The sequence below is a fragment of the Mangrovibacterium sp. genome (assembly GCF_041596335.1).
Lineage (GTDB): Bacteria > Bacteroidota > Bacteroidia > Bacteroidales > Prolixibacteraceae > Mangrovibacterium.
This window is the reverse complement of record NZ_JBFHIT010000017.1, coordinates 1-57,671: the sequence shown is the minus strand read 5'-3', so window position 1 is coordinate 57,671 and position 57,671 is coordinate 1. Positions and strand designations below refer to the sequence as shown.

The window sequence follows — 57,671 nt, the reverse complement described above, 5'->3', positions numbered from 1 at the left end:
ACTCTTGGTTGCAAATGCCTCGTCGTATCCGTGTTGCCAAGGTGGTGAATAAAAGCCTCTTGTCTCGACTTCATCCGGTTCCACCCATCCCAGGTGCCATTTGCCAAAGAAGCCTGTGGCATAATCGTTCTTTTGGCAGATCTCCGGAATCGTAACTTCCCCGACCCGCATGCCTCCGGTGTGAGCGGCCAAAACTCCAAAACGGAAGGGGTGACGTCCGGTTAAAATGCTGCCGCGGGTTGGCGAGCATAAAGGAGAGGCGGTATAGTACCGGGTGAACTGGACACCATCCGTCGACATTTTATCGAGGTTTGGAGTTTTTACTTCGGTGTTGCCGTTAAAGGCCACATCTCCCCAGCCTAAATCGTCGGCCAACAAAATAATGATATTTGGTTTTTTATCTCCTGATTTTGCTTGCTGTGCCATACTGGTGGAACAAGTTCCGCCAGCGGCCAGAAGAGAAAGGATCAGGCTTAAATTTAGTTGCTTCATCTTGTTCTTTTTAGAAAGTGTTGTATTTGTTGGATAGCTATTATTTTTACTATTCATCTGTTATGCGTGAGAATTTTCAGGTTTTCGTTTGGCGGAAGATCTGAATTTATTGCAGAACCTATCTGCTTTCTTTGGGTATACGGTCGTCGATTTATAAGCCTGGAATCCAACGTTTTACTCGTTGGTGGTGGTGATTCAAGACCGGTTTAATATTGGTTTCAGACGTTAAATTTACGGTTTCTTCAGAATCATTTTTCATATTGAAAAAATATTCGTCTCCATAGTTGAAGGCAACGCATGTATAATTTTTAGATCGGATCATTTGCGTTTTGTTGTCATTGGCTTCCATCGCGACAAATGAAATTATTTTATACTTTTAGTTAGGTTGAATGTTAGAGATACAGTGATCTGTATCTCCAACATTTATAAACATATTCGATCCGAACCTGGGAACTAGGATTTAATTATATCCTGGATTCTGTTCCATTTCAGCCCCGGTATTCGCATCGATAATACCTTGTGGAATTGGGAATAGATCATTGAATGTATTTAATGTAGATTCATCTAACCTTGGATTGTATTTGATGGTCCATTCATAGAACGTTCCGGTACGAACCAAGGTGTGTTTCCTGTATTCTTCGGTCACCAATTCGCGGGAGCGTTCTTTCAGTATTAAATCTAGATCAACATCATCAGCAGTGACAGGGCTTGCGTTTGATCTGGTTCGAACGGCATTCAAGTAATTTGCTGCCAAATCCGCTTTATTGTTTTTCATTAACGCTTCAGCCGCCAAAAGGTAGGTTTCAGCCAACCGCATAAACATTTGATCGTCGTATTGCCCGGCATTCGAGGCATTGTCCAGAATATAGGGGTCGTTGTATTCCCACTTTCTGACCCAAGGCCATAGGTAGTTGTCTTCCAGATCATCCGGATCATCGTAATCCATGTTGGTATACTGAATGGTGTCGAAGATAGTAGCAGCATCGTCAGCCGGATAGATGTAGTATTTCTTTACGCAATATTCAGAATATCGGTCGTCAAAAGATTCGTACCAAGCATATGCTGAGTCGGAAACGGAAACACGGCCTGCACCTTTTCCACCATTGTAAGTGTATAAAATATCAAGATCCTTCTTTTTCATTTTTGAATCTTTTGAATAATAGCTAATCCAGGCGTTTTTCATATAGATGTAGGCACTTCCAACCACATCGGCATAAGCGTTATTCAAAACCCACAAAACTTCTTTATTTCCCATTTCCGGTGTTGGGTTATCAAAAATATCGGCATAAGCATTTCCCGGTTCAGTGGAATTAATTCCAAATCTGGAGGTCATCAGTTCGTAGTCGCCACTGTTAATTACACGCAAGGCTTCTGTTTCTGCCAAGTCGTTTTCTCCCATGGCAAGGTAAAGCTCTGCAAGCATGGTACTTGCGATGGCGCTGTTAACCATTCCGGTTTCTTCTTTCATGTCGAGGTTGTCGCGAGCAAATGTTAAATCAATTTCCATTTGCCCGTTCAATTCATCAATGGAAGCGCGTTCCCAGTCGTTACGGTAGGTTGTTCCGGTAATTTCTTCCAAGCTAAGCGGAACAGGTCCCCATCCATAACGTAAATGTCGGTAAGCCCAAGCACGCATTAATCTCGCCTGTGCGATGACTTTGTTTTTATTGATCAAATCATCGGCATCATTTCCACCAAGCCAGTCGACTGCTGAATTTTCGGCCCGATTGATAATCATGTTGGATGAATTAACTATTTTGTAGAGCCAGTTGAAATTTGCCTCAATCAATGAGTTTTCAGAATGTAGATCATTGTAATCATTAAATGGGTCAAATGCCGAGGCACCTCCATTCACGAACGCATTATCGCATCCCATTTGCCACAATGAAGCCCGGGTAGTATTGTTCGACGATAGTCTATCTTCGCGAACCAAACTGTAAACAGCATTCAACCCGTTTACAAATCCATCGTAATCGACGAATAGGTTGTCTGCAAAAATGGCATCGAGGGGTTCTTCTTTCAAAAATTCGTCCTCGTTACACGAGTTCAGCATGAAGGCTGAAAATAAGGCGAATAAAAGGAGTATATTTTTCATTTTACTAAATTTTAAATTGTTACAAACCGATCTTAACTCCAAACAAGACAGTTGCTGTTTGTGGAACTGCTGTTTGATCGGAGAATTCCGGATCTAAGCCAACCCAGTCGGTCCAGGTTGCCAGGTTTTTTATATTGGCAAAAACTTCAACATTATTAATCTTGTACTTCTCAATCAGTATTTTAGGAACTTTATAGCTAAGTGAAATATCTTGTATCCTCAGGAAATCGGCTTTGCGATAAAAAGGCATACTGTACTTATTCACACTAGCATGAGCGTCGTTTCGTGGATAGATATTACTCATGTTTTCGGGCGTCCAGAATGTAACGTTGTAGCGGTTTAGTCGCATGTCGTTGTCATTGGTGTACAACAATTCATTTTCTTTGGTAATTCCAACAACCGCATTCATAAACACGCTTAATGTCCAGTTTTTATACTTAAATGTATTGGTCAGTCCGGCAACAAAATCAGGGATTGTCCGACCGATCACTCTTTTGTCGTCAGCAGAGATTACACCGTCGCCGCTTGCATCGAGGTAGCGAATATCACCGGCAACAACATCACCCTGAGGTGTGTCGGTCAAATCTTCCTGATAGATGCCATCGAATACATAGTGATAATTAACATCGACCGGTTCACCAATAAACCATTTGCTGTCAACATCATCGATGTAGTCCCCGGTATCGGGGTCAGTTAAGCCAACATTGACAATTTTAGTATTGTAGTGGGCGATGTTGAAATCAGAAGTCCACTTAAATTTTCCTTTATCTATGTTAACTGAGGATAGTTGAAATTCAATCCCGCTATTGGAAGTTTCACCAATGTTTTGGGTGATTGAGCCTGTTCCGTTTACGTTTGAGATTGATTTTTTTAACAGCAGATCGGTTGTTTTTGACCAATAGAGATCGATCAGACCTTTCAGTCGATTGTTGAATAATCCAAAATCCAGTCCGGTATTAAAGGAGGCTGTGGTTTCCCAACTTAACGACGGATCACCCAAGCTACTGGGATAAAAACCGTAAAGTGTACCGTCACTTCCATCTACATAGTTTTCAGTTGATAAGGTTGCAAGTGTTGAGTAAGCTGAAACGGCTTCATTTCCACTAACACCATACGAAATGCGCAATTTTAAGACATCAATCAGATCAATATTGTCCATAAATTTTTCGTTGGCAACATTCCAGCCAAAGGCAGCTGACGGGAATAGTCCGAATTTGCTGTCTTCACCAAATGCTGAATAGCCATCGCGGCGAACAGTTAACGTTAAAAGGTACCGATTGTCGTAAACATAGTTTGCACGAAGCATTTGTGAGAGGTGCGTTTTCTTTGTGTAAGAATCATCTGGTTCTATCAGGCTGGCTTTGTTAGCCTGATAATAAGTCATTACGTCATTCGGAAATCCTTCAGCATGCACATCATGATCTTCAGACCATTCACTCTGAGCGCTATACAAACCAGTCAGGAAAATGGAGTGTTTCCCAAATTCATTTTTATAGGTGACGATGTTTTCAATAATCCAGTCTTCATCGTATCCATTATTCGAGTCGAGACTTCCGTTAACTTTTGTTCCGACTAAGGTATTTGTACCCCGATAGGTTTGACTTAGGCTTGAGCGATAGTCGTAACCGGTATTTAGGTTGTAGGACAAGCCCTTTACGAAAGGTAATTCGAACAGAACGCTGTTGTTGGAGGTGAAGCGGCGGGTAATGTTGCTGTTTTCGTACAAAAGCGAGTTGAGTGGATTCCCTGCATACACACCATCATCCCATGTTTCCATCTTAATTGTTCCGTCGTCGTTGTATGGAACACCAAGCGGGTTCATGGTAAAAGCGTCTTCAAAGCTCGCACTGATTCCGCTACGGTCGTAATATCCGTATTGAGTTGAGGTAGAAAACGTAATCCATGGCAAGATCTTGTGATCCAGATTAATCCGGAAACTATAGCGTTTAAATTTATCGCCAACCGCTACACCGTCAGCATTTAAATAAGCCATCGACAGATAGTATTTGGTTCTCTCCGTTCCGCCTCGAAACGATAAATTGTGGTTTTGTGTGTGCCCCGTTTGTGTAGCGAGATCGACCCAGTCCGTACTTCGTCCACTTTCGTATCCTTCGTCTTCAACAGCTGTAGTTGTTAATCCTCTTCCTGCTTTTGTTTCGTAGAATGTTTTTCCATCCATCAAATCGGGAACATTAATGACGTTGTCAATGGCATAGGTTCCTGTATAATTCACAACCATTTCGCCAGCTTTTCCTTTCTTCGATGTGATCAGAATAACACCATTCGAACCCCTTGAGCCATAGATAGCCGACGAAGAAGCATCTTTTAATATTTCAATCGATTCAATATCCTTGGGATTCAATTCAGACAGATTTCCGGCGTACGGAATTCCGTCCAAAATGATTAGGGGACTGTTTGATGCTGAAATAGAATTTTGTCCCCGAATCAACATCGTGTTCGACGATCCTTCGGCGCTTGAAGAATTTACTGTAATACTCAGCCCTGCTGCTGCACCCTGTAGCATTTGTTCAACACTTACCCGAGGCCGAGTTTCCATGATATCTTTGTTGACTGAAATTACCGAACCGGTAATATCGCTCTTCTTTTGTGTACCATAACCAACAACGACCACCTCATCGACACCAACCACATCTGGTTCGAGGGTGACATTTATTGTTGCTGAGTTCCCAATGGCAACTTCCTGCGAAATCATTCCGATATAGGTGAACACAAGTGTTTTTGCTTCGGGATCGGCTTTTAGCGTGTAATTGCCGTCTGCATTGGTAATCGTGCCATTTGTTGTTCCTTTATAAACTACAGTGACACCCGGCAATGGTGACTTTCCGTTATCGGTCACTTTCCCGGTAATGACTCTGGACTGTGCAAAACTACCTATTCCCCAAAGGAATAAGAGCATGAGCAATCCAACTCGTTTCAATGCTGATTTTTGTTTCATACGTTTTTGGTTTGTTAGATTAGATGAAAGATTATACTGAGAATAAAAATTCCAATGACTAAAATGATAATGGCCGTGGAAATGAGTTGCAGTTTTATTTTTCGTTTGGTTCGATTCATAATAATTCTTCTGTGGGTGAATTCCATTGACGAAAATAGGTGCACCGACTATTTTTGCGATCGAATGATGTTACAGGAATACCTGATAGATGTAACATGGCTTCGCCTGCCTGTATCATTTTTACAGGATAAATGATACAGGAGTGTGTGTAATTGGTAGGTAGTGAGTGCTTTGCGTGTTTATTGGATAAGGGTGTCCACGTTGGTGTGGTTGGCCTTGGTGTATTCCGATGGAGCGACTCCAAATTGCTGTTTGAAGCAACGGCGGAAATAATCTACATCGTCAAATCCGACCAAATAACTCACTTCATTAACGTTCAGTTTGTTTTCCTGAAGCAACATCGCTGCTCGTTTTAGGCGGATGCTACGAATGAATTCTACAGCGGTGAGGTTGGTTAATGCTTTAATTTTACGGTACAGATGCACCCGACTCAAGCCTAATTCGCTGCTCAGTTTTTCGACACTAAGTGAGGCGTCGGTCATATGTTCGCCGATATAGTCAACCGCTTTTTTCAATAGTCTTTCGTCGACCGATGTCACGGTAATTTTTGCAGGATCGAAAATAGTTTCCCGGGTAAAGTGGTTCCGAATCATTTCGCGTTGCCTGATTAGATTCCGAACGCGGAGCTTCAAATAGTCGGCACTAAAGGGTTTGGTGATATAGTCATCGGCACCGGTTTCGAGCCCTTCGTACTTAAAGGTAATCGCCGTTCTGGCGGTTAATAGAATCACCGGAATATGGCTGGTGCGAACATCTGTTTTGATTCGTTTACACAATTCCATGCCATCCATTTCGGGCATCATAACGTCGCAAACAATCAAGTCAGGTACATTTTCGGTCGCCATTTGCAATCCTATTTTGCCATTTTCGGCCACTTCTACCAAGTATTGATTTGTAAATAAGCTTTTTATAAATGATCTGACCTCCGCATTGTCCTCCACAATCAGCAGCCTGGTTTCCGAGCTATTTTGTTCAAATTCAGTGGGGAGTTCTTCAATTTCTTCGTTCTCAGCGCCATCAAGAGCCTCTGCTTCCTGAATCGTTTTAACATATTGAGAGGAGTCCTCGCTGCTTTTGTAGTCTGATGCAATTTCGTCGTTCGACAGATGATTTTTACCCATGGGAAATAAAATCGAAAAGCAGGTAAATCCGTCTTCCTCCGATGTTCTTTCGCGACTTTCCACCGAAATAATTCCTTTGTGAAGTTCGACCAGTCGTTTGGTGAGTTCCAATCCAACACCGGAATCCAGTGACCTTCTGCTTTCCCTAGTTTGCGAAACAAAGAAACGTTCAAATATGCGATCCAATAGCTCGGATGGAATACCCCGGCCATTGTCGGAAACCCGAATCTCGGCATAACTACTTTCGGTTTGGAGCTTATTTCTGCTTATCTGTTCGGTATTTGCTACACTAAGTTCGAGTGTAATCCGGCCATTTTGTTTGGTGTTTTTTATGGCATTCGATAACAGGTTGTACAGAATCATTTCCATTTTATCCCGGTCGAAATAAATCTCCAATGTAGGTTCCAGCGGAATGAATTTAAACTCGATATTCTTTGCTGTAGCCGATTCTTTAAACGCCAAGCTGGTTTCAGTCAGAAATTTAACCAGATCACCCGGAGCCGCTTTTAACTGTTCGTGTCCGGTTTCCAGGCGGCGCAAATCAAGTACTTTGTTGATCAGCCGCATCATCCGGTTTCCGTTTCGCTGAATTAACGAAAGTTGGTTCCGAAGCCGGCTGTTTAAATCGGGTTGCTGTATAATTTGTTCGAGCGGCGAAACAATTAAAGTTAAAGGAGTTCTTAGTTCGTGGCTAACATCGGTGAAGAATTTAAGTTTCAACTGGTGCAACTCATCCTCTTTGGTTCGCTGGAATTGTTCCATCTCCAATCGGTTATTCAGGTTCGCCCATCGTTTCGACAGACTGAAAAAGATAGCCAGAAACAAACCAAGAAACAGTAAATAGCCCGCAAAAGCCCAACCCGTTAGCCACCATGGACGCAATATTTCAAAGGAAAGGGATTGATAGGTGTCTCCCCAATTTGATTCGTTGGTTGATGCCTGCAAGCGTAATTCGTACTTCCCGGCAGGCAAATAATTGAAGTTGATTGTCCGCTGTTTAGCAATGTATACCCAGTCTTTTTCGATACCCAACAGTTGGTAACGGTAATAGGTATTCTCTGGGTCGGTGTAATTAATTCCCAGAAAATCGACGGAAATATCGCGAAATTGATAGTTGAGTTTTAAATCACGGTGGCTGGTAGTTAAGTTTTGAACCGGCCAGTGTTTTACGCCTTCTTTTGTGTTAGAGCGAATTCGGAGATCCGTAAAAATTATTGGCGGGAAAAAGTCACGATCATCAACCTTTTCCGGATCGAAAACGTTAAATCCGTTCACGCCGCCAGCATAAATTAACCCCGATTTTGAATGAAGGATACTGTTTGGCAGGAATTGAAGCCCTTGGATTCCCTGACTTTTCGAGTAGGTTTTGCTTTTTAGTTTTGTTGATGATTCAATCGAGTCGTCGAGATTAATCTTTGAAACACCTTGATTGGTGCTGAGCCAAAAGTTACCTTTTGCGTCTTCTGTAATGGCATTAACCGTATTGTCGGGCAATCCCTTTTCGGTATTATACCAAAATATTTCTTCTTCGTGAATCAGGAAAAGGCCGAATCCTTGTGTGCCAACCCAAATCCGGCCAAGACGGTCTTCGAAGAGGCATTGAACGTATTGAACGCTCAGAGGTAATTGTTTTAGAAGCGAGCTGATGTCGATTTTTTTGCCGGTCAGCCGGTCCAGACAAGCCAATCCGCTTTGGTGACCAACCCAAATTCTGTCTTTCTGATCGGCCATGATCACATTCACATTTTTTACTTCGTCCGACAATATCAACTTAAATTGTTTCGATGCCGGGTTAAATGTTTGCAGGCCACCTCCGTTGGTTCCAATCCAAATTAAATTTTGGTTGTCGATGAAAAGGCTGTGTACTTGGTTTTTTATCAGGCTATTCTGGTCTTCCGGATCGTTAAGGTAGTTGGTGAAAATTCCGGTTTCTCTGTCGAAATAGCTAAGGCCGTTGAATGTTCCGATCCACAGGTTCCCTTTTTCGTCCTGAGCCAACGATTTTACGTAGTTTTGAACCAGACTGTTCCTATTCTTTTGGTTCAAATAGTGATTCGTTTTATTTTTCGAAAACTCTCTGAATATCAAACCGCCACCTTCAGTAGCGATCCACAGATCGCCATTTTTTTCCTCCAGGAAAAAGGATATTACGTTGCTGGTCAAAAAGTTCGTGTCTTCTGTTGTCGATTTGTAATGAGGGAACAAATTATTTTGCGGATGATAGTAATTCACGCCACCGGCATAAGTGGCGAGCCAAATACCTCCCTGATTATCGCCTAAAATGTCGCGGATTGAATTGTTGCTGATTCCGTCAGGATCGTCTGCGCTGTATTGAAAATTTTTAAAGGACCCTTTGGTTGGTGAAAATATACTCAGGCCATCCATGGTGCCAATCCAGATTTCATCATCGGCAATATAAATTTTGCGAATATGGTTTGAAACGATGTTACTGTTGCTGACTGTATAATTTCGGAAATCTTCGCATTGGTTCGATTGGTATTTAAAGGCATAGAGTCCGTACTCCTCGGTTGCTACCCAAATAGTGCCGTTTGAATCTTCACGGATGTCCCGAATTTCAAACTTATCGAACAACGACTCCAGTTTTTTATCCAGACAAACCCGTTCGAAAGAATTGTTGGTGAATAGGTACACTCCGGATCGCTGTCCAACCCAGATTCTGTTGTTGCTGTCTTTGAAAAAGCAAGTGATGATGTTGTCTTTTAAGGTGTTTGATTTCTCAATAGGAATGGCTTCAAACGCATTTGTAGTCGGATCGTAGATGTCAATCCCGAACGGGTTGCCAATCAGTATTTTACCTTCGTTTGTTTCGATGATTGCCCGAATATAATTTTGTGAAATTCCTTTCCCATCGGCTTGTAACGTGAATTTTTCGAAACGGTCAGTTTTAGGTGAATAGCAGTTCAGCCCCATCGTCGTTCCAATCCAAAGTTTTCCGTCGGAAGCTTCGAAGAGGCAGTTAATTGAGTTATTTGAAATGCTGTTTGTATCGTCGAAGTTTTGTTTGTAGACCGTATTCGAAACTCCGTTGAATCGGCAAAGCCCGTCTCGTGTTCCAATCCAGATAAATCCATCTTGCGATTGAGTCACACACATAACCGAATTGTGACTAAGCCCCGAGCCCATGTCGTATTTTCTGAAGTTTATACCGAAACTACTGAAAACGAATAGTGTACAGATTAGAGTCAGAATGAAAATCTCACTTCGTGTCGTTTTCTTTTCCATAAATTTAGTTTAGGCAACAGGTTAAGCAGGTAAAAATCGCATTGAAGATATTCAAATTTATTTTTTACGACAACGGTGCCGGAAATGGCTGAACTAAGAAGGTGACTTTGAATCAAATATTTCCTTCTTTGGGTTGATTCGACCGGCATTGAACCATTGGTGAGTTGAAACTGTTTTCTACCCTGTTCAATGCGCTATCAATAAGTATTATACTCGAGGCAATTATTGGGTTTGTGATGCAGAATCATTTACTTTGCCCAAATTGTAACCATCCCGACACCTGCTAAATGACTGTAAAAAACTATAGCATCCTTTTCTTCCTCTTATTGCTGACATTTAAAGTCAGTTCTGCGCAAAACAAGTCTTTTGATAAAATATTATCGCAGGAAGGTGAGGCTAATCTAAGTGTCAGACAAATAATTCAGGATGACGACGGGGTTTTATGGATTGCTACGTTTAGCGGATTGTACAAGTACGAAGGTGATGAGTTTGTTGTGCAACAGCGTTTTAGAAACAACGAGCAGATTAATAATGACGTTGTTGCGCTGTTGAAGGATTTGAACAACAACATTTGGATTGGAACCAATCACGGATTATCGAAATACAATCTGATTACCGAAGAGTTAATTACCTACTATCACAGCGAAAAGGAACCTGGATCCATTAGCAGCGACAAAATCAGAAGTCTGCAAATGGACAAACGTGGCCGAATATTTATAGGCACATATGATTCGGGTGTTAATGTATATGACTCCCTCCGGGATGGATTTATAAAAATTGAATTCAAAAATACGATCGGAAACTCTCGTCCGTATGTTAAGTCGATATTGTTTGGGAATGATGGCAAAATATGGGTTGGAACTTTTGGCGATGGTGTTTTTAGTTTTACCTATTCCGATTCGAAGATCGACTCGTTGCAAAACTACCGAATCGAAAATGACTCACTGAAACTGACAAGTAACGATGTTTATTGTCTGTTTCAGGATACCGATAGTAAAATTGCCATTGGTACGCGAAACGGCATAAACTTATTTGATCCTCAAACTAATCGTTTTAATTACTACTCGTTCACGGGCTCTCCGATGGGCGAAATGGGCAATTTTTTCCGAACGATAACCCGAGATCAAAATGGAAAATTATGGATTGGCACCTGGGGTGGATTAATATTGTGTAAGCAATTCGAGGATCTAACTACCGGTAATTTTGATTTGTTTGTCCACGACCGAAAAGATAACCAGTCGATATCGCATGCGCAAATCATGGATTTTTTTGAGGACAAGTCGGGGTGCATGTGGATCGGAACCGAAAACGGATTGAATAAGTATGATCTTTATCAGAATCAGTTTGAGCAAGTTAGCGGTGAATCAATCAGCCAACTCCCGGAACAAACAGCAACCGCGTTTCACCCCTACAAAAATGGTCACCTAATCCTGACTCTTTCGCATGGCATTTTATTTAGTGACGAAACCAGTATCTCGAATTTTCCGGGAACAATTGGGTTCGAACAGTTTGAGGAAAAGTTGTATGCCATTTTAATTGATTCGAAAAAGAATATTTGGGCTGGAAGTTACAATGGAGTATTAATAAAGATGGATGGGAAAACGCAGGATTTTTCAACCTACAAACATTCGCCGAAGAACACACCAATTTATTCGCTTGCTGAAGATGCTAACGGTAATATTCTTGTTGGTACAGGAGGCGAAGGGCTAAAATATTTCAATCCCCGAACAAAGCGCTTTACGGCCGAAAATGGTTTGTCAGGCGATGTTCAGATCAATGATATCCTGATCGACAAAAACCGAAGTTTATGGATTGCTACTCAGTTGGGAGTTTTTAAACGAAAAGCCGGTTTAAGTGCTTTTGAATACTATCTGCCCGATCAAAGTGATTCGATTCTAAATCCCAATATATTTAATGATATTGAAGAATCGGCCAGTGGTGAAATATTTGTCGGCGGCCGAAATGGTTTTTATCTGTACAACGAACAAACCAATACATTTAAATCCAAAAAGTTTCCGGATGTTGGTAATTTGTGGGTTACCAATATTCAACTCGACTCGCAACAAAGCATTTGGCTAAATCTAAATTTTAACCGCATTGCAAGGTGGGAACCCACAACCGATCAGATCCGTTTTTTTAGTGTAAACAACGGAACCAGAAGTAGTCAGTATAATCGCAGGGGATTTTTTATTGATAAAAATGACCAGTTGTATCTGAGTGGGTTTGATCAGATCTATCGGTTCAATACATCAGAGCCATTGAATAACGCATTCTCTCCTAAACCGATTTTCAACAAGCTCATTGTCAATAATACTGAAATTCAGGTTGGGACACAGCTCAACGGGCAGTTGGTTTTAAGCAAGAATCTCAATCGTCAGGACGAACTTGTGTTAAATCATCAGAATAAGGATTTTACCTTAGGGTTTACATCAACCTCGTATGTGAATACCAGAGAGAATAAATACAAATATATTTTGCACGGATATGATAAGGAATGGCATACCGGAACCGAGCGTTTAGCGCACTACACCAACTTAAGTCGGGGGAAATATATTTTCGAGGTTTTTGCCGCAAATAATGATGGAGTCTGGAGCGAAGAATCAGCAAAACTGATCATTCGGGTTAAACCTTCGCCATTTTTGAGCTCGTTGGCACTCTTCATCTATTTTATCATTGCCATAGCCGTTTTTATTCAGTCGCGACGGGTTATTTTAGCCCGTATTCAACTGAAACGTGAACTTTTGATTGAACGCGTAAAGCGCGAAAAAGAAGAAAAGTTCAACAATGAGCGACTTCGCTTTTATACCAATATTTCGCATGAGCTGCGCACCCCGTTGACCCTCATCATGGGGCCGATAAAGCAACTGATTAGCGAGGAGAAAGCTGACGGTAAAACGTCGAAACTACATGACCTGATCCTGAATAACTCGCAACGACTTTTATCTCTGGTGAATCAGTTTCTCGACTTCCGAAAATCACTCTTCGAAGGAATGAAATTGAAAACGATTCAGCTGAATATTGTTGAGGCCATTGAGTCGAACATTGCCGCATTCGAATATATGGCAAAGGAAAAATCGATTGATCTGACATTTACCAATGATTCGGCATTTGTGACTGGTTGGTTTGATCAGGAAAAGCTGGATATCATGATCTTTAATATTCTTTCGAATGCTTTTAAATACACACCCGAGTATGGACGTATCAAAATTGAATTGCGGACCGGAGAGCAAAACATCAAATTCCCATCGGGATATGTCGAACTTAAAATAACCGACAACGGGAAAGGAATACCGAAGCAGTTTCACGAAAAAATATTTGAGCGTTTCTATCAGATCAAGGAAGAGTCGGGGGCTTTAAACACAGGTTCAGGCATTGGCCTTTCGTTTGTAAAAACATTGGTTGAGTTGCATCATGGTGAAATTAAGCTGGACAGTGTGCCCGGTGAAACCTGTTTCACTATTCACCTTCCTTTGGGGAAAGATCTGTATTCGGAAGAAGAGATCTTCGATTTTAAGCGCGATGCTGACCGCCGGACAAAAGAGCTGCTAACTCATTCGTATGCAAAGAATGACCCGACTGAAATTCCCGAAAAATCTGAAAACAAGCCGCGTATTCTTTTAATCGAAGACAATCTGGAATTACGTGATTTTCTCCGTGATTTATTGTCAGAAGAATACCAAATCTATACGGCATCCAACGGTGTTGATGGCTTGAAAATTTGTGTCACTGAAAATCCAAATTTGGTTATTTCTGATGTAATGATGGATCAGATGGATGGTTTGCAGTTCTGTGAAAACCTAAAATCAAATTCAGAAATCAGTCACATCCCGGTTATTTTAATGACTGCCCTAACTTCTATTGAAAGCAAAATCTCCGGATACAAAATGGGAGCCGACGATTATATTACCAAACCGTTTGAACCGGAATTGTTGAAAATTCGGATTCGGAACATCCTCGACAACTTTAAGAAACTAAAAGCCGGCTTTGGCAGCCACCAGGAGGTAACGTCCAAGGAACTAACTTTTTCGAAGATCGATGAAGATTTCTTAAATCGGGTGATTGAATTAATTGACAAGAATCTTGATAATTCGGAATTTGACATTGAAAATCTTTGTAAAGGGCTTGGCGTTAGCTCGTCGCAACTTTATCGCAAAATAAAAAGCATTACCGACCTTTCGCCGGTTGAATTCGTTCGGACTTACCGCCTGAAAAAGGCGGCACTTTTGATCAAAGAGTCTGAGTTGAGGATCTCTGAAATCGCCTATCGAGTCGGATTTAATGATGCGTTGTATTTCAGTAAATGTTTCAAAAAGCAGTTTGGTATCTCGCCAAGTAAGTATCCGGCGGGCGAATAAATATTCTTACTTCCGGATCCAACCATCCCGGGTGAATTTGTTCCACCGAATCACGTTCATTTTGGGCTTTCGAAATTGATGACACAAAAGTGTGTTGATTTTCCGGATTCCTGATTGCCGTGAATTGTACTTCGGTCTTTCAGCTGACGAATTAGATGTTTTTTTGATATGCTTCCCCACCATAATTCAAGTTGCCTACTCCTGTTTTCTGTAAAATTTGTCGCTTTATGGGATGGATTATTCCTGCAAAATTCATTTTATTTTGGCCTGATATTCAGAAACGCTCTGTTGGTGTGTGTTGTATCTGTCATGTAGCCAGTGTGTTGTGTTTGCTGATTGATCTGTCCATGTTTCGGGATGGAAAATCCATATCCCTTTTTTAACATCCTTTTACATTTGTTGTGATGTATTTCAAAATCAAATCAAATCTATTTATGAGAAAACTACTTAAACTAACAATGATTGTGTGCTTCCTGATTGGTTTTACGACCATGAGTTGGGCGCAACAACGCACACTAACAGGTGTGGTAACCGACTCGGAAGGAGTTAGTCTTCCTGGCGTAACCATCGTTGAAAAAGGGACAACGAATGGAACGATTACAGATATGGATGGGAAATTCACGCTATCCGTTCCGGCTAGTGCCAAATTGCTTCAATTTTCTTTTGTAGGAATGAAAACCGTTGAGAAAGCGGTTGGAACAGCAATGGTTTACAATGTCATGCTTGTAGAAGAATCGATCGGACTTAACGAAGTGGTTGCGATTGGTTATGGAAGCGTAAAAAAGCGCGATTTAACTGGCTCCGTTGCCTCGATGGATGCCGATATGCTTACTGAAATGAATAAGACGGATGTAGCCCAGGCAATGCAGGGGCGTATGGCCGGTGTTGATGTTCGCAAGCTGAGTTCGAAGCCTGGAGCTCCAATGGCGATCAAAATCAGGGGAAATACGGTAATCAAAAACAGCAACGTCGGAAACGATGGTGTTAGCGACGATCCTACAGCGGATTTGGGGCAGCCTCTTTACGTTGTCGACGGAATTTTTATGGAGGATATCAGCATTGTGAATCCTGCCGACATTGAAAAAATGGATGTGTTGAAAGATGCGTCGGCAACTGCCATTTATGGTTCAAGGGGTGCAAATGGCGTGGTCATTATCACTACCAAATCAGGATTTGAAGGCAAGACAGTTTTCACTTACGATGGTTCTTTTGGGGTTAATCAAACTGTAAACGAACCAGATATGTTTTCGGGCGACGAGTATGTTGCCTGGGCCGAAGATTATTTGCGTGCCACACAGTGGAAAAGCGTCGTTGCTGGCGGTAACGCATCCATTGAAAGCTGGAACGCTCTTCCGCTGGACTACAACCTGGTCTTTATTGGTCAGAACGAATTAGATAATGTTGCCAACAGAAATTACACCGATTGGCGGGATTTATTAACCCATACCGGAATTCAGACTAACCATACTCTGGGGATGTCAGGTGGACAAAACGGATTGGTTTACAACGCCTCTATTGGTTACACAAGCGATGAAGGTGTGATGGGAATTGAGGGCTACGAAAGATATAATGTTGGGGCTTCCGTGTCGAAAAAAGTGAAAGACTATTTAACCGTAGGAATTCAAACTTACTTTTCGTATTCGGAACGTGAAGAAGGAAGTAAAGAGCTTTTCAGAAGTGCTCATCGATTGGCTCCAACCGTAAATCCTTATGACGAAGATGGACTGATTCGATTGATCCCCGATGAACAGGATCAGCGTTTTATCAATCCGATCTACGAAGATCAAGGGTCGTGGACTGTGAATACCCGTTCAAATAGCTTTATCGCAAATATTTATGCTGAAATTAAGCCGCTGTCGTGGGTGAGCTTTAAAACCAGTTTCGCGCCAAATGTCAACTCAAAACGTTATGGCGAATACCGGGGCTTGCTTACCAAATCGTCACAGAACAATGCCAGCAGAGTCAGAGCGTATTACGAAACTGATTTTACCAACTCGTATACCTGGGATAACGTGGCCAATTTTGATGTGAAAATTAAAGATGGACATGAGCTAAAAGGAACTTTAATCTCTTCAATTTGGCATCAACAGGATGAAGGTAGTGACATCGAAACCCGCAACATCGATTCAGATAGTTACAGTTTCTACAATACAGCCGTTGGTACCGATGTTCGTGCCTACGATACCTACTATTCGAAAGAAACACTGGCTGCTTTTGCGGCACGTTTAAACTACAATATCAACGATAAGTATATGCTTACTGCAACTGGTCGTTATGATGGTTCTTCGAAACTTGCCAAAGATCACAAGTGGGCGTTCTTCCCATCGGCAGCTTTCGCATGGCGTGTAAGCGAAGAAAGCTTTATGCAGGACATCGACTGGTTAAGCAACCTGAAACTTCGCCTTAGTTATGGTGAATCGGGTAACGATGCTGTTGTTAGCCGGTATGCTTCGCAAGCCTATCTGGCAGATGTAACCTATCTGTACGGAGATAATTTGGCTACCGGAAAAGGTGTTACTTCGCTTTCAAATGCCGAATTAGGATGGGAAATCTCTAAAGAATATAACATTGGTTTCGACGCTAGTTTCTTTGATAGCAGAATTCGTGTTGAAGCGGAGTTCTACAACAAGAAAACCGAAGACGCCATTTTCGACAAAGAGTTGTTCCTGCTGACAGGTTTCTCGAGTGCTACCGGTAACTTCGGTTCTGTTCGTAATAAAGGTATTGAATTGGTTGTCAATACGGTGAACATCGATCGGGGCGACTTTAAATGGACTAGTAGCATCAACTTTGCGAAAAACAAAAATGAGATCCTGACAATTGAAGGTGACCTGGATAAAATCCCTTACGGAAGACATGGTGTTCTTCAGATTGGTGAAGCGATCGATGCGATGTATTCCTACGAAGTAGCCGGTATCTGGCAAATGGACGAGGTTGACGAAGCAGCTGTTTACGGCTCGGTTCCTGGTCAGTATAAATATGTTGACCAAAACAACGACGATATCATTAATACGAATGATAAAGTTGTGATTGGCTCGCATTCACCCGATTGGACAGGTGGTATCACCAATAATCTGTCGTATAAAAACTTCGATTTCTCGGTTATGGTTTATACTCGTCAAGGAGTATTGGGACACTCCGAGTTTTACCAGAACTTTTCACCTTACCAAAACGACAACGCTAAATTTAATGCCATCGATATGGAGTATTGGACTCCGAACAACCAGAGTGCAAGCCGGCCAATGGTTTCGGTGGGAGACCCCGGAGAGTGGTATTTTGAGGATATGTCGTTTGTGAAAGTTGGAAATATTGGAATTGGCTACGATATGCCAAAGTCGGTTTTAAATACCCTGAAAGTCTCAAATATGCACTTGTCTTTAGACGTTCAAAATCCATTTACGTTTACTGATTACAAAGGACCAGATCCTGAAACCGGACTTCAGAATTCATACGGAATGGCTTATTCAATTCGTACCGTACTGTTTGGTTTAAAACTGAGATTCTAGGAGTATAATCGTTAAAATAGAAATCATGATGTTAAAAAAATATATAGTAGGAAGCTGGTTGTTAATTCTGTTGTTCGGATTTAACGCTTGCGAAAGTTTTCTGGAAGAGGATAATTATTCTTCCATAACGGCAGAGAGTTACATTACTGAGGATACTGCCGATGACCTGATTGTGAACATCTACACTGGTTTACGCGGCGCGTACAAAGTTTACGATGTGAATTTCTACGGGACTGATATTTTCACCACAAAAGGCGCGTTTTACGATACCAATGCGCTAAATGAATATTTCAATATAACCTCTTCGTCAGGTGGTTCATGCTGGTCGGGCAACTACACAATTGTAAGTTACGCCAATACCGCGATCAACCGGTACGAGAACCAAATTGCCTGGTCGGAAGGAAACCTGACCAAAAAAGCCTACGGTATTGCCCAGGCGAAAGCGTTGAGGGCGTTGGCCTATTATAACATGGTGCAGCAGTACGGTGGCGTTGTTCTTGAGTTGGAAGAGACTTCGAGTATCCGCAGCGACTATGCCCGTTCTACCGAAGAGGAAACCTTTGCGCAGATCATTAAAGATTTGGAAGATGCGATTCCTGACTTGTTGGTTTCACCCGATTTTGGAAGGATTTCGAAAAGAGCTGCACAGCACTTGCTGGCTGATGTTTATGTAAGCAGAGGTTACAAATCGTTCGGAAGTTCATCCGATTTTACGACAGCGGCTGCATTGGCCGAAAGTGCAATTAACGGGTACGATATTCGCACTCAAACTTTTGGCGAGGTTTTCGATTTCGACAACCAGGAAAATGATGAAGTACTCTTCTCTGTTCAATATGGCGATGGTGGCGATTATGTTGATCGTAACAATAACAAACACGCCATTTTCCTGTCGAGTTTGATTGATTACGTGGGGATCGCAAGAACAAATCCTTACGGAAGAACCGATTTTGGTGCCATGCCAACATCATTCTTCTATGGCCTGTTCGCTGAAAACGATTCGCGTGAAGAGGCTACTATTCACCGCGTTTTATATGCGAACGAGAATAATACCTATGTGTCTACAGTAGGGCAGGATGTTATTGTTCCGGGAGATACCGTTATTTACTTTCCGAAAACGGCGATCACGGGCGATGAGTTAACTGAAGCGTTGAACCGCTACTGGGTGTACAATCCGGATCAGTATTACTATGGGAAACCCGATAATGTTGCCGGAGCAATCTACCAATACAGTTCAAATGTCGTTACCACCAACTTTCCGATCTTTAAAAAGTTTGGCGATGAAGGTTTTGATGAAACAGAAGGTGGATACCGTGATACCTATGTATTCCGCGTGGCTGAAACACATTTAATTGCTGCTGAAGCTTATTTGAAAGCCGGCAATCAGGAAAAGGCTTTGGTAAACATCAACCGCGTTCGCGAACGTGCAACAGGCGAAACAAATTACTACACCGCTGTTACCATCGACGATATCCTAAACGAACGTGCCATGGAGCTTGCCGGTGAAGAAAGCCGCTGGGCAATCCTGAAACGTACCGGAAAGCTGGAAGAACGGATCAATCTGTACAATCCACATGTGATCGATCACGGGAAATTCGATGCCAGCATTCATTTGCTTCGTCCAATCCCTGCATCAGAGATGGAGTTAACCGATGGCTCACTGGAGCAGAACTTCGGCTATTAATACCAATCCGTTTATTCAATTAAAAATTTCCCGGGCATATTAGTATCCCTGATATGCCCGGGTTTCACTAACGACTTGGCCCGGAGATCCGTTCATTGCCCGGCCTTTCATCAGGAAGGCAGAAAAACAAACGAACCTTGAAATATTGGACTTCACGCAACGACCAATATTCGAAATCACCTGGCCATCTATTCACGAAAGAAAATGAAGAAACTCAAAACCATATTCCTCATCGTATTCCTGTTAACAGCCTTGTTTGGGATGCAGTCATGCAGCAACACAGAACAATTTTATATTGTAGTTGGCAGTCAGGCATCGCGGGCAGAGCTACTAACAGTTGAACACTTTAAAAAAGATCTGGAAACTGTTTGCGGAGAGTCATTTTCTGTAGTAAACGCCGGAGATCAGCTGCCGGACGACGGTTTCTTTTTTGTTGTTGGGACTTCTGATTCGAATGAGCTCATTCAAAAATTAATCCGAAAGAAAGATGTTGTGCTCTCGGAGAATTTCCCGGGCAAGCGGGGAGGTGTTTGGGCTAAGGTGGCATTGGAAAATGGTCAGCCGGCCATCGTTCTCGCCGGAGCCGATATTCAGGGAACCCAATATGCGGTGTACGATTATTGCAGCGAAATTCTGGGCGTTGATCCATTTCAATATTGGACAGGAAAAAAAACAACAACCAAGCATGTAAACGATTTGCTGGTTTTCGACAATAAGGTGATTGCACCACCACAAATACCAATTTTGTGTTATTTTGAAAATGATGTGGATGAGTTGGCCAATCGGAAAGATCCTCTGTTGGAATACGACTGGGAGTCGTATACGGAAATGATCAACTCGCTGGTGCGGAATAAATATAATGCCATTCAGTTTTTTGATATGTTGGGGCGGCCTGAGTTTTTCCTCCGCGAGGAGTATAAGGCCATTCGACCTGATTATGACATTCGTATTTCATACATCGACAGCATGATCGACTATGCTCACGATATGGGAATGATGGTCCAGATCGATCTTTCGTTGGGGTATAAAATTCGTCCCATGGAACAGGAAAAAGCCGATTGCTGGTCGGAATATAAAGACGAGTGGATAGCGAATTGGAAATACTATTTTGAAGAAACCCCACTAGGCAAAGCCGATATCTTTTCTCTTCGGCCTCGCAACCAGGTGTGGGATTGGGAGTACCAAAGTTCGTGTGGTGAAAATAAAGTTGACGTTTTTAACGAAGTTTATGTTGAGCTGGGCGAATTGATTGACCAGTATAAACCTGGTGCGCCAAAGATTGCTATTTGTTATTCCGATGGAATGGAAATGTTCAACAATGGTTTCAATCCGCCGAAAGACTGGATTGTTGTTTGGTCCGACGACGGATGGGGTGGCTTTAAAATGCTTCCGGATAGTACAAAAGGTTATCAGTTTGGTACTTATATGCATGCCGGATATTGGTTAAATCACACCGTTCATGATCCCTATCCCGAAAAGTTGGATTCAATCATGAAAATGATGTGTCGCCAATTTCAAGCAACCAGCTATTGCCAGGTAAATGGGCAGCAATTCCGACCTTTCCTGATAAATATCGAGGCCTTTTCGAAAATTGCGGATAACCCGGAAGCTTTTGACGGAAACCTTTTTTATACCGAATGGACTCAACGATATTTTGGCGACAATGCTGCTGCATTCGCGGTTCAGTCGATGAAAAAATTGCACGAAGCGCAGTTCAGCAATATTGGCTATGTGGAACACCTTTGGGAAATACGCGAAGCTGTTGCTTACTTAAGTAACTTGCCAATCGTTCGTCCCGGAAAACCATCGATTCCGAACGATTACAAACATGTTGAAGATGATTACGATGCCCTCGAAATTCGCACTGAATTACTGGTTCAGGCTCGTGAACAAGGGGCTAGAGGAGCAGAGTATGTTCCTGAAGATGATCTGTTTTATCACGACTACATCCAGTTGCCGGTTGAGCTATATCTAGATTTGTTAGCTTTTGAAAGTAGCCTTCATCAAATGGCGAAGTACAAACGCGAGTTTGAAAAAACGAATGATACAGGGCAGTTGAAAAAGGCTTTAGACTTGTTGGGGATGGCAAAAGCAGATTTGGACGCTATTTATAAACGATGCGCCCAGGGCGATAAGAACGACAAATGGAAAGGTTGGTACGATCCGGCAAAACGTCGTCCAAATAATGGCTTCCCATCAATCGAAATGTTAGATGCCATTGAAGCGAATTTAAGAAGTTTGAAATGAATAGAAACGCGACAATGAGTCGCTGAATTGAGCGGGTTGTGAATTTCTTTTTCTTTCAAGATGTTGATATAGAGAAGATAATGTAGTCGGCATGAAGCGATCATGTTGTTCCGAACGCAAACACCGGCGAAAATAATTTTCAGCAACATGTGAGTTCCATCAGTCAATTGAAAAACAAATTATTTAGGGATGAAAAAATTAATTCTCACTCAATTATTCTTACTGATTTTCATTTTCGGATTCTCAAAAAGCAACGATTATCACGTGGCTGAATATGAGATAATTGGAGATGGAACGACTCTGAATACCGAAAAATTGCAGACACTGATTGATCTGGTCAGTAAATCGCAGGGAGGCCAAATCATCTTCTCAAAAGGAAATTACCTCACCGGAAGCTTGCAATTAAAATCGAACGTACATCTCTATTTCGAAGAAGGAGCTGTTTTATTGGGAAGCACAAATCCATACCATTACGCCAATATTGAAATGCCGGGCAGACCCAAACTTGGTAGTCGCGACGATAATTCGCAAATGGCTCTGTTCGTGGCATTCAAAGCGACAAATATTTCTATTTCAGGAAAGGGCCGAATCGACGGGCAAGGGCGGGCTTTAGCTTTAAATATTGACAGCCTGCATCACCTTGGTGAACGCGTTGATCCGAAATACAGTACTAACCGGATGCGTCCACACGAAACTTTTCGGCCAAAATTGTTCCGCTTTTCCATGTGTAAGAACATCAACATTTCAGGAATGGAGTTGCACAACAGCGCCTGCTGGGGACTTTCGTTCGAGCTATGCCAACATTTAAAAATCGATGCCGTAAAGGTGTTGAATCGTGCTTACTGGAACAACGATGGCATGGATATTACCGACTGTAAAAATGTGAGTATCACCAATTGCGATGTAAACTCAGCCGATGATGGAATATGTCTGAAATCGTATTACCCTGATTATGCTAACGACAGCATTTATATTGCCAACTGTACCATTCGGAGCAGTGCCAGCGCCATAAAATTTGGAACTGCTTCTTTCGGTGGATTTAAAAATGTGAAAATTGAGAATATTCGCGTGTTCGATACGTTCCGTTCTGCTATTGCCATAGAGTCGGTTGATGGTGCTGATATTGAAAATATTGAAGTGTCGAACATCGTCGCCGAAAATACCGGCAATGCCATTTTTATTCGCCTGGGGCACCGTGCCGGAAAAAAGCCCGGAAGCATTAAAAATGTGTCGATCCACGACTTGAAAGTGCAGGTCGCTTTTGACCGACCGGACATTAACTACGACATGCGAGGCCCGGCTGTTACATTCTTTCATAATCCGTTTCCTTCATCTATCGCCGGAATTCCCGGGCATCATATTGAAGGTGTCCGATTGGAAAACATCGAAATTACCTATCCCGGCAGGGCATCAAAAGGAATGGCTTATGTGCCGCTAACCCGGCTGGGGCAGGTTCCCGAGCAAATCGGGGGCTATCCCGAATTTCACATGTTTGGCGAGTTGCCTTCCTGGGGCTTTTATGTTCGCCATACCACAGGCATTAGCTTGAAAAATGTAACTTTAAAGCTAGAACAGCCTGACTTTCGCCCGGCCTTCGTTTTTGATGATGTTACCGAGTTGGAGATTAGCGAGTTGGGTTTGCCTGTTGGCAATCGGCAAATTGTTGTTAAGGAAGTTCGTAAATTGAGTCTTGATCAGGAGCTTCAGTCGGTTGTTCGGCAGGTTGATTGAACGATCAACGCATTCAACCCGGTTTTCGATACCGAAAGAAGCATATTTCCATATCTGTGATTGAATATTTCAACATTAATAATTCAATCCTTTGCATTTTTTGAACAACTAAACTTGAATAAAATGAATTGGCTAAAAATCGCATTGATACGCACGACAGTTTTTGCAGTATTGGTTACGGTACTTAATTCCTGCGGATCTAAAAACGAACAGAACGGTACCCCCGAACTAAAACCTGTTGATTTAGTTTACAATCAGCTCGACACCGAAAACTCGCGGTGGTTCTTTTTCTCGTCGGCTTGTCGACCGTTTGGTATGGTAAACCTTAGTCCCGACACCCAAATAGGCGGCGCCTGGGGAAGCGGTTACCGCTACCTGACCGACACCATCAAAGGCTTTAGCCACATTCATGCGTGGCAGCTTTCCGGACTTTCGGTGATGCCGGTTGCTTTAACGGAGCAAAATTCTGAAACGATATTTACCGATTTCTATTCCCATTTCAGTCACGAAACCGAAAAGGTGGCTCCGGGCTATCAGTACCTGGAGCTCGACCGCTATAAAATAGCTGCCGAAATAACCAGCACCAAACGTGTGGGTTTTCACAAATACCAGTTTTCAGGCGAAGGGAAACCTGCCCTGCTGTTAAATTTGAACACCGTTTTGGGACCCTGCGAAAATACCGATGGTAAGCTGCAAAAGATCGGCGGGCATTCCGTTGTAGGCGAGCTCACAAATGCTCCAACTATTCGTCGTCCGAAACCAACAAAGGTATTTTTCAGGATTGATTCTGATATTGAAATTCAGGATGTTGTGACCGATGAAGAAACGGGCAACTACCTGTTGGTTTTTAATGAACAGGCCGACCAAGTGCTCCTGAAAGCAGGGATCTCTTACACTTCGGTTGAAAATGCCAACTTAAATATTCAGACTGAATTACCCGATTGGGATTTTGAACAGGTTGTTGCGGAGTCAAAAGATGAATGGAACAATCTGTTGAGCCGAATTATAGTTGAGGGTGGCACCGAAACCGATCAAAAACGCTTTTATACCGATTTGTGGCATGCCTTGCAGGGGCGTCGCACCATTAGCGATGTGAATGGCGCTTATCCGGACAACACTGGTGAGCAGTTCCGCGTTGGTCAGCTTCCGTTGGACGACAATGGAAAACCCAAATTCAATCACTACAACTCCGATGCTTTTTGGGGAGCACAATGGACCATCAATACGCTTTGGGGCTTGGTCTATCCAGAGGTTTACAAAGAATTTGTGCAGTCGCTGATGCAATATTACAAAGATGGTGGCTTGATTCCACGTGGTCCTTCAGGCGGTAATTACACCTATGTTATGACTGGTTCGTCGGCGACTCCGTTTATTGTTAGCGCCATTCAGAAAGGAATTATTACCGATGATTTGGCCGGAATATATGAGGCGCTGAAAAAGAACCATCTGCCCGGCGGAATTATGGAAAAGGCAGGCTATGAACACGATACCAATTTGGGCGGCGGATTAGCTCACTACATCAAAAATGGCTATGTCCCTTATCCCATTCCCGAAGGCGATTTTGGCTTCCATCAGGATGGGGCCAGCTTAACAATGGAATATGCCTATCAGGATTGGACCCTTGCGCAACTGGCCAAAAAACTTGGCTACGACGAGGACTACAAGTACTTTTCAGAACGTGCGCTGAACTATCAAAATGTTTACGATGCCGGGTCGGGCTGGATGCGCCCCAAGGATATTGCCGGTAAATGGCTGGCCGATTTCGATCCGTATAATTACGAGCATGGGTTTAACGAGTCGAATGGAGCACAATCAACCTGGTTTGTTCCACACGATATTGCCGGACTGGCCGAACTTATGGGAGGTAAGGACAAGGCTGCGGAGAAACTGAATACGCAATTCGAGACGGCTCAAAAAATAGGATTTACATCCGGAGGAGCCCACGACAAGGAGTTACATCCGGAATATCGTCGGATTCCAATCAATTATGGTAATCAACCGTCCATGCAAACCGCGTTTATTTTTAATCAACTCGATCGTCCGGATTTAACTCAATACTGGTCGCGCCAGGTTGTAAAAACAGCCTTTAGTGGCTTGTCGCCGGCAACCGGCTTTAATGGCGACGAAGATCAGGGATTGATGGGAAGCCTGTCTATTTTGATGAAAATCGGACTTTTTCAAATGAATGGAGGAACCGAAGAAAACCCGGAATACCAAATTGGCAGCCCTATTTTCGATCGGGTGACCATTCAGTTAGATCCGACCAACACCTCCGGAAAATCCTTCGTGATCAAGACAGTTGATATGAGTTCTGAAAATTGCTATGTCGAGAATGCTGTTTATAACAATCAATCGCTTGATGGATACCGAATTGGTCATGATCAGATTATAAATGGCGGCAGTTTAGTTTTGAAAATGTCAAACAATAATCAAAAATAAAAGACGTCGATTTTGTGAAATGGCCCAATTTGAAAGCGTTGAAAATAGGGTGCAAAATAATACGAATAAAGAGAAGTTTTCAAGATTTACCGGCTCTTAAGGCCGGTAAATTTTTGTTATTGGGGGTTTGCTTGTCGCTGTTTTATTCAGCCGGGGTAAAAAACAGCAAACAACAGATTTATCATAATGGCTGGGTCGATTTCAATAAAAATGGCATGAAGGATATTTTCGAAGATCCCAGGCAACAGATTGACGCGCGTGTTGCCGATCTGCTGTCGCAGATGACAGTGGAGGAATAAACCTGCCAGATGGTTACCTTGTTTGGGAATTCCGGTCGATTTTACAAATGAAGGGACACACGGACTTTGCCACGATCGGGCAACTCCCTTGCCGGCTCCGATCGGAATCGGAAGCACTTAGAATAAGGAATTGGTTCGTCGGGCCGGAGAAAATATTGGCCGCTAAGCCAAAGCGCCATGCAATTTGCATGCGCAGAATTTTGAAGTTGCCAGAGTCGCAACTTCGGGGATTTGAACGTATTCATTTGTTGCCAGGCGAAAGCCAAAAGGTAAGCCATATACTTCGTCCCAACGATTTGGCATTGCTGGATAAACAACTGAATTGGATGTTTGAACCAGGTACGTTTAAGGTAATGGCTGGAAGTTCATCAACAGCGATTGATTTAACCGGTGAGTTTCAGATTTTGGGCAATTAAGTTGCTGAATTCGAATAAACAAGCCCGAAAAAATGGGCTGTTTCAATTCTGAAATGAATTGAACTATTCTTCCATGTTTTTGAACTATTCTTCCATCCGCAGAGCCCGGCGATATTGTAATTTCAACCTTTGAATGAAAATCAGGTAGTGAGAGCTAAACCTAAAGCTTCTGTGCTTCGCAATTTGTGCAGAATTGAAACCTATAAAATTGAATGTAATGAGAATCTATAAGTTGATTTTTTCTGTTTGGTGTCTAATCTTTTTAACCTCCCCTGTAATTGGGAAAGACAAACAAACTATTTATAGACAAGGTTGGATCGATTTCAACAAAAATGGGGTAAAAGATATTTTTGAAGACCCGGCAAATACCGTTGAAGCGCGCGTGGCAGATCTTTTGTCGCAAATGACGATGGAAGAAAAAACCTGTCAGATGGCTACGCTTTACGGATTTTCGCGCGTGTTGGAAGATGAATTACCAACAGAAGCCTGGAAAGACCGGGTATGGAAAGATGGAATCGCCAATATTGACGAGCATCTGAATACCATTGCCAATCGGCCTTATACCTATACCGAACATGCTTATCCGTATAGTAACCACGCCGAGGCTATTAATGTAATTCAGAAATGGTTTATCGAAGAAACACGAATGGGAATTCCCGTTGATTTTTCCAACGAAGGGGTTCATGGGCTGTGTCACAAGAAAGCGACTCCGCTTCCGGCACCAATCGGAATCGGATCAACCTGGAACAAAGAACTGGTCTATCAGGCCGGTCAAATTGTTGGTCGCGAAGCAAAGGCATTGGGTTACACCAATATTTATGCGCCTATACTCGACCTGGCACGCGATCCGCGTTGGGGGCGGGTGGTGGAGTGCTATAGCGAAGATCCTTTTCTGATCGGCGCTTTGGGAACCCAAATGGCGAAAGGTATTCAGTCGCAGGGTGTTGCTTCTACCATCAAACACTTTGCGGTGTACAGTATTCCAAAGGGCGCCCGCGATGGCGAAGCCCGAACTGATCCGCATGTGGCACCGCGCGAAATGCACCAACTGCATCTTTATCCGTTTAAAAAGGTAATTGCAGAGGCAAACCCAATGGGTGTGATGAGTAGTTACAACGATTACGATGGAGTGCCAATTACCGGAAGCTATTATTTCTTAACTCAGTTGTTACGGCAACAATATGGCTTTCGGGGCTATGTGGTTTCTGATAGTGATGCCGTGGAATATCTGAATGAAAAACACCAAGTGGCTCCGGATTATAAAGATGCGGTTCGACAGGTTGTGGAAGCCGGCTTAAATGTGCGTACCCGTTTCAGAACACCTGAGTCGTATATCGAGCCACTCCGCGAATTGATCCGTGAAGGTCGACTGTCTATGCAGACCATTGATGCTCGCGTGGGCGAAGTTTTGGCGGTTAAATTCAGACTGGGCTTGTTCGATCAGCCTTATGTTGAAGATTGTGAATTGGCCAATAAAATTGTTCATACCGATGCGGATGAACAGTTCTCCAGACAAATTATCAGAGAGTCGATGGTGTTGCTAAAAAATGAAAATAATGTTTTGCCATTAGATATTAAGAAGTTTAAAAATGTGTTGGTTGCCGGGCCAATGGCCGACGAAGTAAATTATACGTTTAGTCGCTATGGCCCGTCGTTTAACGAGGCGGTTTCGGTATACAAAGGGATTAAAAATTATGGCGCCGGCCAATTAAACGTAAGCTATGCAAAAGGTTGTGAGGTGATTGATGAAAGCTGGCCTGAAAGTGAGTTGATGGACGTAGCGTTAACAACCGACGAGCAAGCCGGAATTGATGCAGCCGTAGAACAGGCCCGCCAATCGGATATTGTGATTGCTGTGCTGGGGGAAAATGAAAGTATGGTTGGTGAAAGTAAAACCCGAACTAATTTGGGCTTGCCCGGACGGCAGCTGCAACTGTTAAAAGCGCTCCATGCAACCGGCAAACCTGTTGTTTTGGTGTTAGTTAATGGCCGCGCATTGACGATAAACTGGGAGGATAAATACATTCCGGCCATTCTGGAGGCCTGGTTTCCGGGTGCTTCGTCCGGCGATATTGTAGCCGAAACGCTCTTTGGCGATTACAATCCCGGCGGAAAGCTGCCGGTTACGTTTCCAAAATCGGTTGGCCAAATTCCTTTAAACTTTCCGTTTAAGGTAGCGTCGCATGCCGGGCAGGTTGAAATTCCGGGCAATGGATATGGTAAAACAAGGGTGCTTGGCTCTCTTTATCCGTTCGGCTATGGTTTAAGCTACACTTCGTTCGAGTACAGCGACTTGGTTGTTACTCCCGATCAGGCGTATTCTCAGGCCGATATCCAGGTTTCATTTAAGGTTAAAAACACCGGACAGCGCGAAGGTGACGAAATTGTGCAGCTCTACCTCAAAGACGAAGTCAGTAGTGTCACGACCTACGAATCGCAACTTCGAGGTTTCGAACGCGTTCATTTGTTGCCGGGAGAAACCAAGACCGTTCATTTTGTTTTACATCCCGATGATTTGGCTTTGCTCGACAAGGATATGAACTGGACTGTTGAGCCTGGTTCGTTTAAAGTGCTGATTGGAAGCTCTTCGGAAAATATTAAGCTGACCGGCGGCTTCGTCATTCGTCGTTATTAAGACTGCAATTCCCCGGATATTTAGAATCGCCCTAAAAAGTACAAGGGGCAATTCAGTCCCGGTGTTGGACAAACTAATTATCGCCTAAATACGAAAACCAATTCACCGAAAACTAATAAACTAAAATTATGAACCTTAAATCAACGTTTACACTGCTGATACTCCTGTTTGCTTGTTTGTGCGGATCGGCGCAGCTAAAAAATAAAGCGGCTCTGAATGAAGAGTTTATGGATATGGGCTTTGGTGTTTTTGTGCACTGGAGCCTCGATTCTCAATTGGGAAGTGTGATCAGTCACTCGTTGGTCGGCGCTTCCGATACTTATGTCGACAAATATTTCAATGAACTTCCGAAAACCTTTTATCCCGATAAATTTGATGCCGACGAATGGGCCCGATTATTCAAATTGGCGGGTGCTGAGTATGTCGTGTTCACTACAAAGCATCACAATGGCTTTTGTATGTGGGACACGGAAACCACCGAATTTAATATTATGAATACGCCCTACGGAAAGGATATCACCGGAATGCTTTTTCAATCGCTACGCAAATTTGGGTTAAAAGTGGGGGTGTATTTCTCACCCGAAGATTTTCATTTTCTGCACGGGCAAGGGACGCTCATTTCGCGAAAAAGGGCGATGAGCCAGATTACCGAAAACGCAGAATTGTTGGAATACGATAAAAAGCAAGTCAAAGAGCTGATATCGAACTATGGCCCCGTCGATCTGATCTTTTTCGATGCCTACAAAACTGGCCCTTTGGTTCAGTTTGTACATTCGATCGATCCGAATATTGTAGTTACACGGGGCGAAATGAATACACCCGAGCAAACCATACCCGGCGGTGCGATGCCTGGCCCATGGGAAACCTGCATGACGATGGGAACCCAGTGGCAATACAAACCCACAAACGAAAGCTACAAAAGCGGCACTGAGCTGATTGAGAAACTGATTGAAATTAGAGCCAAAGGCGGAAACTTTTTGCTCAATATTGGGCCAAAACCCAATGGCGAAATCCCGATTGAGCAGGAAGAACGGTTGCGCGAAGTGGCACTTTGGATGTTTGTCAATGATGAAGGCGTTAAAAACGTTAGGCCTGTACCTGGAATCATAAAAGATGGGTATATGTGGTTCACCCAAAACGAGAACGAGAATGCGGTATATGTATTTTTAACCGGCCAAAAAGAATGGTTCAAAGGATTTCGTCGGAATTTTATATTGAAAAATGTGAAATCGACCCTGCAAACTGAAATCTCGGTGCTCGGACAAAGTGATTTGGTGGTTGAATATTGGCCTGAAAATATTCCGGAATCAAAATTCATTCAACACGACGAAGTTTTGGAAATATCAATCTCCAGAGCGCAACGGTTGTATAACGATAAAATATGGCCTAATCCGGTGGTAGTGAAGCTAACGAATGTTGAATTCATTGATGGGAAGTAACTTCTTGTTGTGATTTTATGAGGATGAAAATAAGTGATTAAAGACATAGTGAAAAAGAAATAAAAAATGAAGATAAAACGATTAGTCATACTCTGTTTGTGTATTTTTCCTTCTTTACTGGGAGCGCAGACTACCTTTCCGTTTAACGATTCAAGTTTACCGCTGCAAGAACGTGTTGATGACTTATTGAACCGATTAACGGTGGAAGAAAAAGTGTCGCTGCTGCAAGCTTCAGCCGGCGAGATCGCGCGTTTGGGCGTTGATAAGTATTATCACGGTAACGAAGGGTTGCATGGTGTGGTAAAGGGAGGGCGCTTTACTGTTTTTCCACAGGCGATAGCTCTTGCTGCAAGTTGGAATCCGGATCTTATTTATGATGTGGCCACCGCTATTTCTGACGAAGCCCGGGCCAAGTGGAATTTCTTAAACCAGGGAAAGGATCAAACTTCAGGGTATAGTGATATGCTGACAATGTGGTCGCCAACAATTAATATGGCCAGAGACCCGCGCTGGGGCCGAACTCCCGAAACCTATGGCGAAGATCCTTTTTTAACCCGTAAAATTGGTGTTGCCTTTGTAAAAGGACTTCAGGGAAACAACGAAAGATTTTTGAAAGTAGTTGCTACCCCCAAACATTTTGTCGCCAACAACGAAGAGGAAAACCGATTTGCTTGCAATGCCGAAATTTCGGAAAAAGCCCTGCGCGAATACTATTTTCCGGCTTTTAAAGCCTGCATTCAGGAAGGTAATGCGCAGGCGATTATGAGTGCTTACAATGCCATCAATGGCATACCCTGCACAGCCAATAATTGGTTGTTGAATGATGTTTTAAGAGGTGAATGGGGATTTACAGGTTATGTGGTAAGCGATTGCGGCGCTCCAACTTATCTGAAGAAATCGCATCATTTTGTCGATACCGAAAAACAGGCGGCAAAAGTTGCTATTGAAGCCGGATTGGATTTGGAATGTGGGCACAATATCTACACAAACCATTTGTATCCGGCCTATCAGGATGGTTTGGTCGGTGAAGAAGCAATTAACAAAGCAGCCCGCCGGGTGTTGGAAGCCCGTTTTAAACTGGGTATTTTCGACCCGGTGGACGACAATCCATACACCAAAATTTCGCCCGATGTAATTGGTTCACAAAAGCATCAGGAATTGGCACTTGACGCGTCACGACAATCAATTGTGTTGCTTAAAAATCAGAATAACATTTTGCCCTTGGATGCCGCAAAAATAAAAAAGATCGCGGTAGTTGGTTTCAATGCCAATCAAGTGGTTTTTGGCGACTACAGTGGTTTACCCGTCATTGCGCCTGTGTCTCCATTGGAGGGCATTCAACATAAAGTAGGCGATAAAATCGACGTTCAATATGTGAAGTGGAAAACCGCCGCAAAAAACCTTAATTTATTGGAGGGCGAGTATCTATGCAACGATCAAAACGACGAAAAGGGCTTGTACGCTGAGTACTACGATGATAAATTTTTGGAAGGGACACCACAAACCCGAACCGATAACGGGGTGAATTTCGACCCGGTTAATCAGGCGCCGGACCCGTATACAAATTACCGTCATAAATCCATGCGATGGACCGGTTACATTGCCCCCAATATTACGGGTGACTATAAAATAGGTGTGAATTCGGACGACGGAATCCGTTTGTGGTTGAACAATGAATTGGTGGTTGACGAATGGCACAATCGCGGAACGACTACCGATCAGGTTGATCTTAAAATGGAGGCTGGTAAAAAATACGCCATCAAATTAGAATACTTCGATAATGGAGGCGATGCGATTTGTCAATTACTTTGGAAAGTTCCTGATAGTAAAGGTGGCGATTTGTACGAAGAAGACAGAATTGCTGCCCGAACAAGCGATTATGTGATCGCCGTCATGGGAATCAATAAAACTATTGAGAAAGAAGGGAAAGACAGGGTGGAATTAGGTTTGCCCGAAGATCAAATCAACTATTTAAAAGATATTTACAAGGAGAATAAAAATGTGATTGTGGTGCTGGTCGCGGGAAGTTCTTTGGCTATAAACTGGATGGATGAAACAATTCCGGCCATTGTTGATGCCTGGTATCCGGGCGAAAGCGGCGGAACCGCCATTGCTGATGTGTTGTTTGGCGACTACAATCCGGCTGGTCGTTTGCCGTTTACGTTCTACAAATCGGCGGCCGACCTTCCGCCAATGAATGATTATGAGATTGCAAAAGGCAGAACCTATCAATACTTCAGGGGAGAACCACTTTATCCTTTCGGGTACGGCTTAAGTTACACTTCATTTGAATACAGCAAGATGTCAGTTGCTCAGTTGGGCGAAAGTGTTTCAGTTTCCATGACCGTGAAAAATACCGGAAATTACGATGGTGACGAAGTCGTTCAACTCTATGTTCGCGATGTAAAATCATCAGTTGTACGACCATTAAAACAGTTGGTAGCCTTTGAAAGAACTTCTTTGGCGACCGGAGAATCAAAAAATATTACTTTTGAGGTTCCTATCGAAGAATTGTTGTTTTGGGATGAATCATCCGGCGATTGGCGGTTTGAAAAGGGCGCCTTCGAATTCATGGTAGGTGCATCGTCCAGTGATATTCGCCTGACGAAAATCTGCAAGGTCAAATAATCTGCGTTTAAACGAAAAAAAAGCGAAACATGAGGATCAAATCCAGGAATCAGTTTTATCTGCTACCAATTCTATTCATGCTGTTATGCTCTTTTGCTCATGCTCAAGAGGTGAATTTACCAAAAGCCGGCGATTTTGAGTCGGAGCTGAATAGAGCAAAACGAGTTGTCAAACTTGGCGACGGTCATTACTTGATCGATTTTGGGAAAGCCTATTTTGGTACTCTTTCCTTACAATCCAAGCAGTATCAAAGCGATAGCCTGATTGTCCACTTAGGAGAGAAACTGTCAGACAACCAGATGATTGACCGCAACCCGGGAGGGACAATCCGATATCAAAAAGCAATCCTGGAGGAACTGCCTGTAAATCAGCGTGTGGAAGTCGCTTTGCAGGCAGACAAACGAAACTCCAATCCTCCTGCAATTGCTCTTCCTGATTCATTCGGCGTAATTATGCCGTTCAGATATTGTGAGTTGGAGAACCTTCAAATTCCGATTGATGAAGTTGAAATCCTACAAAAGGCGCTTTATTATAAATTTAACGATGATGCGGGAACATTTACCTCGTCGGATACGATTTTAAATGCGGTATGGGACCTGTGTAAACACACCATAAAAGCAACGAGTTTCACCGGCTATTATGTCGATGGCGACCGCGAGCGTATTCCATACGAAGCCGACGCTTATATCAATCAGTTAAGTCATTATAGTGTTGACAGCGTTTATTGCATCGCCCGCCGAACAAACGAGTATTTTATTGACCATCCAACCTGGCCGACGGAATGGCTGTTACATACAGTTTTACTGTTTTATCAGGATTACATGTACACCGGCCAGCCGGATATGCTCGGGAAGTATTACGATGTTTTGAAAACCAGAACGTTGATGGATTTGGAACGCGAAGACGGACTGATTAGTTCCAGGTCGCCAAAACTAGATGCGGCATTCAAAGCTCAACTAGGATTTAAAAATCCGGACACCAAGGTGAAAGACATTGTTGACTGGCCACCCGCCCAAAAGGATACCGGCTGGAAACTAGCGACAGAAGAAGGTGAACGTGATGGCTATGAAATGGTCGACGTGAATACGGTTGTCAACGCATTTTACTATTACAATCTGGTTTTAATGTCGGAAATAGCTGGTTTCCTGGGGAAAACAGACGATGTTGCTTTTTTTCAGCAGAAGTCGGAAAAAGTTAAAACGGTCATTAATCAAAAGCTTTTCGATCAAACGCGAGGGGTTTATGTCGATGGTGAAGGATCAAACCATGCTTCGTTGCACGGCAATATGATTCCTCTTGCATTCAATTTGGTTCCCGAGGAAAATCAGCAATCAGTGACTGATTTTATTAAAAGCAGGGGAATGGCATGTAGTGTTTACGGAGCGCAATATTTGCTCGAAGGCTTATTTCATGCGAACGAACCGGAGTATGCGCTTAAGCTAATTACAGATACAACTGGCGACCGCACCTGGTGGAATATGATTGAAATAGGATCGACCATGGCGCTCGAAGCCTGGGATACGAAATATAAGCCCAACTTGGATTGGAACCATGCCTGGGGAACTGCTCCTTTAAACATCATCACTCGTTATCTGTGGGGAATTACTCCTCAAAAACCGGGGTTCGAGAGCGTTCAGATTAAACCGCAACTTGGCCATTTGAATTCTTCGGAAATTAAAGTGCCAACAATAAAAGGAATTATAACAGCGAGCTACAAGCGAGCTGGCAAGAACGACCAAGTCTTCGAAATAACGCTGTCTGACGGTATGAAAGGGGAGTTTATTCTTCCAAACGGAACAACGAAGGTCGTTATGAATGGTCGGAAAGTAAACCGAAAGGCTTGTTGCATTGCACTAAACGCCGGTCGTAACGTTTTGCAAATAAAGACTGAAATAGAATAAATACAGAACCCCTGCACCCGCTTATGAAATTGGTCTTAATAATATTCGCTATCATTCTGTTCGCGCCTCCGCTTCATGCGCAAACAAGAGATACGCTTTACTTGTGGCCCAATGAGGTGCCCGGCGAATTGAAAGTAAAGCAGGCGGCAGTCGTATCTGATAATTCGAGTGGCGATGTCATTCGTTTGGCGGAGGTTACCAATCCTTGTCTGGTGGTTTATGAACCTGAAGAATCGAATCATTCGGGCGTTGGAATTATTGTCTGTCCTGGTGGCGGTTACAATATTTTGGCAATCGATAAGGGAGGATACGAGGTTGCCGAATGGCTGAATACCTTGGGGTACACCGCTTTTGTCCTTCAATACCGGGTGCCCAAAAAGCAGGAAGGTGCTTTGCAAGACCTACAACGTGCAATTCGCTTGGTTCGCGACAAGGCTTATGACTATAATTTGTATCCCGAAAGCATAGGGCTGATTGGATTTTCGGCAGGAGGCAGCTTGTGTGCTCGTGCTTCAACTCTGTTTAACTCGGAGAAGTATGCAAAAACCGATGAGGTAGATGAGCTTTCGTGCCGGCCGAATTTTGCCATGCTCATTTATCCGGCCTATCTCGACCAAGGTGAAAATAGAAGCCTTACACCGGAATTGACCATGAGCGATTTTACGCCACCCTTTTTTATTTTTGGAACAGCCGATGATAAGTACGGAAACAGCTCTTTGGTAATGACGACTGCTTTACGCGATCAAAATATTCCGGTTGAATTGCATGTATTAGCCGAGGGCGGACATGGTTACGGTTTGCGAAAAGGAAATATTGCTGCGGAAACCTGGCCGATGCTGGCCGAAAAATGGTTGAGTCGGATGGTCGCCAACAGACAGTTCGAAAAGCATCAACGAATCATGAACTTTCCCAAATTGACGCTTTATCCACAGGATGTACCGACGAAGAACGATGTTTGGGTTTTTATGATGGCCGGACAGTCGAATATGGCCGGGCGAGGATTTGTTGAGCCTCAGGATACTATTCCTTCGGAACGCATTCTAACCATCAATAAGAGCAATGAAATTATTGTGGCAAAAGAGCCACTGAACTTTTATGAACCCGGCATGAATGGCTTAGATTGCGGTGTCTCATTTGCGAAAAAACTTCTTGGTCAGGTGCCCGAAAATGTATCAGTTCTTTTGGTTCCAACTGCTGTAGGCGGAAGTTCCATTAGCCAGTGGTTGGGCGATTCTATTCACCGTGAGGTGCAATTGCTCTCGAATTTTAAAGAGAAAATGGAACTGGCTAAAAAACATGGAACGATCAAAGGAATTTTGTGGCATCAGGGTGAAAGCGATGCCAATCAACACTGCATTCCCTTATACGAGGAAAGACTCACAGAGCTAATCGGAAAATTCAGAACCTTCGCCGGAAATAATTCTCTCCCCGTAATTGTTGGTGAGTTAGGAAGTTATTCAAAGAATAAAAGCAATTGGCTGCGTTTGAATGAGCAGATCAAAAAATATGCATCAAAGGATGTTCATGCCGGAATAATCCATACTTCCGACTTGATAAATCGAGGAGATAGCCTGCATTTCGACTCTAGAAGTCAACGAACAATTGGAGAGCGATTCGCCATTGAATACCTCCAAATGGCGAAGTAGGTCAACGACAATCCCTTGTTGAACTATTTCTGATTCGCCGAAAGACGAAGACTCACTTTCTTTTATCTCTCAATAAATTCTGAAGAACTTTGGCCTGAAAACAATCAAGAGCCCCGAAAAACCTGCGCCCGTCGCCGGCCTGCCGAAATTGGCTGTTTAGCCGCGAATAATTTGATAAAAGCCCTTCGTTTGCCCCTATTTTTGGTGTAATGAATAATTTGTCCATATCTGTGATGGTTTTGTTCATCTAAATTGAAGTTGTGGATTGTAATTTCACGGTTCAAGAAATAATGATGACATCCCGAATGAAAAGACAAATATTCCTAACGCTGGTTGTTGCACTTCTGGCATCAGCCTGCCAAAAGAATGAAGTTCGTTTGAACGACATTCAAGTGATTGGCAGTCACAATTCATACAAAATAGCCATCGAAAAACCTCTTTGGGATTATCTCTGTCAGCTCGATTCCTCCAAGGCAATTTCCCTGCAGTACGGGCACATTTCAATTGTTGAACAATTAGAATTGGGCCTGCGAAATATAGAGTTGGATGTATTCTTCGATCCAATGGGAGGGCATTTTTCAAATCCACAAGGGTTGGAAATTGTTCGGCAAATGGGAGCAGAACCGATGGAATTTGACAAAGAGCAAAAACTGGCTGAGCCCGGATTGAAAATGTTTCACATTCAGGATGTCGATTTCAGAAGCCATCATCTGTTGTTTAAAGATGGTTTAAAAGCGATGAAAAAATGGTCGGATGAAAATCCGGATCATACGCCGGTTTTCGTAATCATAAATACCAAGGACCAAGAAGTGCAGGGAACCCGTAGTCCGCTGCCTTTTGATCAGGCGGCCCTTGACAGCCTTGATTCGGAGATTCGGACTGTCTTTTCCAACGATGATCTGATTACGCCTGATCTCGTGCGTGGTCGTTCAAGCTCGCTCGAAGAGGCTGTGTTAACCAACGGATGGCCAAAGTTGAACGAGATGGAAGGTCGGTTTCTATTTGTTCTCGACGAAAAGGAGGCGAGAATCAACAGCTACCTGATCGGACACGCCGGCCTCAAAGGGAGAGTCTTATTCGTGAATAGCCCCGAAGGAAATCCGGAAGCCGCTTTTCGGATTGTAAATAATCCGATAAACGATTTCGACTACATCCGCGGATTGGTTGCCAAAGGATATCTGGTGAGAACCCGGGCCGACGCCGGCACCAAAGAATCGAGAACGAACGATTATACCAAATTTGAGAAAGCTAAAGAGTCGGGTGCTCAGATTATTTCAACCGACTACTACATTCCCACGTCACTTTATCAATCATCGTTTAAAGTGAGTTTCGAAAATAACCGATACGAAAGAATTAAAACAAAAAAGTGATGTTCAAAAACGGATTAAAAATAGTGGTTGCAAGCCTTTTTATGCTGGCTTTTTCAGGGAGTTTATATGCTCAAAAAACAACCGATTTCCCGATTGTGTCAGTCAACGGGATCGTCGGTATTTGTATTGATCCGCAGGATGCGAAAGTGGTGGATATTGCTGCCCATATGCTTGCCGATGACATTGAAAAAGTTACCGGCCGGCAAATTTCGGTTACTGCCGACTTGACTGACATTGAAATAATAGCGGGAACAATCGGATCGAGCAAAATCATCGACCAAATCATTTCGGAGCACCAAATAGATGTCAGCCGGATTGAAGGGAAATGGGAAACATACTCCATTCAGGTGATTGAAAATCCGGTGAAAGGGGTCCGAAAAAGCTTGCTTATTATTGGTTCCGATCGCAGAGCTACGGCCTTTGGTTTGTTGGAGATTTCCCGAATGATTGGTGTGTCGCCCTGGGAATGGTGGGCCGATGTTACACCGGATAAAAAGACGGAATTGACTGTTGCCATCGAACAAAAAAATTATGGAGCGCCATCGGTGAAATATCGGGGGATCTTTCTCAACGACGAAGATTGGGGGCTGCAACGCTGGGCGGCATTAAACTATGAACCCGAAACGGGTGACATTGGTCCAAAAACTTACGCCAAAGTGTTTGAGCTTTTGTTGCGTTTACGCGCCAACACTCTTTGGCCGGCTATGCATTCGTGCACCAAACCGTTTTATTCGTATCCGCAAAACAAGCAGGTGGCCGATGATTATGCCATTGTGGTGGGAACCTCGCATTGCGAGCCCATGCTCTGCAATATTAATGCCGAATGGAACAGCCACACCATGGGTGAATGGCGCTACGATAACAACTCGGAAACCATTAAAAAACTGTTTCAGCAACGAACCAAAGAAAGTGCCCCGTTCGAAAGTATGTATACAATGGGAATGCGCGGTGAGCACGATTCGCCGATGATGATCGGAGAAATTGATCTGGATTCGCAGGTGAAATTACTCGAGAAAGTGGTCGCCGACCAACGGGAGATTCTGAGAACGACGACAGGTCGCGAGGCGGTAACCATCCCACAGGTTTTTATTCCGTATAAGGAGGTTTTGGACTGTTACCAGAATGGCATGCAATTGCCCGAAGACATTAGCCTGATGTGGACCGATGACAACTATGGATATATTCGGCAACTTAGCAATCCCGATGAGCAAAAGCGCCCTGGAGGAGCCGGTATTTATTACCATACGTCCTATTGGGGCCGTCCGCACGACTATTTATGGCTCAACTCAACCAATCCGGTGTTAATGTGGGAGGAGATGAGTAAAGCCTATGAGTTTCAGTCGCGCGATGTTTGGATCTTGAACTGTGGTGATATTAAGCCACATGAATATAATATTGAGCTGTTTCTGGATATGGCTTGGAGTATGTGTGATTTTGGGGGAAACACGGGAGTAAAATCCCACATGAGAGATTGGGCAGCACGTGAGTTTGGAGCCTCACTGGCTGACCCAATTACTCAAATCATGTTCGAGTATTACCGGTTGGCATTCCAACGGCGGCCCGAGTTTATGGCTTGGAGCCAGGTTGAACCGGTAACCAAAGCAGGAGAAACGGAGCTGAACCAGATTCATTATGGCGATGAGGTTTCGCAAAGAATAGAGGCGTATCAAAAATTGATTGATGCAACGGAAAAGGCGAAGACTGACGTTGCTGCAAACCGAAAAGACGCGTTTTATGAGCTGGTTTACTATCCGGTAATTGGTGCGGCAAGCTTGAATCATAAATGGCTGTATGCCTACAAAAATGAATTTGTGGCTCGTCAGGGGCGAAGCAGCGCGGCTTTTTACGGCGAAAAATCGGTGGCAGCCTTCGAGCGCATTCAACACGAGACGGCCCATTTTAATGGTGATTTACAAGGTGGAAAGTGGGATCAGATCATGAGCATGGCGCCTCGCCAACTCCCGGTTTTTTCAACACCTACTATTGCCGGTTCGCCCGGCAGTAGCCAGCCCGAATTGGGGTTGGCGCTCGAAAGTTACCAAATGGAAGTTAACTACGACGTGATCAATTCGTACGCCGATGTTCTGCCGGTTTTCAATGCATATACGGATAACCACTATTTCGTTGATGTGTTTTTAAAAGGTGAAGGAGAAATAAGCTGGACGGCACAACCGAGAGCCGATTGGATTCATATCTCGGATCAGAATGGAACGCTTCGGTCAAAATCGGGCGAACAGGAACAACGGCTTTGGGTGAGCATTGATTGGGATAAAGTGCCTGTTGGCGAAAACAAAAAAGAAGCTCCGCTGGGGCACGACTACCAGCTGATTCCGCCCAGCTATAAAGTCAATTCCGCGATCGATTTTGTCACCGCTGACACCACCATTAGTATCGGGATTTCTGTTTTCAACCCGAAACTTAACGAACTCGAAAACTATCGGGGATTTGTTGAAGATAAAGGTTTCGTATCAATTTATGCTGAAAATTATACGCGCGAAACAGCTGGCAAACAAGCCCGGTGGGAACAAATTGAAGGATTGGGATACACCGGAAAAGTGGTGACAGCGCTTCCCCGAACGGCGAATGGGCAAATCCATGTTAATGAAATTATAGCAAACAGTCCGGCTTTGGAATATGAGTTTTACACCTTCAACTTTGGTGAAACCGATGTGCATATTCAGGCGGTTCCAACCCATGCGTTTTACGAGGGGAGTGGAGTGCGATGCGCAGTTTCTGTTGATGGTTCGGAACCGGTTTTAGTCGATTTTAAAACGCTGGGACGTAGCGACGAATGGAAGGATAATGTACTGAGAAACGCTTCGGTAAAGACCGTAAAACAAACGATAAACAAAGCGGGTAAGCATACGTTAAAGATTTGGATGGTTGATCCGGGAGTTTTGATTGATCAGATTTTAATAGATTTGGGCGGTTGGAAAAAATCGTATGCGTTTCCGGCCGAATCGAAAATGTAACTTAACGCTTTAATTGAATGATGCGAAAATTCAGATTTACCCTATCGCTGCTGTTGATGATCGGATTTGCCGGATGCAATCAACAGCAGACGGTTGAAGCTCCAAAGGTTCAGATTGCTTTTATGGCCGATGTGCATTTGCAGGATCTTTATGGCGAATTCTCAGATTCGGAATACAAAGGGGTCGAAAATCCCGGTACCGGACAACCAACGCTTGCCCGTACCATGAACGCTCAACTCAATTCAACCCGAATTTATAACGAGAACTATTTTGCCTTTTTAGCCGCCTTGGATGATGTGGTTAGGCGAGGTGTGAACTATGTCGTTCTGCCCGGCGATTTTAGCGACGATGGTCAGCCGGTGAATGTGCGGGGATTGAAAAAAATTCTGGATCGCTATACCGAAACATATGGTATCCGCTTTTTGGCAACCACGGGTAATCACGATCCCGTTCGTCCGTTTTCGATGGATGCCGGCAAATCCGATTTTCTGGGTGAAGGCGGAAAACCGCAAGCCATTATGAGCAAGGCCGGGATGTACAATTCGCAATTGGCCGACGAAAATCCGGTCGTGATTTCAACGGATATCCGCAAAATGGGTTACGAAGAAATAATTGGCACTCTGGCGAATTATGGATTCTTTCCAAAGCAAAACGACTTGTATTGGGAGACGCCTTTTACCAGCTATTCGTACGATAATTACAGTTTTGACGAAGCTTTAAGGCAATCCTCCATCAAGGATCGTAACTATCCGCTTCCGCCGTATAATTCGTTGGTGCCGGATGTTAGTTATCTGGTGGAGCCAGAACAGGGTTTGTGGTTTTTGGCGCTCGACGCCAATGTTTATTTGCCAACAGAGAGGGCGAAAAACGGCCCCGAAAATCCATCAAATTATGAGGGTTCGAGTACTGGTTATGTCAACGTGCTGACGCATAAAAAGCATCTGACAGATTGGGTGAAAAAGGTGGCTCGCGAAGCCGAAAAGCGCGACAAAACGTTAATTGTTTTTAGCCATTATCCCATGATCGATTTTAACGACGACGCTTCAGAAAACATTGAAAACTTAATGGGCAAAGGCAAAATGCAATTGCACCGTGTACCCGGGGAGCAGGTCGCCAAAACGTTTGCAGAGGCAGGCATCAGGCTGCATTTTGGCGGGCACATGCACATAAACGATACAGGAGTTCGGAATTACGGGAAGGGTGTCAGTTTGGTGAATATTCAGATTCCTTCGCTGGCTGCTTATATTCCTGCATACAAGTTGCTTACGGTGAAAAATTACACGTTAATGGAAGTTGAGACCATTGTCATTGATTCGGTTCCTCGTTTTAAGGAGCTTTTTCCGCTTTATGAGCAAGAGTATGCTTATTTGGAGCACATAGGCGCGGAAGACCGCTGGAACAAAGACATTTTATCGTCCGCTTCTTACCACGAGTTTACCAATTGGCACCTGCAAGAACTGGTGCGATTGCGATTTCTGAAGAACGATTGGCCTGCCGAATTTCGCGACTTCCTGCTGAACGCAACAGGGCGTGAGCTTTTGGAATATACCGGCGCTACGGCAGCAAATTTAGCCCCCTTTGACAGCTGGACAGGTTTCGACATGATTTTCGACTTTTACCGGCTGCGCAGTGCCGATAAGCTGGCGATAAGAGATATTGGGATGGATCGAATCAGGCAATATCAGCAAATCATTGATTCATTACTCGCTGCTAAACAATCGGAAAGCTTGAAAAATGATCGTCTTCAACATGATTTTCATGAGTTTGCCACCATTTTACACCATTTCATGAACGGAGCGCCTGCGGATCATTTTCTGGTTGATCTCGTTAGGGGAGAGGTCGTTGGCTTGTAATTTTAGTCAGATAATTCCGCTTGTTGAGCTTTCTCGTTCGAATTGCCCGCATCCGGTTCTGGGTGAACTGTTGGAGTCGTTTCTGTACTTCGGGTACCGATTATGACCGTTTGGAGAAGTACTGCCAAGGCAAAATTGCCTAAAATCAGTGTTAGTCGTGCAAAAACAAGTAAAAAAATTAAATTCGCATTGTATATAACGAGACTGGTGAAATGCGGGGTATTTATCTGATTTATCTTCTGATACACTTTTCAATTTTATCGTTTGCCACTAACGAGGGCAACCCGATTGTTCGAAATTTTGCACCTTCTAAATACCTTGGTGGTAGCCGCGTGTATTCGGTTGTGTGCACTTCAAACGGAATGTTGTATGCAGGCGATAAAAGCGGAGTCCTTGAGTTCGATGGGGAAAACTGGCAAAAGATAAACACCGGCTTTCCGGTAACATCAATGTGTGCCGATAAGAATAATTCAATTTATATTGCCGGAAGTAAAGGGATTGGAAGGCTTCAGAATGATTCTACAAATGTTCTAAAATATAGCTCCTTAAATCATTATTTGCCGGAAATAAGCACCGAGCAGCTTCGGCTTTCTAAGGTTTTCAATTTAAACGGGAAAATTGTTTTTGTTCTTGGAAGCGAGATTCTTATTATTACTGACGAGCGATTGCGAATTATTGAATCGCCGCACAACTTTCAGTACTACCAAAATCTGAATAACCAGCTCTACCTGTATTCGCCTGATGACGGGATTTATCGGATGGCAGATTCGAAACTGGAGCTGGTTTCTAATCAGAGTGAACTATTGGATGAAAGTGTTTGTGGCTTTTTTAATCATGCCGGCCAAGACTATTTGCTTGCAAACAGAAAAGGGATTTGCCGGTTCGATAAAAATGAGACCGAATGGATTAAAAATGATATAACTTCATTTTTAGGCGAAGCGGAATGTCATGGAATTGATCAGGTTGATGATTCAACTTATGTGTTGAGAACGTTTTATAATGGCCTTTATATGTTTCAGAATAGTGGTCAGCGCATTAAAAATTACACCTACGAAGATGGGCTGATAAACAATACAGTCCTGAGTGTTTTTAAAGATTCGTGGGGGAATTTGTGGGCGGGCACTGCAGCCGGAATTTCAGCGGTTCGTCTGGAGTTTCCGTTAACAGTTTATAATTCGAGGCAAGGGATTGGAACAGGTTATGCCGCTCAGGTGGTTGGCGAAAAAATTTATCTGGCAACCAGTCAGGGATTGTACTTGAAACAAGGAAGTGAAGCTAAGACTGAAAACTATAAGCAACTTTTTGCCGGGCATATTTTGGGCTTACATAAAATCGGCAACACCCTTTACTTCGGTCATGTTTCCGGAATTTATACGCTCGAAAATGATAAGATAACCTTAATCAGCACAATACCCGGAGGATCGGATTTGAAACCGATTCCCGGGGATGAACGGTATGCGATTGCGTCTACAGTAAAAGGATTGTTGCTTCTGCAGAAAACGAACAACAATCGGTTGTCGCCACTGCATATAATTAAAGGAACAGAACAGCTGAATTATCATTTTGAGTTTGATTCAACTCAAAACATCTGGGCCGAGAGTAAATTTGGTGTTTCGAAATGTAAGCTATCGGAAGGCTACGACCAGGCGGAAGATGTAGAAAACTTCGACCGTATTGAGTCGGGTAACCGCATCCGAAAAATCAGGAAAATAGCCGATGAGTTGTACTTTATTGCCGATAGTGGAATTTATACCTACAATGTGGAGGAGGCGATCTTCGATAGTACCGTGTTCTCGGCATATTGTTCGGAGATGCATTTATTGCCTTCAAATATTTGTGTTGATAAGCGAGATCTAGTTTGGATTTTTACCGATAAAAGTTTGCTTCATTTCATGAAAAGTGACGACGAATTCGTCAAAACATCTAGCGGAATACTCGAATATGCCAGTAAGTCGTATCCAACAAACTATGAAAATATTTGCGAGATCGACTCTAATTTAGTGTTGATTGGCCAAGAAGAAGGTTTTTTGTGTTACGATAGGAGGAAAAGCAACTATGGGCTGTATTCTTCTGTTGATATTCGGAAAATACAACTGACCTCTAAGGAGGGAGAAATTAAAAACAGTTGGGGACAGAAAAAAATTGTCGATCAATCGCAGGTTGTAACCCTGGCCGAAGACATCAGTTATAATTATAACTCTATAAAGTTTTATTTTTCATCAGGTTGTAGCAATTATAACGAATCTCTCTACCAAACCTATCTGATAGGATTTGATACCAAATGGTCGGAGTGGAGCCGCGAGAATATCCGCGAATTTACGAACCTGGCTCCCGGCGAATACCGCTTTATTGTTCGGTCGGTCAATCGGTCGAACCAATACAGCCACATTTCAAATTGTAGTTTCACGGTTAAACGGCCTTGGTACCGAAGTCGCCTGGCATGGCTTACTTACCTCGTTTTACTGGTCGCATTTGTTGTTGCCGGTGAGCGCATAGTCCGTATGCGAGTAAAAACAATTCAGCAGAAAAACCGAAAAAGGGAGGAGGAACTGAAATTTAGAAAGGAGCAGGAGCGAATTCAACTCGAATTAAAGAATGAAAAGGAACTGATTCGGCTGAAAAATGAAAAGCTTAAAGTCGACATTTTGTATAAATCGAAGGAATTGGCCGATTCAACGATGAGTATCATTGAAAAGAATCGGTTTCTGACCGATTTGAAAACAGAACTGGAGCAGATAAAACTACATTCGGAGGGGAAGAAAGTAGTCACTTCCGATATTGTTAAACTAATCAGGAAGATAAATAAAGGGATTGATAACGAGGAGAATTGGAAGGTTTTTGAAGATTATTTCGACAATGTGCACGAAAACTTTTTCAAAAAAATGAAAAAGAAGTTTCCGATTCTTACTGCGAAAGATTTACGCCTGTGTGCCTATTTGCGAATGAATTTGTCGACAAAAGAAATTTCACCGCTGCTAAATATTTCTGTTCGGGGGGTTGAGATTAGTCGTTATCGGTTGCGGAAAAAATTGGGCATAGAGAAAGATGCCAATCTGATTGATTTTCTCCTGAAAATATAATAGGAAGTTGAAACGTTGATCGCCACTCATAAGATTGGGCAAAAAAAATACCGGAGCTTTTTAGTTCTCCGGTATGGTCATCAATGGATGCTTATTTGTTACTTCCCAAATTCAATGTTTTTCCCGTCTTTGGTGATATAATGTACTTCCCCAAATTTTTCAAGTTGTCCTTTTAGTTCTTCGGCTTTACCTTCAACCAAAATTAAACAAGCAAATGGATTGACATATTTTTGCGCCATTTGCCGGATATCTTCTTTCGTAACATTGTAAACTTTCTGAACACGTTCCTGCAAATAAGTGTCGGCAAGGTTATACTGGTCTTTAGCCATGGCAAACGAAATGTACGGGATCGTAGAAATACCACTAATTGAACGCGAAAATTCGTTGATTAAACTACCTTTTGCGATATCAAAATCGAGGTCGGAAACAGTGGTGTTTCTGATGCGCAACATTTCGAGTATGATGTTTTCAACAGCAAGTGCCGTAACATCATTACGGACTGATGTATTAATATGGGCACTTCCGCCGGCAGCCGATTCACCAATGCTGGAGCCTACAAAATAGCAAAGGCCTTTATCTTCCCGAAGGTTTCTGTACAAATACGAGTTTTGGCTCGAACCGAACACTTCGTTCAACATCTGCAGTTCACTGGTTTTTTCAAAATAGGGAAACGCATCCTGAATATTCCAGTGAAAAGAGATTTTTGATTGTACTGCCAGAGGATTATCGATCACATAAATCTTTCTGGATATAAGTCGCGATTCTGTGTTTTCGAAGTTGTGCTCCGCAACGTGTGGTTCTCCGGTTTTCCAGTTGCCAAAACTACGGTTAATTAACGCTTCAGCTTCTTTTCTCGAAAAATCGCCAATTAAAACAATTAGGGCATTGTTGGCAACAACTCTTTTGTGCTGATATGCTTTCACATCGGCAATAGTAAGTGTGTCGTAATTTAAGCTTTGCTCTTTTTTAGCTTCAGTGCCAATTTTTCCGTGTACAAGCGAATCGGTTAAAATAATCCCGATATTTCGGAGTTCGGTAATTTGGGGTTGCTCTTGTTTTTTTGTTATCCTTTTGGCGTATTTATCGGCTTCATTCTGAATGTCTTCCGCAGTAAAAGCCGGGTTGAAAAGTGCTTCGGTGTACAGATCTAGCAGCGTTTTAATATCTCGTTTCATTCCTTTTATGAAACCGCCGTTGATTGTTGCGCCGATTTGGGCTCCAAGTTGCTCGGTTAACGAGTCGGCCACGCCTTCGGCCATGTTCAGGCTGTAGTTTTTATAATAAGCAGCACTAAGAACCGACCGTGGCTCCTGATTGTCATCCTGTATTGATGGTTGGTCGATGTTTATCGACATGGTGAATTTGGTGTATCCCGGGCGATTAACCAGAAATACTTTCAGTCCGTTGTTTAATTTGAAGGACGTCATTTCACCAAGATTAAGAGCCTGAGGCGTTTCGGGCTTTGGCGCATGGGTTCTGTCGACCTGAGCGAAAAGGAGAACGCTTGGGAATAGAAATAAAAGGGTGATAATTACTGTTTTCATTTGTCGTTCTTTTTAGCGCTGAGAAGGTCTTCTTTCTCAGGATAATAAATAATAACAATGCGGTTGCTCGGATTTAAATACTTTCTGGCAACATGCTGTATTTCTTCTTTACTCACCGAAAGCTGTTCTTCGAGCATGTTGTTTAGTTTGTAAGCTCCTCCCCATGAAAAGTGATACGTTGTGAGGTAATCGGCAATCATCTCATCATCAAAGTAGATGTCAGTATATCCTGTTTCAAAACTGTTGAGTAGTTTTGAAAGATCGGTATCACATACCCGTTCATTTTTCAGTTTGTCGAACTCCGCATCAATTTTGCTCAATAGTTCTTTTTCAGTTCCTTCGGTTTTCAGATGGGCTTTAATCTCCAGAAATCCGACTCCTTCCCATAGGTTCGGAATCGCGGTTAGCGAAGCAACTGTGGTGTCTTTCGAGGTAATGTTTTTCTTGAAATAGGAACTTTCGTGGTTTGACGATAGCAAACCTGAAATGACATTCAGAACAACTCCGTCGCGGTGCGTACCAGGTTGAACGTAGTACCCAATTGAGATTGTCGTGTTTTTGATACCTTTTTCGGTTTTTTCAATTATTTTTTCAATCCCCGACGGTTTTCCAAAATCTGTCGGTCTTTTAATATCTTTTCCCCGCGGAATGTCTTTAAAGTAATATTCAATCCATTTTTTGCAATCCTGAATGTTGATGTTTCCGGACAGCACCAAACACGCATTGTTTGGCACATAATACGTATCGAAGAACTTCTTAAAATCCTTAAGCGATGCCGCGTTTAGATGCTCCATTGATCCAACCATTGGATGGCCGTAGGTTGCAGGTTCATACATGGCACTCATTAGGTTGCTGTATCCGTTTCCCAGCGGTTTGTTATCGTAGCGCAAGCGTTTTTCCTCTTTAACAACTTCACGTTCACGATCTATTCCTTTTTGGGTTAAAATAGGGTGCAGCATTCGTTCCGATTCCATCCACAAGCCCAATTTGTATTCGTGGGCCGGAAAAAGCTCGTAGTAATACGTATAGTCATAAGTTGTATAGGCATTTGAATAGCCTCCGGCTGTCATTACCTTTTTGTCGAATTCGCCTTGTGGTATGTTTTCAGTTCCATGAAATTGAAGATGTTCGAAGAAATGGGCAAAACCGGTTCGTTCTACCTCTTCGTTCTTGGCTCCAACGTAATACTTGATGCCCACAACAACGTTTGGCGCAGTTTCGTCGGGGTAGAGAATTACATGCAGCCCATTGGGAAGGTCGTATTCAACAAAATTTAACTTGTATCCGTCCCGTGCCTGAACAAGGTATGGCAATACAAAACATATTATTAGTGCTATTTGCTTCATCATGTCGTTCTAAAGTTCAATTATCGTTTTTTTGACTATTGGTAGGTTTTTGTCATTTGTTCCTGAACCACAATATTGTAGTCGCCTGTGTTGTTTTCGTCCTGCAGATTTAATACGTTTTCCTGTCGCGAAACCGAGATGGTAGCTACTTCAACATCGGGATTGTAGTAATTGAGGTAGTAAACAATACTCTGGCGATATTTCGAATGATAAACTCCGTTGTAATGCATGAAGTATTTTCCTTTTTCCCAGTTCTTCAGAATATTGTAAGCCATCGTGGCATCTTTAATGGCTTGTGCTTTTACCAGGTTCGTTCCTTTGTATTTCGCCATAGGATTCGATGAATTATGGCTGCTGTCATCGTCGGCAAACAAGCCTAGCATGCTGGCGTAGGCTGGTTGTTCCAGATCGTAGTGAATTGGGAGCGGAGGCAAGTATTGATAGGCTTGCTGTGGCAGGCTATCCAAATAAGCTTCCCCTTTTTTGTAAATTATATTCGCATAGCGGCGTGGAATATTGGTGCAAATAAATCTCAAATTGTTTTTAATAGCGATGCCTACCAACGGTTTGTAATCGTTGAAATTTGGCCAGTTATTAGCAGCCTCGGTGTACGATTTTTTGTCGATCATTCCGCTCAACAGTTCGTCCATGAGCAACTGCTGATCGGTTTCCCACATTTCGCCGCCAAGCACTAGGTTTTGCCCTTTTTCAGCCGCCAGATTTTCGGTTATTACTTTTTCCAACCAGTGCGAAATTGGGTCGTCGTGAAACTCTCCAAAAAGGCAAATGTCCTTCTTCGACAACCCTTTCATCATTTCGGTGTAGGAAATTTTTTCGCCTGCCGAATTATAAATTACATAGGCCGGAAAGTTGTTACTGTAAAGGTCGATGTCTTTTTTATCTTTTTTAGCTTGTGCGGTTAGTGACGTAGCTATAAAAAAGGTCAAAATAAAACTGTAAGTTAAATATCTCATAATGTATGTATTAAGTCAGTATGTTGTATGAGCCAACTGGTCATTCGTTGCCCATTGCCTGAACATATTTCCGTTGTGTTTGGTGTTTAGAAATAAATATTTAAGCTTGCCGACAGGCTGTTTTTCATGGTGTTGGTGTTCAGTAATGAATAACTGTTTACCACCTTTATGTCTAATGGTTTTGTGTAGCTATATCGAATTTTATATTCAGCCTTAAGCTTACCAATGTACCCGTGCCATTTGGCTTCGCCATCCACCTGAATAAAATCAGCCGTATTGAATGCCATTTCATTGTAGGCAATGTTAGTTGTATACGGCTTGCTGGCTGCCGCCGAAACTTGATGCAGGTAGTCTAAATTCAATTTGTAATTTACACCTGCATCAATTGCTAGTTTGTTTCGTGAATTAACCGGTATGAAGTAACCTGTTTTTACACTTGCAGTCAGGTTGGTATATTTCATTTCCTGAGCGTAGGTCATGTCTTTTTTTCGAATGCTCTCGAAGCCTAGCCCAAGCTTATTTTTATAAAAGAGTTTTTTGTTGTGTCGGTATAAGTCGGTCGAGTAGGCCGATGTTAATCCTTCGTATAAATAGGTTTTTTGGTAAGCTGTTCCTCTGTATTCGTAACCATTTCCGGTAATAACGTTGGCGGTGAGCTTGTTAAAAAGCTCGTATTTGTTTTTTGAAATCGAATAAGAACCTTCAAAATTGTTATTGAGGTATTCGTACTTGAAAAGCTCTTTCGTTTTTATACTATTAAGAGAGGTAATTTTGTTGTTCCATTTATCAATTCCCGGATAAACGGATACTAATAAGTTCAGTTTGTTTTTTTCTCCGGAGAAATAGGAGAGAAGAAGCTTTGGATTTTTATCGGTGATAATCACATGATCGTCCAACTCGGTTTCACTGAAATCTCCCAAGCCATTTAAATTGTACAAGAAGTATTCGGAACCTGAAGTTTTAAAATTATTGGTGTACTCATTGGTCGTTTTGTGGTAGTAATAAGCCAGTCCGAGTGAAAGGCTTCGGTGGGTGGTTGGGTTGTAACTTACAGATCCAGTAGTTTCTATGGTCAGGTTGTATTGTTCGTTTCGGGTGTCGAGTGTGCGAAAATACAAATCGCCTTTATAGTCAATTTGTGCTCCAACCGAGAATTTGTCGTTTAGATATTTGCTTAGTCCTCCGACTAAACCATAATGTTTTACTCTAAAATCACCGGTACGCTGGGTGACAACCCGAAACGGACTACCGACTGCTGATTTTGCATAGAACATATTAAAATCAGCTGATTTGTTTACCGAGCTTTTAAAGGCAAATTTACCATGAAACACCCATCCTTTTTCGGCTATCGTTTGAATGGCCTCGCTTTCAAAAGCAAGTCCATATTTTTCGCTAAAGTCGTCGACGGTTTTAAATTCTCCTGATTGATAAAATTGATTAAACGTGATGGACGAAATATTACCATAATGCCATTGCCACAAATTGGTAGGCATAGCTGTGTAAGCGCTTAGTCGTGTATCCAGTATGTCCGATCTTTTCGTATCGTTTTCCAATAGAACGTTATTCCTGTCAGCTTCCTGCCGGGCGTTAGCATTAATCAGAGCCGAAAGGGTAAAAACTAATATGATCGTTATTTTCTTCATCTACGGTTAAAATCTTTCTGGGAGAAAATAGAATTTCCAGTTATTACGAATTAATCGTTTCAGAAGGCTACAATTAAGGTGTAGCCTTCTGAAATTTTTATTATTCACCAAATCCGCCTGGAGTGGCGAGTGAAATCACTTCAAAGTCGTTTGTGCTGTTGTTGGTGTCCATAAGTACTTTACGGCCATCATCAGTCACCTTTGCAACTTTTCTTCTCATACTCTGACTGGTATAAGTATTTCCGGTAACAAAGTTAAAGCCAGCATCAACACTTGTTGGCAAACGCTTAAATGCGGCAGCTTCTCCGTTGTAAAGGAAATCAGCACCATCAATAATATCTGCCGTGTTTAATTTGATGTAGTAAATCGGAGAAGTATCCGAAGAATTTGGATCTTTAATCAATACAGAAGGTGCTGTTTCGCAATTTAAAATAGCAATACTGGCAGCTGTTGGGTTGAAATTTAAAGAACCATAATTCTCAATATTCAAGTAAATACAATTCATGTTGGTAACATCAACATTGTCAACATCGAACCAAATACTACCGGTGCGGCCCAGTGATTCTAACCAGCTAACGGCATACATTTCGAAATCAGCATTGCTTAAATCAACCGTAAATGCTGAATTTGCACCATCATTTGTCCAGTCAACAGCATCGTAGGCAATAATAATGCATTCGCCAGGCTGGATTGGGTAATCTGTTCCATTGCCGGGAATTTGGGTCAGTTTGTCAGCGTAAACTGATTCTGTGAGATCCAGTCCCAGTGCTACATCGTTTGCGCTTGAGCCACTTGCGGTGGGAGCTAAGCTGGCAACATATAAACCATCAGCATAAACGACTTCACTCGAGTTATTGTAAATCTCAACAAACTGGTCTTTAAACAGAACACCCCACATTGGGTCGTTTGCACCGTTGTAGTAAAATTCTTTGATAATCAGGCTGCTGCTAGGTTTGCCGTCAAGTACGAGTGTTGAAGTCGACTCTACTCCACCAAATAAATTTACATCGTTTTCAACACCATTTAAGGTGATTTCTTCGTAGTACCCCGACGCTTCAGATGCTTCTTCAGCAGTCAACGCAAGTGTACAGGCAACGCTGTAGGTTCCTGGAGCAACGTTTATAAACATGGCCAAACCTGTCGCGTCGGTTGTTGTCGAGCTGGTTGAATTATCAACCGAATTGGTCATTGTAACGGTTAGCCCAGTTAAATCAAGTCCCGTAAAATCAGCAGATGTTTCAACCAGAACGGTTAAAGATGCCAACTTAACTTCATCGTCGCTACACGAGAAAATCCCTATGCTTAGTACGAAAGCGATAGCAATTTTTGTAATCAGCTTCATTTTGTTTTTCATAGTACGTTTGTTTTATTTATAATTTGAAATTTAATCCAAAACCAAAGGTTATGCGGTCATTTAAGTAGTTAATTGTTTTGTCTGCCGAGTCGGTATATGTTGGGTTGTGCCATAAAAAATTGTTAGCATAAAACGAGAAATTATGGCCTTGTTTCGTTTCTTTTCGTACCTGTAAATGAAAATTGAAATAGGTAGGAGTTGGCGTGTCATTGTAAAAGTCAGGTGAATAATACAGATCAGAATATGCTTCGCTCGACCTCAATTCTTCCGGAATTTCAACGTAATCGCCAGTATTCGAATAGTAGGCGATTGGGTAAGGGCTTGGAATGCTGACTACTTCTCGTTTGTACGTCCAATTGGTTTCAGCGATTAATGTAAACAGCAACTTTATTTCCGGAATATGCTGAACGATGGTCAGATTTGATCGGCTTGTTGTTGTTTGCCAGGCTGGATTATCGTAAACGCCGTACCGGTTTTTTTGAGCACCGGTTAAGGAAACCGACGATGCAATATTCGGTGTTGTTTGTCGCGATTTAGTTTCCAAAAAACTTCCGGACAGGTTTATGGTCGTATTGGTCGCTTTTATTTTGGGGAATTGAATCGAAAACTCAAGTCCGTTGGTTGTCGATGACAACGCATTTGCATAGTAGCTCATTTTAGACGACACGTAGAGGGAACTGTCGCTTGCAGCTACTGTTGGAGCTTGGTTTGGCAACTGTTCAATTACTTCCCAAATTTGTTTTTCGTAGCTGCGGATTAATTCAGCAGAAGTTATCCCGTTCCCGATCTCTTTGCGAAAGGCAGTTGCTCTGAAACTGAATCCGTTGTGTTCAAAATCGAATCCACCTTCAAGTGTATTTCCTTTTGACGGGCGCAGGTGTTCGTTGGTGGGTTGGTAAATATGTGTTGTGACCACGGCCAGCGAGCGAATGTCCTCTTCCGAATAATGGTTCAGGTTAACAATGTCGAAATACACCGGGCCAGGATACAATTGTAACATTGATGGCGCTTTGTACGAAAGCCCATAGGCCAGTCGGAGACGGAGTTTAGCAAAATACCTTGCCGATAAGGATAAACGCGGAGAAACCAGGTTGTATCGTTTCAGCATGTTGTCGTAGCGTAAACCTAACTTTAGCAGATAATTCGATTTTTCGCGATCTAATGAGATGTCGTCCTGAAAATAGAGTGAATAAATCTCAGAAGCCGGTACATTGTAAAAATTCATGTCGCGGGCGCCTGCGCCGGTGGCAACAGCAGCGCCCTCAGAGTCGATCACTCGTCCGCGTCCGTAATTTTTGTTGAATGAGTACTCAAAGCCAATGTTGGTATTGTGCAACAGCCCAAAAAGCTTTAACGATTGTTCCGTGTCAATCCGCCCGTTAATGTTGAGTGGTTCGCCATACGATTCTGTTTTCTGAAAAAAGGAAATCGGCGAAAAGCCCGTGATATAGGTGCCTTCTTCCAACGATTCGATTATTGGAATGGGACCATCTTCAGCAATGTTTTTTAACGCGTACTGGTTCTGGTAGTTGGCATTTAGCGAGTAGTTGGTTTTCCCCAGGAATTTTAGACTTCCGTTGGTCCCAAATTTCAGACTGTGGCTGCGGCTTTCCGATTCGGCAATCACGACCGCTTCATCCGGGTCTCTACGTTGTCCATCGAAGTAAAAACCGTATTGCAATGATAGGTTATTATTCCAGGATAATTTTTTCGAAAATTCGTTGGTCCATCGCACACCGGTATTAATTCGTTGGTAGTAGTGCTTGCGTGAAGTGGCACTCGAGTTGGAGTAAGTGTAATCGAAATCGGTGTTTAAAAAGCCGCCTTTATTCAATCGGTAACCTTTGTTCAGCCCACCCTGGTAGGTTGTTGGGGTGCTATTGAAATTCGCTCTCCAGGGCGAATAACCCGCCTTTTTATTAATGATCAATGCTCCCGAAGTAATGTTGCCATATTTTGCACTTGGCACTCCCGAAATAACTTCGACCGACTCGATATTTGAAGCTGAAATCTCTCGTAAATCTACTCCTTTGTTTGCCGTGCTGTTTAGGCCTTGCTGCATATTGCCGTCGTTGCTATACTGGTTTCCATCAACAATAACCGATGTCCCGAATGCATCTATACTGGTAGAGTTGTCTGCATTTCGCAGGTTTATTTGTGCCGACGAATTTAAATTGGTTTGTCCAACCTGGTTTCCTGGAATAAGCTGAAGGATATCGCTAACGCTAATGGGTTGTACTTGCTGAATGGCATCGGTTCCGATTTTGTATGATGTGCTTCCCTCCTTACTTTGGGCAACTTTTGCTGTAACAACAACATCATCCAATGACAACGAAGCTTGATTTAGATAGAAATTCAGCTTTAAATCCGAATTGGTTATTTCAAGCTCCTTTTCAAAGCTCTGATACCCAAGTAGCGTAATTAACAAGGTATATTTGCCGGGAATTATATTCGTGAGCTGGAACGATCCGTATTCGTCGGTTAAATCGTACACCGGCGTTCCCTTTAAATTAATGGCTGCATAATATAACGGCTCTTTCGAGTCACCATCATATATATTTCCGCGGAGCTCAACTTTTTGCGAAAGTCCGACCAGCGGGAAACACATTAGCGTGAAGATGATAAAATTAATTAATCGATTCATTCAGACGATGGGTTTAACTGTTGAGCAAGCAAATGTATCGTTTGTAGGCTGAAATTTGCCTGCTGAAGAAGTAATATTGATGTAGTAATTGCGTTTTGTAAATTGCTAAAACGGTTGTAAGAAAGTATGTTAGAACTTTATGTGTTGAGAAAGTAAAACTTTACTTTGTTGTAGTCGTGTTGTGGTTGTGATGTTGGAACTTTTGCTTTTAAATTGATTTTCATTGGTCGATAAAGCGGCTGAATTGATACTAAACAATCTCTTGAAGTAATAAATTCACATATCGGGTAGTGGGTAAATGTCCATAAGGAATGCCCTTGATTCAGTCGGCTTAGTCGCATTTACAACCTGCATTGTCAACACCTGTAATCATTGTTTCGGTCCTGGATGCAATGCATTTTTCAAACAATCGAAAGAATCCGGGGCTCAGCCTTTCGGAATACCTTCAATTTGAACCCGACAGCTAGATCCCTTCAAACGCGTCATTTCATTATCCTTTCCGGAGATGTTGTTGATGATCTCGTTTTAAGCGGTGGAATTGCCTGACTTAAAAAAAAACAGGATGAAATATTTTTTAAAACAAAGCGATTGATTAGTTTTGTGTTCTATTAAACACAGAATGGCAAGAAAAAAGCAATATACGGAAGACGAAGTCATTGAAAAGGCGATGCACTTGTTTTGGCGAAATGGCTACGAAACAACGTCGACCCGTATGTTGGAAAAGGAAATGGGGATTAACCAGTTCTCGATCTACGCAAGTTTTGGCAGTAAGCAGGGGGTTTTTGTTGAAAGTCTGAGGTGTTATCAGGCCAAACTGAATCTGATTGTTAATAAGTTGAAAGCAACAGAGAATGGTGTGGAGGGGATAAAACAGTATTTCTACGATTTTATCGAATTTTCGAAAGAAAACGAACAAGCCAGAGGATGTCTTCTGGCAAATACAGCGACCGAGTTGGGTGCCCATGCTGATTCATTAATTATAGACGAAATTCGGAATTTTACCAATGGGCTTCGGAATTTATTTCATGAAAAACTGAGCGTTGATGGGTCTAAATCCGAAGAGAAGTTGTCCCGGCAAGCCAACTTTCTGATGGTTGCGATGACCGGTTTAGCACTCACCTCAAAAGTGTACGAAAAACAGTATTTGGAAGACTTTATAGAAAGCACATTTGAATCTGTTTGATATTTTTTTTCAATATAACTAAGCGGAAGCTTAGTTATGGGTATGGAGAGGGAGACTAATGAAATCAGTTGTTTTGTTTCCCAAAGCGGCTGGTTAGCATTGTGTGTAAGGTGGTGTTTTTTACCACAAAAGAAAATAGAAACGAAAGTATGAGCAATGCCTTAAAAATTACAAAAATGAGTAAAACAAGTTTATTGATTGGTGTAGCCATTTTGCTGTTAACAATCGGTTGTCAGCAGAAGGCTAAAAATGAAGGAAAGACGAGTGTGATGAATGCAAACGAACAAGAAAACGAAATGAAAGAAATGACGCATGAAAAAGGAACGTTGGATTCCTTACTTAGCGAACGACGCGAAGAGTCGGCTAAAAAATTTACCAAAGAAAAAGCGGAAATCTATGCCGAAGGGATTGAATCTGTGGCTAATTCTGGAATCTTAATTCAAGCACTGAACATTGGCGATCAAGTACCTGATTTTACCCTGAGCAATGCCTTAAATCAATCGGTAACCTTATTCAACGAGTTGAAAAATGGTCCGGTTATTTTAACCTGGTATCGGGGAGGTTGGTGTCCGTATTGTAACATAACTTTGCATTATTTACAAGAGCGACTTCCGGATTTTAACCCGCATTATGCATTAAGATATTGAAAAGGAGGGGCAAGGTTTTCGACTTTAGCAAAAATACCATCGAGCCATGGCCTTCTTTTTGCGTTTAAGGCTATCTTCAGTACCTTCTTGTTAGCGTGATTTACACTCCAT

Annotated in this window: 29 protein-coding genes (1 of these 29 running past the window's edge); 19 read left to right on the top strand and 10 right to left on the bottom strand. The window is 42.7% G+C overall.

Annotated elements, in window-relative coordinates; translation table 11 throughout:
• The 4 genes from ABZD21_RS08140 to ABZD21_RS08125 all read right to left on the bottom strand — a co-directional run.
• On the bottom strand, positions 1-492 hold the start of the coding sequence (locus ABZD21_RS08140) for a sulfatase (protein ID WP_372774260.1). 939 nt of this gene lie to the left of the window's left edge; 492 of the gene's 1,431 nt are visible here — the first part of the coding sequence; it begins with the start codon at positions 490-492; the stop codon falls past the left edge of the window.
• Between the two features lie 460 nt (positions 493-952).
• Positions 953-2,587: a RagB/SusD family nutrient uptake outer membrane protein gene (locus ABZD21_RS08135; protein WP_372774258.1), complete on the bottom strand. Its 1,635-nt coding sequence runs from the start codon at positions 2,585-2,587 to the stop codon at positions 953-955.
• 19 nt (positions 2,588-2,606) lie between these two features.
• Positions 2,607-5,543 carry a SusC/RagA family TonB-linked outer membrane protein gene (locus ABZD21_RS08130; RefSeq protein ID WP_372774256.1) on the bottom strand — a complete coding sequence of 979 codons (2,937 nt, stop codon included), beginning with the start codon at positions 5,541-5,543 and terminating at the stop codon, positions 2,607-2,609.
• 299 nt (positions 5,544-5,842) lie between these two features.
• Entirely contained in the window at positions 5,843-10,027 is a 4,185-nt protein-coding gene (locus tag ABZD21_RS08125; RefSeq protein ID WP_372774254.1) for a two-component regulator propeller domain-containing protein, read from the bottom strand.
• Between the two features lie 287 nt (positions 10,028-10,314).
• Here ABZD21_RS08125 and ABZD21_RS08120 point away from each other — a divergent pair, with 287 nt between their 5' ends.
• The 17 genes from ABZD21_RS08120 (at position 10,315) to ABZD21_RS08040 (ending at position 46,225) form a co-directional block, all read left to right on the top strand.
• A complete protein-coding gene (locus ABZD21_RS08120) occupies positions 10,315-14,382 on the top strand; it encodes a two-component regulator propeller domain-containing protein (RefSeq protein ID WP_372774252.1) in 4,068 nt (1,355 codons plus the stop codon).
• Between the two features lie 434 nt (positions 14,383-14,816).
• Complete coding sequence (locus ABZD21_RS08115; RefSeq protein ID WP_372774250.1) at positions 14,817-17,888, top strand: SusC/RagA family TonB-linked outer membrane protein; 3,072 nt, start codon at positions 14,817-14,819, stop codon at positions 17,886-17,888.
• A 25-nt stretch (positions 17,889-17,913) separates the two neighbouring features.
• A complete protein-coding gene (locus ABZD21_RS08110; protein WP_372774249.1) occupies positions 17,914-19,569 on the top strand; it encodes a RagB/SusD family nutrient uptake outer membrane protein in 1,656 nt (551 codons plus the stop codon).
• A 204-nt stretch (positions 19,570-19,773) separates the two neighbouring features.
• Positions 19,774-21,816, top strand: coding sequence for a glycosyl hydrolase 115 family protein (locus ABZD21_RS08105; protein ID WP_372774247.1), 2,043 nt, complete (start codon positions 19,774-19,776; stop codon positions 21,814-21,816).
• Between the two features lie 189 nt (positions 21,817-22,005).
• Positions 22,006-23,547, top strand: a complete 1,542-nt coding sequence (locus ABZD21_RS08100) for a glycoside hydrolase family 28 protein (RefSeq protein ID WP_372774244.1) — start codon at positions 22,006-22,008, stop codon at positions 23,545-23,547.
• A gap of 123 nt (positions 23,548-23,670) precedes the next feature.
• Complete coding sequence (locus ABZD21_RS08095) at positions 23,671-25,986, top strand: GH92 family glycosyl hydrolase (protein WP_372774242.1); 2,316 nt, start codon at positions 23,671-23,673, stop codon at positions 25,984-25,986.
• A 14-nt stretch (positions 25,987-26,000) separates the two neighbouring features.
• Complete coding sequence (locus ABZD21_RS08090; protein ID WP_372774240.1) at positions 26,001-26,285, top strand: hypothetical protein; 285 nt, start codon at positions 26,001-26,003, stop codon at positions 26,283-26,285.
• Positions 26,286-26,473: 188 nt separating this feature from the next.
• On the top strand, positions 26,474-26,701 hold the full coding sequence (locus ABZD21_RS08085) for a fibronectin type III-like domain-contianing protein (RefSeq protein WP_372774238.1): 228 nt from the start codon (positions 26,474-26,476) through the stop codon (positions 26,699-26,701).
• A gap of 217 nt (positions 26,702-26,918) precedes the next feature.
• Positions 26,919-29,336: a glycoside hydrolase family 3 N-terminal domain-containing protein gene (locus ABZD21_RS08080; protein WP_372774236.1), complete on the top strand. Its 2,418-nt coding sequence runs from the start codon at positions 26,919-26,921 to the stop codon at positions 29,334-29,336.
• Positions 29,337-29,464: 128 nt separating this feature from the next.
• Positions 29,465-30,775 (top strand): alpha-L-fucosidase, encoded by a 1,311-nt coding sequence (locus tag ABZD21_RS08075; protein ID WP_372774234.1) that lies wholly within the window; start codon positions 29,465-29,467, stop codon positions 30,773-30,775.
• A 66-nt stretch (positions 30,776-30,841) separates the two neighbouring features.
• Complete coding sequence (locus tag ABZD21_RS08070; RefSeq protein ID WP_372774232.1) at positions 30,842-33,403, top strand: glycoside hydrolase family 3 C-terminal domain-containing protein; 2,562 nt, start codon at positions 30,842-30,844, stop codon at positions 33,401-33,403.
• A 29-nt stretch (positions 33,404-33,432) separates the two neighbouring features.
• Positions 33,433-35,304 (top strand): alpha-L-rhamnosidase C-terminal domain-containing protein, encoded by a 1,872-nt coding sequence (locus ABZD21_RS08065; RefSeq protein WP_372774231.1) that lies wholly within the window; start codon positions 33,433-33,435, stop codon positions 35,302-35,304.
• A 23-nt stretch (positions 35,305-35,327) separates the two neighbouring features.
• Entirely contained in the window at positions 35,328-36,950 is a 1,623-nt protein-coding gene (locus ABZD21_RS08060) for a sialate O-acetylesterase (RefSeq protein ID WP_372774229.1), read from the top strand.
• 305 nt (positions 36,951-37,255) lie between these two features.
• Entirely contained in the window at positions 37,256-38,320 is a 1,065-nt protein-coding gene (locus ABZD21_RS08055; protein ID WP_372774227.1) for a phosphatidylinositol-specific phospholipase C1-like protein, read from the top strand.
• Positions 38,320-41,292, top strand: coding sequence for a glycosyl hydrolase 115 family protein (locus ABZD21_RS08050; RefSeq protein WP_372774226.1), 2,973 nt, complete (start codon positions 38,320-38,322; stop codon positions 41,290-41,292). Before ABZD21_RS08055 ends, ABZD21_RS08050 begins: the two co-directional genes overlap by 1 nt.
• 17 nt (positions 41,293-41,309) lie before the next feature.
• On the top strand, positions 41,310-43,145 hold the full coding sequence (locus ABZD21_RS08045; RefSeq protein ID WP_372774224.1) for a metallophosphoesterase: 1,836 nt from the start codon (positions 41,310-41,312) through the stop codon (positions 43,143-43,145).
• A 212-nt stretch (positions 43,146-43,357) separates the two neighbouring features.
• Positions 43,358-46,225: a two-component regulator propeller domain-containing protein gene (locus ABZD21_RS08040; protein WP_372774222.1), complete on the top strand. Its 2,868-nt coding sequence runs from the start codon at positions 43,358-43,360 to the stop codon at positions 46,223-46,225.
• 98 nt (positions 46,226-46,323) lie between these two features.
• Here ABZD21_RS08040 and ABZD21_RS08035 read toward each other — a convergent pair whose 3' ends face one another.
• From ABZD21_RS08035 to ABZD21_RS08010, 6 genes are all read right to left on the bottom strand, one after another.
• Complete coding sequence (locus ABZD21_RS08035; protein ID WP_372774221.1) at positions 46,324-47,769, bottom strand: M16 family metallopeptidase; 1,446 nt, start codon at positions 47,767-47,769, stop codon at positions 46,324-46,326.
• Positions 47,766-49,118 carry a M16 family metallopeptidase gene (locus ABZD21_RS08030; RefSeq protein ID WP_372774219.1) on the bottom strand — a complete coding sequence of 451 codons (1,353 nt, stop codon included), beginning with the start codon at positions 49,116-49,118 and terminating at the stop codon, positions 47,766-47,768. The genes ABZD21_RS08035 and ABZD21_RS08030 overlap by 4 nt, the downstream gene beginning before the upstream one ends.
• Positions 49,119-49,150: 32 nt before the next feature.
• On the bottom strand, positions 49,151-50,089 hold the full coding sequence (locus ABZD21_RS08025; RefSeq protein WP_372774217.1) for a ChaN family lipoprotein: 939 nt from the start codon (positions 50,087-50,089) through the stop codon (positions 49,151-49,153).
• A gap of 86 nt (positions 50,090-50,175) precedes the next feature.
• A complete protein-coding gene (locus ABZD21_RS08020; protein WP_372774215.1) occupies positions 50,176-51,732 on the bottom strand; it encodes a DUF6850 family outer membrane beta-barrel protein in 1,557 nt (518 codons plus the stop codon).
• A gap of 100 nt (positions 51,733-51,832) precedes the next feature.
• Positions 51,833-53,086, bottom strand: coding sequence for a DUF4876 domain-containing protein (locus ABZD21_RS08015; RefSeq protein WP_372774213.1), 1,254 nt, complete (start codon positions 53,084-53,086; stop codon positions 51,833-51,835).
• A gap of 16 nt (positions 53,087-53,102) precedes the next feature.
• Positions 53,103-55,730: a TonB-dependent receptor domain-containing protein gene (locus tag ABZD21_RS08010; RefSeq protein ID WP_372774211.1), complete on the bottom strand. Its 2,628-nt coding sequence runs from the start codon at positions 55,728-55,730 to the stop codon at positions 53,103-53,105.
• 619 nt (positions 55,731-56,349) lie between these two features.
• Here ABZD21_RS08010 and ABZD21_RS08005 point away from each other — a divergent pair.
• Positions 56,350-56,913 (top strand): TetR/AcrR family transcriptional regulator, encoded by a 564-nt coding sequence (locus ABZD21_RS08005; RefSeq protein WP_372774209.1) that lies wholly within the window; start codon positions 56,350-56,352, stop codon positions 56,911-56,913.
• Positions 56,914-57,089: 176 nt separating this feature from the next.
• On the top strand, positions 57,090-57,560 hold the full coding sequence (locus ABZD21_RS08000; RefSeq protein WP_372774207.1) for a redoxin domain-containing protein: 471 nt from the start codon (positions 57,090-57,092) through the stop codon (positions 57,558-57,560).
• The last annotated feature ends 111 nt before the right edge of the window (positions 57,561-57,671 follow it).

What these genes read in the sequence shown, in the direction of transcription:
- ABZD21_RS08135 (WP_372774258.1), bottom strand. Translation starts at nt 2,587, where the DNA reads ATGAAAAATATACTCCTTTTATTCGCCTTATTTTCAGCCTTCATGCTG.
- ABZD21_RS08130 (WP_372774256.1), bottom strand. Translation starts at nt 5,543, where the DNA reads ATGAAACAAAAATCAGCATTGAAACGAGTTGGATTGCTCATGCTCTTA.
- ABZD21_RS08125 (WP_372774254.1), bottom strand. Translation starts at nt 10,027, where the DNA reads ATGGAAAAGAAAACGACACGAAGTGAGATTTTCATTCTGACTCTAATC.
- ABZD21_RS08120 (WP_372774252.1), top strand. Translation starts at nt 10,315, where the DNA reads ATGACTGTAAAAAACTATAGCATCCTTTTCTTCCTCTTATTGCTGACA.
- ABZD21_RS08115 (WP_372774250.1), top strand. Translation starts at nt 14,817, where the DNA reads ATGAGAAAACTACTTAAACTAACAATGATTGTGTGCTTCCTGATTGGT.
- ABZD21_RS08110 (WP_372774249.1), top strand. Translation starts at nt 17,914, where the DNA reads ATGATGTTAAAAAAATATATAGTAGGAAGCTGGTTGTTAATTCTGTTG.
- ABZD21_RS08105 (WP_372774247.1), top strand. Translation starts at nt 19,774, where the DNA reads ATGAAGAAACTCAAAACCATATTCCTCATCGTATTCCTGTTAACAGCC.
- ABZD21_RS08100 (WP_372774244.1), top strand. Translation starts at nt 22,006, where the DNA reads ATGAAAAAATTAATTCTCACTCAATTATTCTTACTGATTTTCATTTTC.
- ABZD21_RS08095 (WP_372774242.1), top strand. Translation starts at nt 23,671, where the DNA reads ATGAATTGGCTAAAAATCGCATTGATACGCACGACAGTTTTTGCAGTA.
- ABZD21_RS08085 (WP_372774238.1), top strand. Translation starts at nt 26,474, where the DNA reads ATGCGCAGAATTTTGAAGTTGCCAGAGTCGCAACTTCGGGGATTTGAA.
- ABZD21_RS08080 (WP_372774236.1), top strand. Translation starts at nt 26,919, where the DNA reads ATGAGAATCTATAAGTTGATTTTTTCTGTTTGGTGTCTAATCTTTTTA.
- ABZD21_RS08075 (WP_372774234.1), top strand. Translation starts at nt 29,465, where the DNA reads ATGAACCTTAAATCAACGTTTACACTGCTGATACTCCTGTTTGCTTGT.
- ABZD21_RS08070 (WP_372774232.1), top strand. Translation starts at nt 30,842, where the DNA reads ATGAAGATAAAACGATTAGTCATACTCTGTTTGTGTATTTTTCCTTCT.
- ABZD21_RS08065 (WP_372774231.1), top strand. Translation starts at nt 33,433, where the DNA reads ATGAGGATCAAATCCAGGAATCAGTTTTATCTGCTACCAATTCTATTC.
- ABZD21_RS08060 (WP_372774229.1), top strand. Translation starts at nt 35,328, where the DNA reads ATGAAATTGGTCTTAATAATATTCGCTATCATTCTGTTCGCGCCTCCG.
- ABZD21_RS08055 (WP_372774227.1), top strand. Translation starts at nt 37,256, where the DNA reads ATGAAAAGACAAATATTCCTAACGCTGGTTGTTGCACTTCTGGCATCA.
- ABZD21_RS08050 (WP_372774226.1), top strand. Translation starts at nt 38,320, where the DNA reads ATGTTCAAAAACGGATTAAAAATAGTGGTTGCAAGCCTTTTTATGCTG.
- ABZD21_RS08045 (WP_372774224.1), top strand. Translation starts at nt 41,310, where the DNA reads ATGATGCGAAAATTCAGATTTACCCTATCGCTGCTGTTGATGATCGGA.
- ABZD21_RS08040 (WP_372774222.1), top strand. Translation starts at nt 43,358, where the DNA reads ATGCGGGGTATTTATCTGATTTATCTTCTGATACACTTTTCAATTTTA.
- ABZD21_RS08035 (WP_372774221.1), bottom strand. Translation starts at nt 47,769, where the DNA reads ATGAAAACAGTAATTATCACCCTTTTATTTCTATTCCCAAGCGTTCTC.
- ABZD21_RS08030 (WP_372774219.1), bottom strand. Translation starts at nt 49,118, where the DNA reads ATGATGAAGCAAATAGCACTAATAATATGTTTTGTATTGCCATACCTT.
- ABZD21_RS08025 (WP_372774217.1), bottom strand. Translation starts at nt 50,089, where the DNA reads ATGAGATATTTAACTTACAGTTTTATTTTGACCTTTTTTATAGCTACG.
- ABZD21_RS08020 (WP_372774215.1), bottom strand. Translation starts at nt 51,732, where the DNA reads ATGAAGAAAATAACGATCATATTAGTTTTTACCCTTTCGGCTCTGATT.
- ABZD21_RS08015 (WP_372774213.1), bottom strand. Translation starts at nt 53,086, where the DNA reads ATGAAAAACAAAATGAAGCTGATTACAAAAATTGCTATCGCTTTCGTA.
- ABZD21_RS08010 (WP_372774211.1), bottom strand. Translation starts at nt 55,730, where the DNA reads ATGAATCGATTAATTAATTTTATCATCTTCACGCTAATGTGTTTCCCG.
- ABZD21_RS08005 (WP_372774209.1), top strand. Translation starts at nt 56,350, where the DNA reads ATGGCAAGAAAAAAGCAATATACGGAAGACGAAGTCATTGAAAAGGCG.
- ABZD21_RS08000 (WP_372774207.1), top strand. Translation starts at nt 57,090, where the DNA reads ATGAGTAAAACAAGTTTATTGATTGGTGTAGCCATTTTGCTGTTAACA.